Source organism: Mycobacterium cookii, assembly GCF_010727945.1.
Lineage (GTDB): Bacteria > Actinomycetota > Actinomycetes > Mycobacteriales > Mycobacteriaceae > Mycobacterium > Mycobacterium cookii.
The window spans coordinates 5206199-5261407 of record NZ_AP022569.1 but is presented as its reverse complement, the minus strand read 5'-3'; the positions used below and the strand labels follow the sequence as shown (position 1 = coordinate 5261407).

Annotated in this window: 56 protein-coding genes and 2 pseudogenes (1 of these 58 running past the window's edge); 29 read left to right on the top strand and 29 right to left on the bottom strand. The window is 66.7% G+C overall.

The features are described from left to right. Positions 1-117 precede the first annotated feature (117 nt). On the top strand, positions 118-522 hold the full coding sequence (locus G6N27_RS24750) for a PH domain-containing protein (RefSeq protein WP_179963329.1): 405 nt from the start codon (positions 118-120) through the stop codon (positions 520-522). Here the strand turns inward: G6N27_RS24750 and G6N27_RS24745 are convergent. After that, on the bottom strand, positions 519-1373 hold the full coding sequence (locus G6N27_RS24745) for a DoxX family protein (RefSeq protein ID WP_163781042.1): 855 nt from the start codon (positions 1371-1373) through the stop codon (positions 519-521). The two genes, G6N27_RS24750 and G6N27_RS24745, sit on opposite strands and share 4 nt — an antisense overlap. A 166-nt stretch (positions 1374-1539) precedes the next feature. On the opposite strand from G6N27_RS24745, the gene G6N27_RS24740 reads away from it, so the two are divergent. Then, positions 1540-2661: a PQQ-dependent sugar dehydrogenase gene (locus G6N27_RS24740; RefSeq protein WP_163781040.1), complete on the top strand. Its 1122-nt coding sequence runs from the start codon at positions 1540-1542 to the stop codon at positions 2659-2661. On the opposite strand, the gene G6N27_RS24735 is transcribed toward G6N27_RS24740, so the two are convergent. The 6 genes from G6N27_RS24735 to gatC all read right to left on the bottom strand — a co-directional run bounded on the left by G6N27_RS24735 (position 2662) and on the right by gatC (position 8715). Continuing rightward, positions 2662-3513, bottom strand: coding sequence for an alpha/beta fold hydrolase (locus G6N27_RS24735; protein ID WP_163781039.1), 852 nt, complete (start codon positions 3511-3513; stop codon positions 2662-2664). It lies immediately after the preceding gene. Positions 3514-3601: 88 nt separating this feature from the next. Next, entirely contained in the window at positions 3602-5125 is a 1524-nt protein-coding gene (gene gatB / locus G6N27_RS24730; protein ID WP_163781037.1) for an Asp-tRNA(Asn)/Glu-tRNA(Gln) amidotransferase subunit GatB, read from the bottom strand. A 10-nt stretch (positions 5126-5135) separates the two neighbouring features. Continuing rightward, complete coding sequence (locus tag G6N27_RS24725; protein WP_232064795.1) at positions 5136-5438, bottom strand: ANTAR domain-containing protein; 303 nt, start codon at positions 5436-5438, stop codon at positions 5136-5138. A gap of 428 nt (positions 5439-5866) precedes the next feature. Further along, positions 5867-6898: an ATP-dependent 6-phosphofructokinase gene (locus G6N27_RS24720; protein WP_163781033.1), complete on the bottom strand. Its 1032-nt coding sequence runs from the start codon at positions 6896-6898 to the stop codon at positions 5867-5869. Positions 6899-6937: 39 nt separating this feature from the next. Continuing rightward, on the bottom strand, positions 6938-8419 hold the full coding sequence (gene gatA, locus G6N27_RS24715; RefSeq protein WP_163781031.1) for an Asp-tRNA(Asn)/Glu-tRNA(Gln) amidotransferase subunit GatA: 1482 nt from the start codon (positions 8417-8419) through the stop codon (positions 6938-6940). Further along, positions 8416-8715 carry an Asp-tRNA(Asn)/Glu-tRNA(Gln) amidotransferase subunit GatC gene (gene gatC / locus G6N27_RS24710; RefSeq protein WP_163781029.1) on the bottom strand — a complete coding sequence of 100 codons (300 nt, stop codon included), beginning with the start codon at positions 8713-8715 and terminating at the stop codon, positions 8416-8418. Before gatC ends, gatA begins: the two co-directional genes overlap by 4 nt. A 153-nt stretch (positions 8716-8868) precedes the next feature. On the opposite strand from gatC, the gene G6N27_RS24705 reads away from it, so the two are divergent. Continuing rightward, positions 8869-9528, top strand: a complete 660-nt coding sequence (locus G6N27_RS24705) for an ACT domain-containing protein (RefSeq protein WP_163781027.1) — start codon at positions 8869-8871, stop codon at positions 9526-9528. A 27-nt stretch (positions 9529-9555) separates the two neighbouring features. Continuing rightward, a complete protein-coding gene (locus G6N27_RS24700) occupies positions 9556-10098 on the top strand; it encodes a hypothetical protein (protein WP_163781025.1) in 543 nt (180 codons plus the stop codon). Between the two features lie 28 nt (positions 10099-10126). Here the strand turns inward: G6N27_RS24700 and G6N27_RS24695 are convergent, their stop codons facing one another. The 4 genes from G6N27_RS24695 to G6N27_RS24680 all read right to left on the bottom strand — a co-directional run bounded on the left by G6N27_RS24695 (position 10127) and on the right by G6N27_RS24680 (position 15026). Continuing rightward, positions 10127-11050 (bottom strand): metal-dependent hydrolase, encoded by a 924-nt coding sequence (locus tag G6N27_RS24695; protein WP_163781023.1) that lies wholly within the window; start codon positions 11048-11050, stop codon positions 10127-10129. Positions 11051-11110: 60 nt separating this feature from the next. Next, positions 11111-13195, bottom strand: coding sequence for an NAD-dependent DNA ligase LigA (gene ligA / locus G6N27_RS24690; RefSeq protein ID WP_163781021.1), 2085 nt, complete (start codon positions 13193-13195; stop codon positions 11111-11113). 34 nt (positions 13196-13229) lie between these two features. Further along, on the bottom strand, positions 13230-13934 hold the full coding sequence (gene msrA / locus G6N27_RS24685) for a peptide-methionine (S)-S-oxide reductase MsrA (RefSeq protein ID WP_163781019.1): 705 nt from the start codon (positions 13932-13934) through the stop codon (positions 13230-13232). 78 nt (positions 13935-14012) lie between these two features. Next, positions 14013-15026 (bottom strand): uroporphyrinogen decarboxylase/cobalamine-independent methonine synthase family protein, encoded by a 1014-nt coding sequence (locus G6N27_RS24680; RefSeq protein WP_163781017.1) that lies wholly within the window; start codon positions 15024-15026, stop codon positions 14013-14015. Positions 15027-15099: 73 nt separating this feature from the next. Between G6N27_RS24680 and G6N27_RS24675 the strand changes: the two genes are divergently transcribed. Next, positions 15100-15726 carry a sensor domain-containing protein gene (locus G6N27_RS24675; protein ID WP_163781016.1) on the top strand — a complete coding sequence of 209 codons (627 nt, stop codon included), beginning with the start codon at positions 15100-15102 and terminating at the stop codon, positions 15724-15726. A gap of 60 nt (positions 15727-15786) precedes the next feature. On the opposite strand, the gene mnmA is transcribed toward G6N27_RS24675, so the two are convergent. Genes mnmA through G6N27_RS24655 form a run of 4 tightly spaced genes read right to left on the bottom strand, consistent with a single transcriptional unit; the run spans position 15787 to position 19848 of the window. Further along, entirely contained in the window at positions 15787-16860 is a 1074-nt protein-coding gene (gene mnmA / locus G6N27_RS24670) for a tRNA 2-thiouridine(34) synthase MnmA (RefSeq protein ID WP_163781014.1), read from the bottom strand. Further along, on the bottom strand, positions 16857-18038 hold the full coding sequence (locus G6N27_RS24665; RefSeq protein ID WP_163781012.1) for a cysteine desulfurase family protein: 1182 nt from the start codon (positions 18036-18038) through the stop codon (positions 16857-16859). Before G6N27_RS24665 ends, mnmA begins: the two co-directional genes overlap by 4 nt. Before the next feature lie 29 nt (positions 18039-18067). Next, a complete protein-coding gene (locus G6N27_RS24660; RefSeq protein ID WP_163781010.1) occupies positions 18068-19021 on the bottom strand; it encodes a lysophospholipid acyltransferase family protein in 954 nt (317 codons plus the stop codon). Next, a complete protein-coding gene (locus G6N27_RS24655) occupies positions 19021-19848 on the bottom strand; it encodes a GNAT family N-acetyltransferase (protein WP_163781008.1) in 828 nt (275 codons plus the stop codon). The genes G6N27_RS24660 and G6N27_RS24655 overlap by 1 nt, the downstream gene beginning before the upstream one ends. A gap of 149 nt (positions 19849-19997) precedes the next feature. On the opposite strand from G6N27_RS24655, the gene G6N27_RS24650 reads away from it, so the two are divergent. Together G6N27_RS24650 and G6N27_RS24645 are read left to right on the top strand one after the other, a co-directional pair. Next, entirely contained in the window at positions 19998-21794 is a 1797-nt protein-coding gene (locus G6N27_RS24650) for a flavin-containing monooxygenase (protein ID WP_163781007.1), read from the top strand. Further along, complete coding sequence (locus tag G6N27_RS24645) at positions 21791-22270, top strand: hypothetical protein (RefSeq protein ID WP_163781005.1); 480 nt, start codon at positions 21791-21793, stop codon at positions 22268-22270. The genes G6N27_RS24650 and G6N27_RS24645 overlap by 4 nt, the downstream gene beginning before the upstream one ends. Before the next feature lie 51 nt (positions 22271-22321). Here the strand turns inward: G6N27_RS24645 and G6N27_RS24640 are convergent, their stop codons facing one another. The 4 genes from G6N27_RS24640 to G6N27_RS24625 form a co-directional block, all read right to left on the bottom strand. Further along, positions 22322-23794 carry an AMP-binding protein gene (locus tag G6N27_RS24640; RefSeq protein WP_232064794.1) on the bottom strand — a complete coding sequence of 491 codons (1473 nt, stop codon included), beginning with the start codon at positions 23792-23794 and terminating at the stop codon, positions 22322-22324. A gap of 158 nt (positions 23795-23952) precedes the next feature. Next, the gene (locus G6N27_RS24635; RefSeq protein ID WP_163781001.1) at positions 23953-25209 is read right to left on the bottom strand and encodes a cytochrome P450; all 1257 of its coding nucleotides are present in this window, start codon (positions 25207-25209) and stop codon (positions 23953-23955) included. Positions 25210-25219: 10 nt separating this feature from the next. After that, positions 25220-26026 (bottom strand): TetR/AcrR family transcriptional regulator, encoded by an 807-nt coding sequence (locus tag G6N27_RS24630; protein WP_408632610.1) that lies wholly within the window; start codon positions 26024-26026, stop codon positions 25220-25222. A gap of 136 nt (positions 26027-26162) precedes the next feature. Beyond that, positions 26163-26558, bottom strand: a complete 396-nt coding sequence (locus G6N27_RS24625) for a PPOX class F420-dependent oxidoreductase (RefSeq protein WP_163780998.1) — start codon at positions 26556-26558, stop codon at positions 26163-26165. A gap of 45 nt (positions 26559-26603) precedes the next feature. On the opposite strand from G6N27_RS24625, the gene G6N27_RS24620 reads away from it, so the two are divergent. Both G6N27_RS24620 and G6N27_RS24615 read left to right on the top strand, forming a co-directional pair. Further along, complete coding sequence (locus tag G6N27_RS24620) at positions 26604-28085, top strand: cryptochrome/photolyase family protein (protein WP_163780996.1); 1482 nt, start codon at positions 26604-26606, stop codon at positions 28083-28085. Beyond that, complete coding sequence (locus G6N27_RS24615; RefSeq protein ID WP_163780994.1) at positions 28085-28462, top strand: SRPBCC family protein; 378 nt, start codon at positions 28085-28087, stop codon at positions 28460-28462. The genes G6N27_RS24620 and G6N27_RS24615 overlap by 1 nt, the downstream gene beginning before the upstream one ends. Before the next feature lie 7 nt (positions 28463-28469). Here the strand turns inward: G6N27_RS24615 and G6N27_RS24610 are convergent, their stop codons facing one another. Then, positions 28470-28973 carry a DUF427 domain-containing protein gene (locus G6N27_RS24610; RefSeq protein ID WP_163780992.1) on the bottom strand — a complete coding sequence of 168 codons (504 nt, stop codon included), beginning with the start codon at positions 28971-28973 and terminating at the stop codon, positions 28470-28472. A gap of 100 nt (positions 28974-29073) precedes the next feature. Here G6N27_RS24610 and glgX point away from each other — a divergent pair, with 100 nt between their 5' ends. Beyond that, complete coding sequence (gene glgX, locus G6N27_RS24605; protein ID WP_163780990.1) at positions 29074-31227, top strand: glycogen debranching protein GlgX; 2154 nt, start codon at positions 29074-29076, stop codon at positions 31225-31227. A 24-nt stretch (positions 31228-31251) separates the two neighbouring features. Here the strand turns inward: glgX and G6N27_RS24600 are convergent, their stop codons facing one another. From G6N27_RS24600 to G6N27_RS24585, 4 genes are all read right to left on the bottom strand, one after another. After that, the gene (locus G6N27_RS24600; RefSeq protein WP_163780988.1) at positions 31252-31533 is read right to left on the bottom strand and encodes a hypothetical protein; all 282 of its coding nucleotides are present in this window, start codon (positions 31531-31533) and stop codon (positions 31252-31254) included. A gap of 73 nt (positions 31534-31606) precedes the next feature. Next, on the bottom strand, positions 31607-31933 hold the full coding sequence (locus tag G6N27_RS24595; RefSeq protein ID WP_232064792.1) for a DUF3253 domain-containing protein: 327 nt from the start codon (positions 31931-31933) through the stop codon (positions 31607-31609). 123 nt (positions 31934-32056) lie between these two features. Beyond that, complete coding sequence (locus G6N27_RS24590) at positions 32057-33013, bottom strand: electron transfer flavoprotein subunit alpha/FixB family protein (RefSeq protein ID WP_163780979.1); 957 nt, start codon at positions 33011-33013, stop codon at positions 32057-32059. 50 nt (positions 33014-33063) lie between these two features. Then, entirely contained in the window at positions 33064-33864 is an 801-nt protein-coding gene (locus G6N27_RS24585; RefSeq protein ID WP_163780977.1) for an electron transfer flavoprotein subunit beta/FixA family protein, read from the bottom strand. A 251-nt stretch (positions 33865-34115) separates the two neighbouring features. On the opposite strand from G6N27_RS24585, the gene G6N27_RS24580 reads away from it, so the two are divergent. From G6N27_RS24580 to G6N27_RS24565, 4 genes are read left to right on the top strand one after another with little or no spacing between them, the layout of a single operon-like run. Then, positions 34116-34913 carry a class I SAM-dependent methyltransferase gene (locus G6N27_RS24580; protein ID WP_163780975.1) on the top strand — a complete coding sequence of 266 codons (798 nt, stop codon included), beginning with the start codon at positions 34116-34118 and terminating at the stop codon, positions 34911-34913. A 20-nt stretch (positions 34914-34933) separates the two neighbouring features. Beyond that, positions 34934-36445 carry a 1,4-alpha-glucan branching protein domain-containing protein gene (locus G6N27_RS24575; protein WP_163782316.1) on the top strand — a complete coding sequence of 504 codons (1512 nt, stop codon included), beginning with the start codon at positions 34934-34936 and terminating at the stop codon, positions 36443-36445. Then, the gene (locus tag G6N27_RS24570) at positions 36442-37686 is read left to right on the top strand and encodes a glycosyltransferase family 4 protein (protein WP_163780973.1); all 1245 of its coding nucleotides are present in this window, start codon (positions 36442-36444) and stop codon (positions 37684-37686) included. The genes G6N27_RS24575 and G6N27_RS24570 overlap by 4 nt, the downstream gene beginning before the upstream one ends. A gap of 39 nt (positions 37687-37725) precedes the next feature. After that, the gene (locus tag G6N27_RS24565; protein ID WP_163780971.1) at positions 37726-39078 is read left to right on the top strand and encodes a TIGR01777 family oxidoreductase; all 1353 of its coding nucleotides are present in this window, start codon (positions 37726-37728) and stop codon (positions 39076-39078) included. Here G6N27_RS24565 and G6N27_RS24560 read toward each other — a convergent pair. After that, on the bottom strand, positions 39075-39698 hold the full coding sequence (locus G6N27_RS24560) for a TIGR03085 family metal-binding protein (RefSeq protein ID WP_163780969.1): 624 nt from the start codon (positions 39696-39698) through the stop codon (positions 39075-39077). The two genes, G6N27_RS24565 and G6N27_RS24560, sit on opposite strands and share 4 nt — an antisense overlap. Positions 39699-39912: 214 nt before the next feature. On the opposite strand from G6N27_RS24560, the gene G6N27_RS24555 reads away from it, so the two are divergent. From G6N27_RS24555 to G6N27_RS24515, 10 genes and pseudogenes are all read left to right on the top strand, one after another. Beyond that, positions 39913-41025, top strand: coding sequence for a polyprenyl synthetase family protein (locus G6N27_RS24555; protein WP_372512956.1), 1113 nt, complete (start codon positions 39913-39915; stop codon positions 41023-41025). Between the two features lie 28 nt (positions 41026-41053). Continuing rightward, positions 41054-42583 carry a phytoene desaturase family protein gene (gene crtI / locus G6N27_RS24550; RefSeq protein WP_163780967.1) on the top strand — a complete coding sequence of 510 codons (1530 nt, stop codon included), beginning with the start codon at positions 41054-41056 and terminating at the stop codon, positions 42581-42583. Then, positions 42580-43521, top strand: a complete 942-nt coding sequence (locus G6N27_RS24545) for a phytoene/squalene synthase family protein (protein ID WP_163780964.1) — start codon at positions 42580-42582, stop codon at positions 43519-43521. The genes crtI and G6N27_RS24545 overlap by 4 nt, the downstream gene beginning before the upstream one ends. After that, positions 43521-43832, top strand: a pseudogene (locus G6N27_RS24540) (lycopene cyclase domain-containing protein); the annotation flags it as partial. The gene G6N27_RS24545 and the pseudogene G6N27_RS24540, both read left to right, overlap by 1 nt. After that, positions 43831-43916 (top strand): annotated as a pseudogene (locus G6N27_RS25765) (sirohydrochlorin chelatase); the annotation flags it as partial. The pseudogenes G6N27_RS24540 and G6N27_RS25765, both read left to right, overlap by 2 nt. 263 nt (positions 43917-44179) lie before the next feature. Then, positions 44180-44491 (top strand): lycopene cyclase domain-containing protein, encoded by a 312-nt coding sequence (locus G6N27_RS24535; protein ID WP_163780960.1) that lies wholly within the window; start codon positions 44180-44182, stop codon positions 44489-44491. Further along, positions 44478-45203, top strand: a complete 726-nt coding sequence (locus G6N27_RS24530; protein ID WP_163780958.1) for a class I SAM-dependent methyltransferase — start codon at positions 44478-44480, stop codon at positions 45201-45203. The genes G6N27_RS24535 and G6N27_RS24530 overlap by 14 nt, the downstream gene beginning before the upstream one ends. Beyond that, the gene (locus G6N27_RS24525; RefSeq protein WP_163780956.1) at positions 45200-46717 is read left to right on the top strand and encodes an FAD-dependent oxidoreductase; all 1518 of its coding nucleotides are present in this window, start codon (positions 45200-45202) and stop codon (positions 46715-46717) included. Before G6N27_RS24530 ends, G6N27_RS24525 begins: the two co-directional genes overlap by 4 nt. Continuing rightward, positions 46714-47712, top strand: coding sequence for a DUF5914 domain-containing protein (locus G6N27_RS24520; protein WP_163780954.1), 999 nt, complete (start codon positions 46714-46716; stop codon positions 47710-47712). The genes G6N27_RS24525 and G6N27_RS24520 overlap by 4 nt, the downstream gene beginning before the upstream one ends. Further along, positions 47712-48077 carry a DUF2784 domain-containing protein gene (locus G6N27_RS24515; RefSeq protein WP_163780953.1) on the top strand — a complete coding sequence of 122 codons (366 nt, stop codon included), beginning with the start codon at positions 47712-47714 and terminating at the stop codon, positions 48075-48077. The genes G6N27_RS24520 and G6N27_RS24515 overlap by 1 nt, the downstream gene beginning before the upstream one ends. Here the strand turns inward: G6N27_RS24515 and G6N27_RS24510 are convergent. Further along, entirely contained in the window at positions 48034-49503 is a 1470-nt protein-coding gene (locus G6N27_RS24510) for an SDR family oxidoreductase (RefSeq protein WP_163780951.1), read from the bottom strand. The two genes, G6N27_RS24515 and G6N27_RS24510, sit on opposite strands and share 44 nt — an antisense overlap. A 234-nt stretch (positions 49504-49737) precedes the next feature. Between G6N27_RS24510 and G6N27_RS24505 the strand changes: the two genes are divergently transcribed. The 3 genes from G6N27_RS24505 to G6N27_RS24495 all read left to right on the top strand — a co-directional run bounded on the left by G6N27_RS24505 (position 49738) and on the right by G6N27_RS24495 (position 51406). Then, positions 49738-49956: a hypervirulence associated TUDOR domain-containing protein gene (locus G6N27_RS24505; protein ID WP_163780948.1), complete on the top strand. Its 219-nt coding sequence runs from the start codon at positions 49738-49740 to the stop codon at positions 49954-49956. A 34-nt stretch (positions 49957-49990) separates the two neighbouring features. Further along, positions 49991-50683, top strand: coding sequence for a GAF and ANTAR domain-containing protein (locus tag G6N27_RS24500; RefSeq protein ID WP_163782312.1), 693 nt, complete (start codon positions 49991-49993; stop codon positions 50681-50683). A 180-nt stretch (positions 50684-50863) separates the two neighbouring features. Continuing rightward, positions 50864-51406, top strand: a complete 543-nt coding sequence (locus G6N27_RS24495; protein WP_372512947.1) for a MarR family winged helix-turn-helix transcriptional regulator — start codon at positions 50864-50866, stop codon at positions 51404-51406. Between the two features lie 33 nt (positions 51407-51439). Here G6N27_RS24495 and G6N27_RS24490 read toward each other — a convergent pair whose 3' ends face one another. Genes G6N27_RS24490 through G6N27_RS24480 form a run of 3 tightly spaced genes read right to left on the bottom strand, consistent with a single transcriptional unit; the run spans position 51440 to position 54290 of the window. Beyond that, a complete protein-coding gene (locus G6N27_RS24490) occupies positions 51440-52690 on the bottom strand; it encodes a nucleotide disphospho-sugar-binding domain-containing protein (protein ID WP_163780947.1) in 1251 nt (416 codons plus the stop codon). Between the two features lie 19 nt (positions 52691-52709). Then, positions 52710-53735 (bottom strand): type 2 isopentenyl-diphosphate Delta-isomerase, encoded by a 1026-nt coding sequence (fni, locus tag G6N27_RS24485; RefSeq protein WP_163782308.1) that lies wholly within the window; start codon positions 53733-53735, stop codon positions 52710-52712. A gap of 42 nt (positions 53736-53777) precedes the next feature. Then, the gene (locus tag G6N27_RS24480) at positions 53778-54290 is read right to left on the bottom strand and encodes a MarR family winged helix-turn-helix transcriptional regulator (protein ID WP_163780945.1); all 513 of its coding nucleotides are present in this window, start codon (positions 54288-54290) and stop codon (positions 53778-53780) included. Between the two features lie 93 nt (positions 54291-54383). Here G6N27_RS24480 and G6N27_RS24475 point away from each other — a divergent pair, with 93 nt between their 5' ends. Together G6N27_RS24475 and G6N27_RS24470 are read left to right on the top strand one after the other, a co-directional pair. Beyond that, positions 54384-54866, top strand: coding sequence for a TspO/MBR family protein (locus tag G6N27_RS24475; RefSeq protein ID WP_163780943.1), 483 nt, complete (start codon positions 54384-54386; stop codon positions 54864-54866). Positions 54867-54882: 16 nt separating this feature from the next. After that, positions 54883-55209: the beginning of a cryptochrome/photolyase family protein gene (locus tag G6N27_RS24470; protein ID WP_163780941.1), read on the top strand. Its footprint extends 1014 nt past the window's final position; only the first 327 of its 1341 coding nucleotides appear in the window; its start codon is at positions 54883-54885; its stop codon lies off the right edge, out of view.

Below are 55209 nucleotides of genomic sequence, written 5' to 3'. Positions count from 1 at the left end.
CATTCCAGGAGTGATCACGGTTCCCGAGGGTAGGCGCCGTACTGGTCAAACGTCAAATCCCGCCTGCGCCGGACGCTGGCGGGCAGCCACGTCGGACCTCGATGCCATGATGCATACATGGCTGGCGATTCACCGCAGGAAACAGCACCCACGCTGCCGGTGGTGATCAACATTTCACCGATGGCGCATTTCGCGGTGGGCTTCTTCGCCCTCGGCCTGCTGATCCCAGTGCTGACCTGGCCGGTGACCGCACCCTTGCTGATCATTCCGGTGTTGTTGTCGGCGTTGATCGTTCGGCTGCGCACGCAGGCCGACCGCGACGGCGTGACGGTACGCACGCTGGTCGGCAGCCGATCGGTCCGGTGGGAGGACATCGAGGGGCTGCGCTTCCGCCGCGGCGCCTGGGCGCGCGCGCAGCTCAAAAATGGCCGCGACCTGCGGTTACCCGCAGTGACCTTTGCCACGCTGCCGCAGTTGACCCAGGCCAGCGACGGCCGGGTGCCCAACCCGTACGCGGATTAGCGCACCGGGTTGGAGCCGTTGAGCAGCATCCATAGCCCGACACCGACGCCGATCCCGACCACCAGCGCGGCAAACGACCCGATGAACGGCCGTCGCGCCCAGCCGCGACCGGCGTCGAAGCCGTAGCGTCCGGGGCCGACCAGGATGACGGCGGTGGCCATGACGATCAGCGTGAGCTCGTATTCGTGGCCGTTCGGCAAGAAGTAAGGAAACGACTTGCCGTGCTGGGCCGACATGCCGGCGAGCACACCGTTGATCAGGTAAGCCAGCGCACCCGCGGCGGCGATCGGGGTGAACAAGCCCAGCACCAGGAGCACTCCCGCGGCGATCTCGCCGCCGGCCGCGCAGTAAGTGAGGATGTCGGCGTGCTGGTAGCCGATGTCAGAGAGCGAATTCTTGAAGCCCGTCAGGCCTTCGCCGCCCCACCAGCCGAACAGCTTCTGCAGCCCGTGCGCGATGAGCACCCCACCCAGGCCGACCCGCAAGATCAGCAAACCCAGATGCTGGGTGCCGCGACGGCTGGCGGTGCGAACCCGCTCGTCGTCGAGGTGATGCTCGTGTTCGTCGATGCCCCCGGGCGCGAACACCGAATGCGTGCCGGTGGACTGGGGCTGGTAGGGCAGCGGCTCGTGGCTGCCCATCACGCCGTATCCCGAGCTCGACGAGCGGACGCTGCCGGAATGGGCGGAGTCGTAGTGCGGGATCAGGGTGGTCTCGAAATCGCCGGCATAGCTGTCCGACGGTAGATCGTCTTCGGGGTCGACCAAGTTCGCTGAGGTTGGTCGCTCCGCCGTCGGCACCGCGGATTGGTCCGGTCGCTGCCAAGGTGCGTCATGCGATTGACTGCTCACTCGTGCCAGGGTAAAGGCAAATTTCTGCGAATCGGGGATTTGAGCGGCCCTTTTGCGGTCGTGATTCGCGCGCCGCCCGGCGTGGGCGACTGTTTGCGGGCCGAGACGAAAGGCGCGCGGCACCCGTCACGGGCATCGCAGCCGACATATCCGTAATCTGGCAGCTATGCAGTTGAGGTGGTCGAAGTCGCGCAACGCTGCCGTGCTCTGCTCGGCGATGGTCGTTGTGGCTGGTTGCGCGCAGTTCAACGACGCCGCTTCACAGCCGTTCACCACCGAGCCCGAACGCCACGCTCCGCCGAGCTCTTCGCCTCCCCCGCCGCCGCCGCTGCCTGACAAGCCGTTTCCGAAGGCATGCCCGGCGCCCGGAGTGATGCAGGGCTGCCTGGAGAGCACCAGCGGCCTCCTCATGCAGCCGGACAGCAAGTCGGCGCTCGTCGCCGAGCGGACCACCGGCGCTGTCAAAGAGGTGGCGGTCAGCGCCGAGCCGAAGGTCAAAACCGTCATTCCGGTCGACCCGGCCGGCGACGGAGGGCTGATGGACATCGTGCTCTCCCCGACCTACTCGCAGGACCGGCTGATGTACGCCTACATCAGCACCCCGTCCGACAACCGGGTCATCCGTGTCGCTGATGGTGATATCCCCAAAGACATCCTGACCGGAATTCCCAAGGGCGCCATCGGCAACAGGGGCGCGCTGCAGTTCACCAGCCCAACCACGCTGGTCGTCCTCACCGGCGACGCGGGCAACCCGGCGATGGCCAACGACCCGGCGTCGCTGGCCGGCAAGGTCATCCGCCTGGAGCAGCCGACCACGCTGCATCCGGCACCGCCGACCACGGCGTTGACCGGTATCGGCTCCGGCGGCGGCCTGTGCACCGACCCTGTCGACGGCTCACTGTATGTTCTCGACCGTTCGCCGACCGCCGACCGGTTGCAGCGCATCACCAAGGACTCGAAGGTCTCCACCGTGTGGACGTGGCCAGATCGGCCCGGGGTGGGGGGCTGCTCAGCCTTGGACGGCACCGTGCTGGTCAACCTCGTCAACACCAAGCAGACCGTGGCCGTGCACCTGGCCCAGGGCACCGGCGCGGTGACCGGACAGCCCGACGTGGTTCGTCAGGACACGCACGGACACGCGTGGGCGTTGCGGATGTCGCCGGACGGCAACGTGTGGGGCGCGACGGTCAACAAGACCGACGGTGATGCCATGAGACTCGACGACGTGGTGTTCCCGCTCTTCCCGCAGGGCGGCGGTTTCCCGCGGGCCAACGAGGACAAGACCTAGTCAGCCTGTTGCGGTAGGGCCACTTTCGCCGTCGTCGAGAAACTCCTCGATGAGCCTGCTGACCAGAGCAGGGTCCTCCAGACCGGACAGGTGAGCCACTCCGTCGAGCACCCGCACCGATGCGCCGGGGATGGCGTCGGCCATCGCGACTGCGTCCCGCGGCGGGAACGTCTTATCTTCGGCGCCGCCGACGACGAGCACCGGTGTCCGGATGCGGGACAACAACTCTCGTTGGTCGGGCCGTCGCGGAACCACACTTTTCACCGCCCACGACGCGGAGGCGATGTTGACGTCGTGCACCGTGGCCCGTACGTGGGCTACCACGTCGGGACGTTCCCGCATCGAGGTCGGCCCCAGGAACGCCTTGAGTACCGGCCGGATCAGTGACGGCCCGATACGGCCCTGCCAATGCGCCATCTGAAGCAGGATGGCGAACTCGATCCGTTGTCGCAGACTGGCTTTACCGGCTGTGCAGTTCATCAGAACCGCGCGGCCGACTCGATCCGGAAAGGTGGCGGCGAAGGTCCCGCCGATCATGCCGCCCCACGAGTTGCCGACGAAGTCGGCCCGTTGGATGCCGAGGCCGTCGAGGATGTCGGCGACGCAGCGCGCGCAGTCGTCGAAGCTGAACGGGTGCGTCAGGGGCTGGCTGCCACCCTGCCCCGGTGGGTCCACCAAGATCACCTGTCGCCGAACCATGAGATGGCCGGCCACCCCGTGCCACATGTCTCCGGTCATCAACAGGCTGGGCCAGAAGACGATTGGCGAACCAGCTCCCCCGATTTGCAAGCGAATTCGCCCCAGCGCAGTGTCCACTGCTTGCTCACGAAGCTGGTCTTCGATGCCGGTCATGGTTGATCACCGTAGTTCTCAACACAAGCGATCCGCAGCTAGCCTCTGCGCAGGTTTCCCACCTGTTCAGCGCATTGACGACGCTGTTCTAGCTGCAGGCCGCCAACACCAGCTCGCGCACCCGGGCCGCGTCGGCCTGCCCCTTGGTCGCCTTCATCACGGCGCCGACGATCGCGCCGGCGGCCTGCACCTTGCCGCCACGAATCTTTTCTGCCACATCGGGATTGGCGGCCAAGGCCTCGTCGACGGCGGCTTGGATCAGCGAGTCGTCACGCACCACGACCAGTCCGCGTGCGGTCATCACCTGTTCGGGCTCACCCTCACCGGCCAGCACACCCTCGACGACCTGGCGGGCCATCTTGGTGGTGAGCTTGCCGCTGTCCACGAGACCCACCACCGCAGCGACCTGGGCTGGCGTGATGGGTAATGCTTCAAGCTCCAGGCCGGCCTCGTTGGCTTTTTGCACCAGGAAGTTGCCCCACCACGCCCGGGCCTGTTCGCTCGGTGCGCCTTGGTCCACGGTCGCGATGACCAGGTCGACGGCACCGGCGTTGACCAGGTCGCGCATCACCTCGTCGGAGATGCCCCATTCTTGCTGAATCCGCTTGCGGCGCAACCACGGTAGTTCAGGGATCGTCGTGCGCAATCGGTCCACCAGTTCTCGGCTGGGTGCGACCGGTTCCAGGTCCGGCTCCGGAAAGTAGCGGTAGTCTTCCGCGGTCTCCTTGGTGCGGCCCGCGCTCGTGTATCCGTCTTCGTGAAAGTGCCTGGTTTCCTGGATGACTCGGCCACCGGACTCCAGAACGGCGCCCTGCCGGCGCATCTCGTAGCGGACGGCGACCTCGACGCTCTTGAGCGAGTTGACGTTCTTGGTCTCGGTGCGGATGCCGAATTCGCCGGCGCCCTTGGGTTTCAGTGACACGTTGGCGTCGCAACGCATGGAGCCTTGGTCCATTCGCACATCGGAGACGTCCAGCGCGCGCAGTAGATCGCGCAGCGCGGTGACGTAGGCGCGGGCGATCTCCGGCGCCCGCTCGCCGGTGTGCTCGATGGGCTTGGTGACGATCTCGATGAGCGGCACGCCGGCACGGTTGTAGTCGGCCAGCGAGGTGGTCGCACCCGCGATCCGGCCGGTGTCACTGCCTAGGTGAGTCAGCTTGCCGGTGTCTTCCTCCATGTGCGCGCGCTCGATCGCCACCCGCCATGTGCTGCCGTCATCCAGCGGGACGTCGAGGTAGCCGTCGATCGCGATCGGCTCGTCGTACTGCGAGATCTGGTAGTTCTTCGGCTGGTCGGGGTAGAAGTAGTTCTTCCGCGCAAACCGGCCCCACGGCGCGATCTCGCAGTTGAGCGCCAGCCCGATGCGGATCGCCGACTCGACGGCGGCCTCGTTGAGCACCGGCAGCGAGCCGGGCAGGCCGAGGCAGACCGGGCACACCTGGGTGTTGGGCTCGGCACCGAACTCGTTGGCGCAGCCGCAGAACATCTTGGTGGCGGTGGACAGCTCGACGTGCACTTCCAAGCCGAGTACCGGCTTGTAGCGCGCGATCACGTCGTCGTAGTCGAGCAGCTCCGCCCCGGACGCCATCATCGCGCTCGCAGCAGAAGTCATGCGATCGATCCTAATTGGCGGTCGACGGCATTGCCTCGTCGCCATCGGCACGAGCGGTGAGCAATACATCATCGAACGGCGACCGATTGCTGATCGCTTGGTCGCGGACGTCGCGGAACTCCTCCACGAGCTCCTGGGCAAGCCGTCGCAGCTTGATGTTGCTCTTCTGCGACCGCCACTTCAGCAGGTCGAAAGCGCTAACCGCATCCAGGCCGTAAATCAGCATCAGCATGCCCTTGGCCTGCTCGATCACAGCGCGATGCTCGGTGATCTCGGCGACCTTGGCCGTGATCTGGTCATCCTCGAACGACATTGCCCAGATTTCCGCCGAATCGGCTGGTGGGAGATCGCTGGGGCTGAGACGCAGCGGCGCTCGCGCGGGCCAACGATACGGAGGCTTCCAGTTGGTGGCGCGACTCGGCATTTGCGCGGAGCAGGTCCGCCGAAGTCCGGCGCAATGCGGCCGATCGACGTTGCTCGTGGCGCGATTGCTCGATCGTGCGCGCGGTATCCGGCTTGGCAAGCCCGCGCCGTGACGTCGGTCGCGGTTGCCGGCGTAGCCCGGCGAGTCGCTCCGCTACGCGCGCTCGGTGCGCTTTCTGCCGACAGGCCGGCGAACAGTACCGAGCATCAGATCGGGCGTGGAAACCAGAGCCGCACACGTCACAGCTCATCCGCATAGCCGTCACGTTACAGCTACCCGTTACGGGTGGGCAGCCCGAACGTGCGCTTGAAAGCCGATCAGCCGAAAAAGGCGGAAGCGTCGTCGTAACGGCTCTGCGGGACAAGCTTCAGCTGGCGCACCGCGTCGGCCAGCGGTACGCGGCCGATGTCCTGGCCGCGCAGCGACACCATCTGCCCGTATTCGCCGGCGTGTGCGGCGTCGGCCGCGTTGACGCCGAATCTCGTGGCCAGCACGCGATCGTAGGCGGTCGGCGTGCCGCCGCGCTGGACGTGACCGAGCACCGTCACTCGGACTTCCTTGCTGATGCGCTTCTCCACCTCGTACGCCAGCTGGTCGGCCACGCCGGTGAACCGCTCGTGACCGAACTCGTCAAGGCCGCCCTCGCGCAACGCCATCGAGCCGCTGGCCGGCTTGGCGCCCTCGGCGACCACGCAGATGAAATGCGAATCACCGCGCTGGAAGCGCTGTTTGACCAGCCGGCAGACTTCGTCGATGTCGAAGGGCTGCTCGGGGATCAGCGTCATATGGGCGCCGGATGCCAGCCCGGCGTTCAGCGCGATCCACCCGGCGTGCCGTCCCATCACCTCGACCAGCATCACCCGCTGGTGGGACTCGGCGGTGCTGTGCAGCCGGTCGATGGCGTCGGTGGCCACCATCAACGCCGTGTCGTGGCCGAAAGTCACGTCGGTGCAATCGATGTCGTTGTCGATGGTCTTCGGAACGCCGACCACCGGAACGTTCTCTTCGGACAGCCAGTGCGCCGCGGTCAGGGTGCCCTCGCCGCCGATCGGGATGAGCACGTCGATGCCGTTGTCGTCCAGCGTCTGCTTGATCTGGTCCAGGCCGGCCTTCAGCTTGTCCGGGTGCACCCGGGCGGTGCCCAGCATGGTTCCGCCCTTGGCGAGCAGGCGGTCATTGCGGTCGTCGTTCTTGAGCTGCATGCGCCGGTTCTCCAGCAACCCGCGCCAGCCGTCCTGGAACCCCACCACCGATGACCCGTAGCGCGCGTCGCAGGTCCGCACGACGGCCCGGATGACGGCGTTCAGGCCCGGACAGTCACCACCACCGGTGAGAATTCCGATCCGCATGCCATCATCTTGCCCCGTCACCGCCCGCGGGGCAGCCGATCAGATGGCCGAGGGCAGCGGCCCGCGGGCGGCCTCGTAGGCGGCGCCCACCCGGTAGATCCGGTCGTCGGCGAGCGCGGGCGCCATGATCTGCAGCCCGACCGGCAGGTTGTCGTCGTCGGACAGCCCGGACGGGACCGACATCCCGCAGTGCCCGGCCAGGTTCAGCGGCAGCGTGCACAGGTCGAACAGATACATCGCCAGCGGGTCGTCGACCTTCTCCCCCAACCGAAATGCCGTCGTCGGCGTCGTCGGCGAGATCAGCACGTCCACGGATTGATACGCCGCATCCAGGTCGCGCGCGATCAAGGTGCGCACCTTCTGCGCCTGGTTGTAGTAGGCGTCGTAGTATCCGGCCGACAGCGCATAGGTGCCAATCATGATGCGCCGCTTGACTTCCGGACCGAAACCCGCGGCGCGGGTCAGCGCCATCACTTCTTCGGCGCTGTGCGTGCCGTCATCGCCGACGCGCAACCCGTAGCGCATCGCATCGAAGCGCGCGAGGTTGCTGGACACCTCCGACGGCAGAATCAGGTAGTAGGCGGGCAGCGCGTGATCGAAATGGGGACAGTCGACTTCGGAGACTTCGGCACCGATCGCAGTCAACTGCTCGACAGCGTTGTTGAACGACGCCAGCACCCCGGGTTGATAGCCTTCGCCGCGCAGCTGCTTGACCACGCCGACGCGCACGCCTTTGAGATCGCCTGCGGCTCCGGCCTTTGCGGCGCCGACGACGTCGGGCACCTCGGCGTCGACGGACGTGGAGTCGCGTGGATCGTGTCCGGCGATCACCTGATGCAGCAGCGCGGTGTCGACGACAGTGCGGGCACACGGTCCGCCCTGGTCCAGCGACGACGCGCAGGCGACCAGGCCATAGCGGGACACCGTGCCGTAAGTGGGTTTGACTCCGACGGTCGCGGTCAGCGCGGCGGGCTGGCGGATCGAGCCACCCGTGTCGGTGCCGATGGCCAGCGGCGCCTGGAACGCCGCCAGCGCGGCGGCGCTGCCGCCGCCGGAGCCGCCCGGCACCCGGTCGGTGTTCCACGGGTTGCGGGTCGGGCCGTAGGCGGAGTTCTCCGTCGACGAGCCCATCGCGAACTCGTCCATGTTGGTTTTGCCGAGGATCGGGATCCCGGCCGCGCGCAGTCGCGCGGTCACCGTGGCGTCGTACGGGGAACGCCAGCCCTCCAGGATCTTCGAGCCGCACGTCGTGGGCATGTCGACGCTGGTGAAGACATCCTTGAGGGCGAGCGGCACTCCGGCCAGCGGCGACGACGGCTGCTCGCCGGCGGCCAGCGACTCATCGACGGCGCTCGCGGCAGCCAGGGCCGCATCGGCGGCGACGTGCAGGAACGCACCGTATTGCTGATCGGTCGCTGCGATCTGGTCCAGGTAGGCCCGGGTGACCTCGGTCGACGACAGTTCCTTGGCGGCGATCTTTGCCGCCAGTGTTGCGGCGTCCAACCGGATGATGTCGGTCATTCCGGTTCCCCGAGGATCTGCGGGACCGCGAAGCGGCCGTCGACCGCTTCGGGCGCCTCGGCGAGTGCTTCCTGCTGGGTGAGGCACGGTGCGATCTGGTCCGGGCGGGTGACGTTGACGTCCTTGAGCGGGTTGTCGGTCGCCTCGACGCCGGTGACGTCGACCGCCTGGATCTGGCTGACGTGGGTGAGGATGGCGTCGAGTTGACCGGCGTAGCTGTTCAGCTCGTCGTCGGTCAACGCCAGCCGGGCCAGCTTGGCCAGATGGGCTACCTCGTCGCGGGAGATCTGGGGCACGACCGAAAAGCCTAGCCGGGTGACGATGCGCGCCGCGGAGCGGCGGGAGGAGGAACCGGGCGTCAGAATGGTCTGTCGCGAGTGTGCGACTGGGTGCACACTCGGCTGAACCGCCGACATGCCGAGGGCGCGCTGCTGTGAAACAGTGTCCGCGTGTCCTCCTATCTGCTGCGAGTTCAGCTGGCTGACCGACCGGGCAGCCTCGGCTCGCTGGCCGTTGCCCTCGGCTCAGTGGGGGCCGACATCTTGTCGCTGGACGTCGTGGAGCGCGGGCCCGACTACGCGATCGACGACCTGGTCGTCGAGTTGCCGCCGCGGGCGATGCCGGACACGCTGATCACGGCGGCCGAAGCACTCAACGGGGTGCGGGTCGACAGCTTGCGGCCGCACACCGGGTTGCTGGACACCCACCGGGAGTTGGCGCTGATCGACCACGTCGCAGCGGCGGGCGACGTCGCAGCCAAGCTGAAGGTCCTGGTCGACGAGGCACCGCAGGTGCTGCGGGTGAGCTGGTGCCTGGTGTTACGCAATTCCGGTGACGGGATCCAGCCCGTCGCAGGCAGTCCCGGCGCGCCGGAAACCATCCTGAGCGACGTGCCTTGGATGCCGATCGGGCATGCGACCGCGCTGGATGCTGCGGGCGAGTGGGTGCCGCAGGTGTGGCGCGACCTCGACACGACACTGGTGGCGGCCCCGCTCGGCGGCTCGGACACCGCGATCATGCTCGGCAGGCCGGGTGGTCCCGCGTTCCGGCCCTCGGAGGTGGCCCGGCTGGGCTACCTGTCCGGCATCGTTGCGACCCTGCTGCACTGAGCGCGGCAAACGGGGTATTCATCAGGGGTGAACGTGCTCACCGACGCCCAGATCGCCGCCTTGTCAGCCGCCGAGCGGCGTCAACTCATCAAACGCCTGGAGCGGCCACTGTCCGAACTCGTTCCGCTCGACCAGGTTCACCGGATCCGCTGGAGCTGGCTCGGAATCATGACCGGCGGAACGCTGGTGCTGATCCCCTGGATCGTCTACCTCGCGTTCGCCTTGCCCGATGACTACCTGGTTCACGACTGGACGGCGACCTGGGTCGGTTTCGACCTGCTGCTGCTCGGCCTGATGGCGGCGACCGTCGTGTTCGGCATGCTGCGCCGGCAGGTGATGCTGCTGACCGCGTTCGCGACCGGCGTGCTGTTGATCTGCGATGCGTGGTTCGACCTGATGACGGCCGGCGCCAACGACTTTCGGATCGCGATCCTGACCGCCGCGCTGGGCGATCTTCCGCTGGCCGCCATCCTCATCACCGGCGCGCTGCGACTGATCCGGTTCACCGTGGTGCGGATGTGGCTGCTCGAGCCGAAGACGCCGCTGTGGCGGTTGCCGCTGCTGCCGTGAATGCGGGACCGGCTTTGAGCGCGCGTCCTTAAAGAGCGGGCGGTTCCTTGGTTTGAGCCATGAGGGCTTCGGCCCGTTCGCGGGCGGCGCGGGCTGCGGGCGACTTTTCCAGATAGTCCATCGCCAGCTGCGTCGAGCAGTCTGTGCTGGGGTGATAGCTGGGCCGGACGAAGCGGCTGGCCACCGACACCAAGACCAGCCGTGGGCCCGGCACCCGGTTTTGCCGTGATGCCCGTAACCAGTCGCGCCAGCGCGGCTTCGCGCTGACGGTGGCATCTTGCGCCATCAAGAATCGCACTCCCCTGATCAACCACAGCGAGAAAACCGGTGCAGTCATCAGCATGACCAACGCCCTCAGGATGTAGTTGCCGCACACGTGCTGATAGATGTCGAACACCAGGGACCGGTGCTCGATCTCCTCGGCGCCGTGCCAGCGCAGCAGGTCGAGCATGGTCTCGTCGGCCCCGGCGCTCTCGAGACCGCGGTTCTCGATCACCCATTGACCCAGCACAGCGTTGAACGGTTCCAGCGCCGCGGCAACTGCGAGGCGCCCGTACAGCCACCACCGCCGCAGGAAAGGTACCCATTCGGGACGTGCGGCGCCGATCTTCGACAGCCAGTTTTGCAGGCTGTCGGTGTAGGGCTTGGTATCGAGGCGCTGCTCCGCCAGGTGCTGAAGCACCATCTGGTGCGCCCAAGCGTGCCAGGCCTCCTGCTGGATGAACGGCTTGATGGCGGCTTTCAGCTCCGGGTCGTCGACGAGCGGTTCCGCCTCGGTGACGACCTGGATGAACCACCGCTCACCGGCCGGCAGCACCAGATGGAGCACGTTCATCGTGTGGGTGGAGAACGGGTCGTCGGGCACCCAGTGCAAGGGGGTCTTCGACCAGTCGAAGCGAGTTTTACGGCGATAGGTCGGATACCCATCGTGGTGGACCTCGAGATCAGTCATCCGCACTTTCCCGTCTAAAGTCGCCCGGATCTGTTGCCCACGGAAGTACCCCTCAGGACGTCACTCTTCACCTGAACTGCTGGATTGTCCCTCGGATAACAATTTTCGGAACCCGTCTTCATCGAGAATCGTCACGCCGAGTTCGACGGCCTTGTCGTATTTCGATCCCGGCGAATCGCCGGCAACGACGTAGTCGGTCTTCTTCGACACCGATCCGGCGGCCTTGCCGCCGCGAATCACGATGGCCTCTTTAGCCTCGTCGCGGGAGAAGCCGGGCAGCGAACCGGTGACCACGATCGTAAGGCCCTCCAGCGTGCGCGGCACGCTGGAGTCGCGCTCGTCGGCCATTCGCACGCCGGCCGACCGCCACTTGTCGACGATCTCGCGATGCCAGTCGACGGTGAACCACTCGGTCACCGCGGCGGCGATGGTCGGACCGACGCCCTCGACCGCTGCTAACTGCTCCGTCGACGCCGACGTGATTGCCTCCAGGCTGCCGAACTCGGTGGCCAACGCCCGCGCGGCCGTCGGGCCGACGTGCCGGATCGACAACGCCACCAGCACCCGCCACAGCGGCTGCTTTTTGGCCTTGTCCAGGTTCGCCAGCAGGCGTTTGCCATTCGCCGACAAGGTGCCGCCCTTGGTGGTGAACAGGTCGGTGCGCAGCAAGGCGTCCTCGGTCAGCGTGAACAGGTCGCCCTCGTCGTCGATCACCTCGGCTTTCAACAGGGCGACCGCCGCCTCATAGCCGAGGCCCTCGATGTCGAACGCGCCGCGGCCGGCGACGTGAAAAACCCTCTCCCGCAACTGCGCCGGGCAGGATCGGGAATTGGGACAGCGGATGTCGGCGTCGCCTTCCTTCGCCGGTGCCAGCGTCGTCCCGCACTCGGGACACGTTGTGGGCATGACGAATTCGTGTTCGGAGCCGTCGCGAAGGTCGACGACGGGACCGAGCACCTCGGGGATCACGTCGCCGGCTTTGCGAATCACCACGGTGTCGCCGATCAGCACGCCCTTGCGTTTGACTTCGGCGGCGTTGTGCAAGGTGGCCAGCCCGACCGTCGACCCCGAAACGGTGACCGGCGTCATGAACGCGAACGGCGTCACCCGCCCGGTTCGGCCGACGTTGACCCGGATGTCGAGCAGCTTGGTCTGCACTTCCTGCGGCGGGTACTTGTAGGCGATCGCCCACCGCGGCGCCCGCGACGTCGAACCGAGCCTGCGCTGCAGCGCGACATCGTCGACTTTCACGACGACGCCGTCGATTTCGTGGTCGACGTCGTGGCGGTGCTCGCCCCAATAGGCGATCCGCTCGACTGCGCCGGCGACGTTGTCCACCCGGCTGGTGTGATCGGAGACCGGCAGGCCCCAGGCGGCCAGCGCCAGATACCCGTCGTGCAGTGAGGCCGGTCGATAGCCCTCGATATGCCCCAGCCCGTGGCAGATCATCCGGAGCCTGCGGCGGGCGGTGACGGCGGGATCCTTCTGCCGCAGCGACCCCGCGGCACTGTTGCGCGGGTTCGCGAACGGCGGCTTGCCGTCCTCGACGAGCGCGGCGTTGAGCGCCTCGAAATCAGCGAGTCGGAAGAACACCTCGCCGCGCACCTCCAAGACGTCGGGTATCGGATGCTCGTCGTTGGGCGTCAACCGCTCGGGCACGTCGTCGATGGTGCGGGCATTGTTCGTGACGTCCTCACCGGTGCGACCGTCGCCGCGGGTGGCCGCGCGGACCAGTCGACCGTCGCGGTACACCAACGCCAGGGCGACGCCGTCGATCTTCAGCTCGCACAAGAAGGGCACCTCGGCGCCGACTTCAGCGTGGATCCGGCCGGCCCACACGTCGAATTCCTCGGTGCTGAACACGTTGTCGAGCGACAGCATCCGCTCGAGGTGCTCGGCGGAGGTGAAGTCAGTGGCAAAGCCGGCGCCGCCGACCAGCTGCGTCGGCGAATCGGGCGTGCGCAACTCGGGATGCTCATCCTCCAGCGCGGCAAGGCGGCGCAGCAGGGTGTCGAAGTCCTCGTCGGAGATGATCGGCGAGTCGCGCACGTAGTAGCGGAACTGGTGTTCCCGCACCTCGTCGGCCAGTTCCCGCCAAGTGCGCCGGACCTCGTGCGGGACAGGATCAGCCTCTGGCGAACTCACCTGGGCAGGCTATCGGAGGGCGCCGACAGCTTCTTTAATCGCGGTAGAGCTCCGGAAACGTGGACCTGAGGGCGTTCAGCTTCGGCAGGTCGTTCTCGACGATGTACGGGTTGTTCGGGTGCAAGCTCAGGAAGTCCTGGTGGTAGGCCTCCGCCGGGAAGAACTCGCCAGTCGACACCGTGGTGACGATCGGCGCGGGGAACGCGCCGGCCGCGTTCAATTGCGCGATATAGGCGTTCGCAATCTTCTGCTGGGTGTCGTTCTGAGTGAAGATCACCGAACGGTACGAAGGGCCCACGTCGGGTCCCTGGCGGTTGAGTTCGGTCGGATCTTGCACGACGGCGAAAAAGACCTGCAACAGCTGGCCGTAGGTCACCTGAGTCGGGTCGTAGGTGATGCGTACCGACTCGGCATGGCCAGTGGTTTCGGTGGTGACCGCGTCGTAGTTAGCCGTCGCGGCGTCGCCGCCGGCGTATCCCGATTGAGCGGATTGCACGCCTTTGACGTGCTGGTAGACGCCCTGCACACCCCAGAAGCAGCCACCGGCCAGCACTGCGGTCTCGGTCTTCGGGCGCCCCGCTGTCGGTTCGTCGAGGGTCGGCGCCGGAATGGCGCTGGCCATCGTGCCGCTCGCGGACGGCATCACCGGCGATCGCACGAGGAACACCGTTGCGGCCAGTGCCAAACTTGTCAGCCCGGCCGCCAGGATTGCCCGCCGGCGATTCGTCGCTGCGCTCATCTGAACCCCCACTTTCGGTCATCGCCCAGCGTACGGGAACACGGCGGGACGCAGTTCTGCGCTCAAACACGTTGCCGCTCAGATGGCGTCAGGGTCCTCGCCGAACACCTCGGCCGCTTTCCTGGCCAGTTCGATGGCGGTACGCGCCCACTGCGGGGTCGCAGCGGCCAACCCGCAGGCCGGCGTGACACCGATGCGATCCCGCAGCGCCGAGCGCACGAAGCCGAGCCGATCGGTGACTGCCACGACCGCGCCGGCGATCTCTTCGACCGCAGGCCGCCGCGTCGGCGTGCTCGACGAGACGACACCGAGCACGACCGTCCGGCCAGAGTCGACGAATTCCGCGAGGGCCTCCAAATCGGCGGCCTGAAGTGTCCCGGCGTCCACTGAAACAGCGTCGATATTGCTCTGCTGCAACACTTTCCACGGCAACGCTGTACCGCAGCAATGCACCGACACCTCCGCACCCGCCACCGCCGCGCAGATGTCGAGCATCGATGTGGCCACCGTCTCTTCGATGGCGGCCACCGGGCTCAGCGTGGTCACCCCGGCCAGATGGCCGGCCACCGCTGCGGGCAGCAGCGGTTCGTCGAACTGCACCACCACCGGTGTGGCGAGTCGACGTGACACCGAAGCCCGGTGCGCGGCGACTCCTTCGGCCAACGAGGCGGTGATGTCTTTGAATGCACCCGAATCGGTGATCGCCCGGTGCCCGTTGGACAGCTCCAACTCCGCGGCCAACGTGATCGGCCCCGGCGCCTGGACCTTGACCGGTCGCCCGCTGCCCCGCAAACCCGCAATCTCCCAAGCCTCTTCGAGCGCATCGACGTCCTCGTCGAGCAGGCTGACCGCCCGCCGCATCACCGCACCGGGCCGCGAGGCCACCCGGTATCCACGCGGCACCGTGTCGATGGCCACGTCGATCAGCAGCGCACCGGCACGGCCGACGATGTCGGCGCCCACTCCCCTGGCCGGTAGCTCGACCAGGTGCGCCAGCGCGGCGCCGAGCTCGCCGACGACGACTTCGGCCGCTTCTCGGGCCGCGCTGCCCGGCCACGACCCGGTGCCGCTCGCGGTTGCGAAAACACTCACCGGCCAACCGTATTCGATCGCGGTTCGCATGAGCCCTGCCAGGGCAGGTCAGCGCGATTACGCTCTGATCAGGATGATTGCCCGTCGAGTGATGTTGTGTGCTGCGGCGCTGCTGGCTGCAGCGTGCTCCCGCACGGTTGACGGCACCGCGCTGCCGGCGTCGGGCGGCGGCCCGAACACGTCCGGTGTCAGCGTCGATCGGGTGCTGCTGGATCAATCCCGGATGCAGGCGATCGCGGGCGCCGACGAGCATCTCACGATCATCCCGTCGATGGATGGCTCGGCGCCGGTCGATATCGACACGCTCGCCAAGGTCGCACCCCCGGAATGCCGGTTCGTCTACGCCGACACCGCGACCTTCGGTCCCGACATCGAGACGTTTCACAAGACGACGTTCCAGTACCCGCCCCGCGGCGGGCTGATCTCGGAGGGCGCCGCCGCATACCGGGATATCGGCACCGCGCATCACGCGTTCGACGCGCTGGTGGCCACCGTCCGCCGCTGCGCGGACAGCTCCGCCGGACCGGGATACGTCGGCTCCTGGAACGCCGACGAGCGCTCGCTGGAGACCCGGCCCGGCGACTGCGGGCGCAATTACCTGCTCAAGGCCGTGGTGCTGGTGGAGGTGACGTTCTGCGGCTTCCCGGAGTCGGTGCCCGCGATGGTGATCACCAACATCGCTGCCAACGTGCCGGGCTGAGCCTGATTGCCCAGCTCCTCAGCGGACCCGCCGGTCCGCATCGTCGCCGGGCTGAGCCTGTCAGGCCGCCGAGGCGATGGTCGCGCTGCCCAGCACCTCGTCGCCGGCCGGGTCCGGCCGGTACAGCACCAGCGTCTGCCCCGGCGCCACGCCCCGCAGCGGCGTGCGCAGCCGCACCGCAAGCTCGTCGCCCGTCAACTCCGCGACCGCGTCGACGACCTCGCCGTGCGCCCGCACCTGGACCGCGCATTCGACGGGCCCGGTGGGTGCGACGCCGGCGGTGAACACCGGTTGGTGGCCGGTTAGCCGCCAGACCTCCAGGTCAGCGGCCGAGCCGACCTGGACGGTGCCGCTCGCGGCGTCGATCGCGGTGACGTAGCGCGGCTGGCCGTCGGGGCCCGGACCGGCGATGCCCAGTCCCTTGCGCTGGCCGATGGTGAATCCGTGCACGCCGTCGTGGCTGGCCAGCACGGCGCCGCCCTGGTCGACGACCGAGCCGCGGCGCACGCCGATGCGAGCGCCCAGAAAGGCCCGGGTGTCGCCGGACGGGATGAAGCAGATGTCGTGGCTGTCCGGCTTGTCCGCGACCGCCAGCCCGCGCCGTGCGGCCTCGGCGCGGATCTGCGACTTCGGGGTGTCGCCGATCGGAAACGCGGCGTGGCGCAGTTGGCCGGCAGTCAGCACGGCCAGCACGTAGGACTGGTCCTTGTCCTTGTCGACGGCGCGACGCAGCCGTCCGTCGGACAGCCGGGCGTAGTGGCCGGTGACGACCGCGTCGAAGCCCAGCGCCAGAGCGCGTGCCGCCAGCGCGGAGAACTTGATCCGCTCGTTGCACCGCACACACGGGTTCGGGGTTTCGCCGCGAGCGTAGGACGACACGAAATCGTCGATCACGTCTTCGTTGAACTTGTCCGCGAAATCCCAGACGTAGAACGGGATTCTGAGCACGTCAGCGACACGGCGAGCGTCGCCGGCATCTTCTTTGGAGCAGCACCCTCGCGAGCCGGTGCGCAGCGTGCCGGGAGTCTGCGACAGCGCCAGGTGCACGCCGACCACATCGTGGCCGGCATCGACCATCCGGGCGGCGGCGACCGACGAGTCGACACCACCGCTCATCGCGGCGAGAACCTTCATCGGGACACCCCGGCGGCGGCGAGTGCGGCCTGTCGCGCGCGAGCAACGGCACCGGGCAGCACCTGCAACGCCGCGTCGACGTCCGCTTCGACACTGGTGTGCCCCAATGACAGTCGCAGCGATCCACGGGCGCTGGCGGCGTCGGCGCCCATGGCGAGCAACACATGCGACGGCTGCGCCACCCCGGCCGTGCACGCCGATCCCGTCGAGCATTCGATTCCGTTGGCGTCCAACAACATCAATAATGCGTCGCCTTCGCAGCCGTCGAAGGTGAAGTGTGCGTTGCCCGGCAGCCGTCGGGCGCCGGTAGCGCCGTTGAGATAGGTGTCCTCGACGCTGGACAGCACGCCGTCGATCAGCCGGTCGCGCAGCCGGCGCAGCCGCGCGGCGTTGGCCTCCAGGCCGTCCACCGCGTACTGCACTGCGGTGGCCATGCCGACTGCACCCGCGACATCGGGTGTGCCGGAACGGATGTCACGCTCCTGTCCACCGCCGTGCGACAACGGCATGCACCCGACGTCTCGGCGAAGCAGCAGGGCTCCGGCACCGGGAGGTCCGCCGAACTTGTGGGCAGCCACGCTCATCGCGGACAGCTGGCTGGCAGCGAAAGCGACCGGCAACTGCCCCACTGCCTGCACGGCATCGCTGTGCATCGGCACCTCGAATTCGGCGGCGACGGCGGCAAGTTCGTCGATCGGCATGATGGTGCCGACCTCGTTGTTGGCCCACATCACCGAGACCAGTGCGACGTCGTCGTAGCGCTGCAACGCATCGCGCAGCGCGGCCAAGGAGACCGAACCGTCGGCGGCGGTGGGCAACCAGGTCACCTCGGCGCCCTCGTGTTCGGCCAGCCAGGTCACCGCGTCGAGCACAGCGTGGTGTTCCACCTCGGTGGTGATGATGCGGCGGTGCCGTGGTTCGGCGTCGCGGCGCGCCCAGTAGATGCCCTTGACGGCGAGGTTGTCGCTCTCGGTGCCGCCGGCGGTGAAGATCACCTCGGACGGGCGCGCGCCGAGCTTCGCGGCGATCAGCTCGCGGGATTCCTCCATGCGGCGCCGGGCGGCGCGACCGGTGGTGTGCAGCGACGAGGCGTTGCCGACGGTGCTCAGCACAGCCGTCACCGCCTCGACGGCAGCGGGGTGCATCGGGGAGGTCGCGGCGTGATCCAGGTAGACCATGACCTGCCCAGGATAGCGACCTACAAAGGTCAGGACGCCAGCACGGACGACCGCTGCCCGTGATCGGTGTTCGGCGCCGCGGGGACGCGGATCGCCGCCTGGCAGCGACGGGCCAGCTCCCGGCGGTCGGCGCCCGGCAGCTGCAGCGATTCGACGTAGATGCGGGCCACTGTGCGGCGCGCCACCATCAGCCGGCCGATCGACCGCAGCAACGTGTCGTCGCCGATGAAGGCCGGGACGGTCGACGTTCGGCCGTCTCGGTGGTGGTAGCGCAGCCGCAGCGGCTGGACCGGTCGGCCGGTGTCGACGGCGGCCTGGAACATGGCCGGATAGAACGGCCCGGAGCCCTGATGCGATGGCCCAGCTCCTCCTCGGGCCGCTGCACGGCCCGCATCGTCGCCGGACGGATGCGATGGCCCGGGGAGGCCGCACCAGGTGGTGCCCTCCGGAAACGCCACCACGGTGTGACCCGCGTACAGGCGGGCGGCGACGGTGGCGACTACCTCGGGCAGTTGCCGCAGGCTGGTCCGCTCGATCGGGATCACCCGCACGATGCGCGCCATCATCCGCACCGCGACGTTGCCCGCCACGTCGGCGCGGGCGACGAACGACACCGGCGATGCACGCCACCGGGCTGACGGCAGCGTCGCGCCGATCGTCAGCACATCCAGCCAGGACATGTGATCGCTGACCACCAGCACGCCGGGAAGATTCCGAATCGGACCGCCGGACAACGTGATCCGGACCCCCAGGCACCACAGCAACAGCCGGCAGTACAGCTGCCTGGCTTTGGACCAGCCCGGCAGCACCACCGCGAGCAGCGGCAGCGCCGGCGCGAACAGCAGCAGCAGGCCGATACGGCGCGCCACCCGCAGCGCCACGATCACCCGTTGCGACGTGGCGGATGCACCGGCATCCAGGCAGTGGGCGTCGCAGGTCGCCCGCGGCAGCCAGGCGTGGGCGCGCATCCCCGGACTGTTCATCACGCGACCTTGCTTGCTGCCTCGGTGGCCGCCGAGATCGACCGGAGTCGTCGCAGGTAGCGGGTGTCGGCCAGGCGCTTGTCCAGCAGCGCGGGGAAATCACCGACACCGAACGCGGCATCGTGGGCCGGTTCGCCGCATATCCGGGCGCCCAGTCGCAGATAACCGCGCATCAGCGGCGGTATCGCCGGCCGCGCGGGCGGCGGGATCTCGTCGAGTGGGCGCCCGTCGATGATCACCGGCCGGTGCGGGTGCACCCGGTAATCGTCGGGAGCCGGATGGCGACGCAGCACGAAGTCCCGGACCCCGCGGATCTGGGTGCCCGGTGGTTCGCCGGCGTTCGCCACCGGCACCGACACGCAGCCGGTGACGTAGTCGAAGTCGCAGCGATCCAGATAGGCCAGGATGCCGGCCCACATCAGCAGGACCACAGCGCCGTTGCGATGGTCGTTGTGCACCACCGCGCGCCCCATCTCCACCAGCGACGGCCGCAGTGCATCCAGTGCTGTGATGTCGAATTCCGTTGCGGTGTAAAGGCCGCCGGCTGCGGCGGCACCGTACGGTGAGAGCATCCGGTAGCAGCCGACCAGCTCGCCGGAGTTGTCCTCGCGCACCAGCAAGTGGTCGCAGTGCTCGTCGAAGAGGTCGACGTCGAGCCCGCCGTCCTGGCCGGTCAGCCCGAATCCGGGCTCGCTGCTGAACACGTCGTAACGAAGCCGCTGGGCGGCCTCGATCTGCACGGGGTCGGTGGACAGCAACAACGAGTAGCGCGGATCGGCCGGTTTCTCCGGCCGGTGCGAGGGTATGAGTACCGTATCCATGCTCATGCGCGCCACTGTTGCGTTGTTGATCAGCTAACTGGCATCGGAGCCGTAACGTGTCCGTGCACGCTAGATGACGATGTCGCAGCGGCAATTCGAACAGTTAGCTGCATTTCGGCGTTGCCCGGGTGAAAAAATTGGTTCACTATTCAGCCGTGACGTCTAGCAGCAGCGCAGGACCGTTCGACCCCGACGCGCTGCGCACCAAATACGCCGAGGAACGCCGGCGTCGGCTGCGCTCCGACGGCATCTCCCAATACGTGGAAATCTCCGGAGCCTTCAGCCGGTTCGGTGACGACCCGTGGGCGGATCCGGGTTTCGAGCGCGAGCCGATCGCCGACTCGGTCGACGTCGCGGTCGTCGGCGCGGGCTTCGGCGGGCTGCTGATCGGGGCACGCTGCAAACAACTCGGCGTCGACAACGTGCGGATGATCGACAAAGCCGCCGACGTCGGCGGGACCTGGTACTGGAACCGCTATCCCGGAATCGCCTGCGACGTCGAGTCCTACGTCTACATGCCACTACTTGAAGAACTCGGCTACATCCCGACCGAGAAGTATGCCAAGGGCGCCGAGATCTTCGCTCATTGCCGCCGCATCGCAGAACACTATGACCTGTACCGAAATGCGTGCCTGCAGACCGAGGTGCGGGAAATCCGTTGGCAGCAGGACAGTTCGCGCTGGCTGATCACCACAGACCGGGGTGACGAGATTCGCGCCCGCTTCGTCGCGATGGCCAACGGCTATCTGCAGAAGCCCAAACTACCTGGCATCAAAGGTATTACAGATTTCAAAGGCCACGCCTTCCATACCAGCCGATGGGATTACACCTACACCGGTACCGATCTGAGCGGGCTGTCGGACAAGCGGGTCGGGATCATCGGGACGGGCGCGACGGCTATCCAGTGCGTGCCACGTCTGGCCGAGGCGGTGCGGGAACTGTTCGTCTTTCAGCGCACCCCGTCGACGGTCGACGTGCGAGCCAACCGGCCGACCGAGCCGGAGTGGGCGGCGTCGCTGGAACCCGGCTGGCAGCAGCGACGGATCGAGAATTTCCAAATCCTCACTGCCGGAGGAACATCCGATGAAGACCTGGTCGACGATGCCTGGACCAGCCTCACCAAGAAGATGCCGATCGTCAACGAGGGCGGGCCGAACGCCGCCGAGATGGCCGACTTCGCCAAGATGGAGGAGATCCGGGCGCGCGTGCAAGCCGTCGTCACCGACGCCGCCACCGCGGAGGCGCTCAAGCCGTGGTACGGGTACTACTGCAAACGGCCGTGCTTCCACGACGAATATCTGCAGGCCTTCAACCGCGACAACGTCAGCCTGGTCGATACCCATGGCCGGGGAGTCGAGCAGATCACCGCGAACGGCGTCACGGTGGACGGCGTCGAATACCCTTTGGACTGTTTGATTTTCGCTACCGGGTTCGAAGTCGGCACCAGTTACTCGCAGCGCACCGGCTTCGAGATCATCGGTCGCGACGGGTTGACCCTCACCGACAAATGGGCCGACGGCGTGCGCTCGTTGCACGGCGTGCACGTCAGTGGCTTCCCGAACTGCTTCATCGAAAGCATCGCCCAATCCGGTTTTACGGTGAACTTCCCGTATCTGATCGACACCCAGTCGCGGCATATCGCCTGGGTGATCGCCAACGCGTTGAAGAACGGTATCGCGGAGCTGGAAGCCACCTCGGACGCCGAAGCCGCCTGGGTGGACACCGTCGTCCAACGCTCGAGCGTGATCGCCGGCCGGCGGGAATCCTGCACCCCGGGTTACTACAACCGCGAAGGCCGCGCCGACGCACGACTCAACCAGGACAGTTTCTTCTTCGGCAGCCCAACCGAATACGCCGACATCCTGGACGCCTGGCGGTCCGCGGGCAGCTTCGAGGGGTTCGCCGTCCGGCAGGTGACGCACACTGATCAATATTCGGGAGATCGCTCATGATTGATGGCACATTCGACGCGTCCCGCTTCCGATGGAAGGAAGTCACCGGACGTCCCGGCTCGCGGTACAAAATTCACCACGACTACACGATACTGGGCTACGACCGCGACGCCTGCTCGCTCGACATGGTGGTGCGCTGGCAAGGTGATGGCGGGCACTGTCCAATTCACCGGCATGCGGCGACTACCAGCGTCATCGTCCTCGCCGGTGAGCAACATCTATGGGACGTCGAACAAGACGGTTCGACCGGCAACCATCGATTCCGCCGGGCCGGTGATTACGCGCTGACCGGTAACGACCTCAAGCCGCATCTGGAGCGCGGCGGAAAGGACGGCGGTTTGGTCTATTTCGGTGCGAGGCCCGACTCCCCCACTGGGTTGCTCTATGAAATTTTCGACGCCGACATGAACCTCGTTGCCGAAATCACCATCGACTCGCTGGTCGCCGATTTCGAGGCGGGCCAGGTTTTGGCCTGATCGCACGGATGCCGACCGCCGGAACGCCGCAATTGTCGCAAGTGCGTGCCCTCATCGGTCGGCCTGCTCATGACCCCTGTCGAGCAGGTTTTTGGTGACCTTGCCGGCCGGGTTGCGGGGCAGCGCGTCGACGAAGCGGACGTCGCGCGGAACTTTGAAGCGTGCCAATCGACGGCGGACATACGCCCTGACGTCACTTTCGCTGAGCGTTGCGCCCGGCCGCGGGACGATGAAACTGCGTAGACGTTGCCCGTATTCGCCGTCGGGCACGCCGATCACCGCTGCCTCCATGATGTCCGGATGGCCGGCAAGTGCCTCCTCGACCTCGGCAGGGAACACGTTTTCGCCTCCCGAGACGATCATGTCGTCGGCTCGGCCGTCGATGAACAGTCGGCCCGATCCGTCAAAGTGGCCGATGTCGCCGGTGGCGAGCAGGCCGTCAATCGATTTCTTGCCGCCTCCGCCGGTGTAGCCGTCGAACTGAATTCCATTACCGACAAATACCCGCCCACGTGTGCCCGCCGGCACCCCCTGCCCGTACTCGTCAAACAATCTCACGATGGCGCCGGGCATCACCTGCCCGACGCAGTTCGGCTCGGCGTCAAGGTCTTCAGGGGTGGCAATGGTGGCGTAGGCGACTTCCGTTGAGCCGTACATGTTGTAGACGACTGGGCCGAAGACATCCATTGCCTCGCGGCACAGGCTGCCCCCCAACTGTGATCCGGCAACGAAGATCACGCGCAGCGCGGAGAGGTCATACTCCTTCCATGTCTGCGGGCCGAGGTCGATGATGCGCCGCAGCATGATCGGTACCGCGATGATCGCGGTCGCGCGGCGCCCGGAAAGGCTGCCTATTGTCTGCTCGGCATCAAACCTACGGTGTACCAACAGCGTTGAGCCGAAGAGCATGGCAAGCATGAGGTGACCAAATCCGAGCGCGTGAAAGAGTGGCACAGCACATTCGGTGACTTCCCGCGCACGGAACGGGACTCTGCTGAGCAATGCACCGGCCGGCATGAGCGAGCGCGGTTGAGCGCGAAGCGCCCCTTTGGGACTCCCAGTCGTACCGCTGGTCAAGATAACCAGTTTGGACTCAACACCAGGCCTGGGTGGCGGAGAGCAATCACCCTTGGCGATAAGCATTTCGAGGCAGCCCGGCACCGGCTTGTCGCTCCAAGCCGTTGTTGTTCGAGGGCGAGCCGCGATACTAGAGACCTGCTCAGCGTATTCCGCGTCATGCACAAGCAGGTCTATGCCTTCGCGGCGGACGACGTCGGCGAGCTGAGCGCCACCAAAATCACTATTGAGCAGCACAATTCGCGCGCCACTCTTGGCCGCGCCAAACAGCGCATCCCAGAATCCCCGATGATTGCGGGCGAGAATGCCGACACCGTCTCCGGCCCGAAGGCCCTGGCGGCGCCAGGCGTTGGCCACTGCGTTCGAGCGTGCTTCGAGGTCGGCAAAAGTCAGCGCGCCGCGGTCGTCGATCAGCGCGACTCGGTCACGGTAACGGAACGCCGCCATGCTGACCGCCGCTCCGACTGGGCCGTAGGCACGCATCGCACGTGCGATCGCGCGAAGACGGCTTAACGGAATCGGTGTCAAACCGCCGGCACGTGCCACCTGCCGCATTGCCCAGAATTCGTCACGGAGCCGCTTAGCAAAGCGTGTGAGGATGTGGATCATTCAATCCCATTCGGGCTGTTCGTAGTTCCGTAGTCGACTTGCCAATGCTTGATGCCATTCAGCCACCCCGACCGTAGTCGCTCGGGCTCTGACATCGATGTGAGATTCGGCATGTGATCGGCGATGGCGTTGAAGATCAGGTTGATGGTCATCCGGGCCAGGTTCGCCCCGATGCAGTAGTGCGCACCCGTGCCGCCGAACCCGACATGCGGGTTGGGGTCCCGCAGAATGTTGAAATTGTGCGGGTCCTGGAAGACCGCTTCATCGAAATTGGCTGAGCGGTAAAACATCACCACTCGCTGGCCCTTCTTGAATTGCACGCCGGACAGCGAGGTGTCTTCCAGCGCGGTGCGCTGAAAGGCGGTGATCGGAGTGGCCCATCGCACGATTTCGTCGGCAGCGGTCTGCGGACGCAACCGCTTGTAGATTTCCCACTGTTCGGGAAACTCATCGAACGCCATCATTCCCTGGGTGATGGAGTGACGCGTCGTGTCGTTTCCGGCTACGGCGAGAGTCAAAACGAAAAAGCCGAATTCGTCGTCGGAGAGCCTCTCGCCATCGATGTCGGAGTTGAGCAACGTAGTGACGATGTCATCGCCGGGACTCTTCGCCCTGATGTCGGCCAGCTGCATGGCGTAAGTGAGCACCTGCACCGACGAAGCTTGACCGTCAATGTCCGCGTATTCGGGGTCTTCGCTGCCGGTCATTTCGTTGCACCAAGCGAAGAGCTTGTCGCGGTCCTGCAGCGGCACGTCGAGCAGCCCGGCGATTGCCTGCAATGGCAACTGGCAAGACACATGCTCGACGAAGTCTCCGAAGCCATGGGCTGCTGCGTTTTTCGCGATGCTTTGCGCGCGCTCATTGAGCTCGGTGCGCAATCGCTCGACGGCCCGCGGTGTGAACCCGCGCGAGATAATCTTGCGCAGGCGCGTGTGGTGCGGCGCATCCATGTTGAGTAGGGACGCACGCGCCGCGTCGATGTTGTCCCGATTTACATCATCGGGGAATCGCGGGATCGCGGTGTTCTGATAGGTCGAGAAGACATCGTTGCGCAGCGACACCTCCTTGACATCCTTGTGCCTGGTCACCACCCAGAATCCGCCGTCGTTGAAGCCGCCCTTCCCGATCGCTTGGTCGTTCCACCAAATGGGCGCGGTCCGCCGCAGCTCGGCGAGTTCGTCGACCGGTAGCCGCTCGGCATAAATGTCGGGGTCGGTGAAATCGAATCCGGCTGACAGATTCGGGCAAGACATGAAAGACTCCTCAGTTTCGTTGTCTGCGAATAGGTTTGAGTTGCGGGCTGAACAATGCGCCGCGGATTAGTTGTTTGGCTGACCGCAATGCGGCGTGATAGGCATCTGGGGGTAGGTTCGTGGCCTGCTCAGTCAGGCCTCGGGTGAGCGCGTAGATCGCATCGACGGTTCCGGCGGGATCGCTGTCAGCGGCTAGCTCGCCACGCTCCGACGCGTCGTCGACAATGCCGACGATGATGTCGCGCAACGCTTGAAAGCCCACCCGGTCGGGATCACCTCGCCGCAGATAGGCGGCGCTTTCAGCGCGGAGCGCCCGCTCAAAGGTTGCCAGATAGGGGTATTCGTGCATCAGCCGATCCGACTCGTCGAGTACGGACTCGAGACGCTCTATGACGTCGGCACCGCGCTGACCGGCTGCGCGCAGCCGAGGCAGCGCAATGGCTTCGATCTCCTCGACGGTGGCTTTCAGCAATTCGGACTTGTTCTTAAAGTAGTGATAAAGGCTGCCGCTGGTCATTTGGGCCTCGCGGGCGATCTCGCGAATTGAGGCTTGCGAGTAGCCCTTTTCGGCAACACAGCGCATGGCCGCGGTGATGATCCGCCGCCGCGTCTCTGGTCCGTTGGACCCGACCGGTCGACCGAGCTGAACTGTCACCGCCGCCACCGTGGGGGCTTTGGTCACGATTGAAAACAGTCGGTGTCGGACATCGATATTCCTCTCATGAAGTTCTGGCAACTCTCGCGGTGCCGAACCGAACAGAATTAATCGATCAGTTGATTGAATCCTAGCGTGCGATTGTCGCCAGTCAAGACCCACCCTTACAGCGCGGACGCGCCAAGTGCTGCGGGTGCGGAACAGCAAGCGCTCCGGTTCGGATCGGGACACTGCCGCCACACGACGGCGACGCTCCCAACAAGCCGAATGCAGCCAGGAATCACCTGAGCCCTAACGGTCAATCAGCCAGCGCGACCCGCAGGATCACCCGTGGCTTGCGGCTACGCGCGAGCAGGCGCTCGAGGAACGTCACGATGGTGAACTCAAACCCGTATTTGCGACGGATCAGGCCGGCCAACCGCTCGACGGTCGCGGCATCGGTGATGACCTCGGCTTCGCCATGCACCTGAACAGCGCCCTGGCGAACTTTGCCGGAACGGCTGCTCGGCGCCATGATCACCTGCGGATTGTTCCTGGCCCGCTTGGCTTTCCAGCTGTCGGCCGGCGTCCAGAAGAACAGGTGATCGTCGTCTTTGCCGATCCACATCGGCGCCGCAACGGCGCTGCCGTCCTTCTTGAACGTCGTCAACGATACGAATTTCTCGGCGGCCAGCGCCGACACCGCGTCTGTCATCACGCTCCTTGGTTCAGATCCTGCCTGTGAGGGTATGGCAGCCAGATGGGTACCCACACCCGGCGCTGGTGTTTCGCCGACCAGCTCGGGCCGCACTTCCTCGACGAACCCGACCAGCCGGTGCTGCTGGTCGAATCGCAGGCGGCGTTCACCCGCCGCCGCTTTCACCGCCGCAAAGCGCACCTGGTGTTGTCGGCGTTGCGCCACCGCGCGGCCGAACTCGGTGACCAGGCCACGTTCCTGCAAACCCGCACCTACCGCGAGGCCCTGGACCAGGTCGGCGACCCGATCAGCGTGTGCCAGCCGACATCGTGGGCCGCCGACCGGTTCGTGCGCTCGATTTCACACGTCGACGTGTTGCCCGCCCGCGGGTTCTGCACCGACCGGGAAGCCTTCGGAAAATGGGCCCAGGGGCATCAGACGTTGAAGCTGGAGAACTTCTACCGCGACGCGCGCCGCCGGTTCGACCTGCTGATGGACGGCAACCGTCCCGCCGAGGGGCGGTGGAACTTCGACGCCGACAACCGCGAGCCTGCGCCGGCGAAAGCCGACGACCTGGGCGTCAAGCCCCCGTGGCGGCCCGACGAGGACGAGATCGACGAGCAGGTTCGCGAAGATCTGGACCGCTGGGAACGCGACGGCGAGGTTGCCTTCGTCGGCCGCGACGGCCCGCGGGAATTTGCCGTGACCGCCTCCGAAGCGCAGGCTGCTCTCCAGGTGTTCATCCGAGATCGATTGCCGCACTTTGGCCCTCACGAAGACGCGATGCTCAGCGGCGATCGTTTCATGGCGCACAGTCTGCTGTCGGCACCGATGAACCTCGGTCTGCTCGATCCGTTGGACTGCGCGTACGCCGCCGAGCACGCCTACCGCAGTGGCAAGGCGCCGATCGGTAGCGTCGAAGGCTACATCCGGCAGCTGATCGGCTGGCGGGATTACATCTGGCACGTCTACTGGCATTTCGGCAGGGGTTACCGCCGCCGCAACGCGCTGGACGCCCACGCCCGCATCCCGAAATGGTTCGCCGAATTGGACGCCGACGCGCTCGACGCGTACTGCCTGAAGGACGTACTGGCACAGGTGCGCGATCACGGTTGGGTGCACCACATTCCGCGGCTGATGGTGTTGTCCAACTATGCGCTGCAGCGCGGCTGGAATCCCGCGGCCGTCACCGACTGGTTCCACCGCTGCTTCGTCGACGGCTACGAATGGGTGATGGTCGCCAACGTGGTCGGCATGTCGCAGCACGCCGACGGCGGCTTGATGGCAACCAAGCCCTACACCTCCGGCGGCGCCTACATCAACCGGATGAGCGACTACTGCGGCCAGTGCCGGTACCGCCCCACCGAACGGGTGGGCGACCATGCGTGCCCGTTCACCGGCGGCTATTGGTGGTTCCTGGACCGCAACGCCAAACCCCTTGCGAACAATCGACGGATGAACCAGCCGCTGGCCGGGATGCGAAGGCTCAAGGACCTTGACGACGTCGTCGAACAACAACGCCGCCTCGGCGGTCACGCGCCCTGATGCTCGCCGTCGACAGATTGATCGCTGCGCCGCCCGCGGCGGCATGGGATGTCCTGGTAGACCTCGACGCATGGCCGGTGTGGGGCCCAACGGTTCGCGGCGCCAGGCTTGACCCGCCGCACACCGAGTTGGCTTTGCGCGCAACGGGAACCGTGCAAACATCGCTGGGATTCAGCGTGCCGTTCGTCGTCACCGACTTCGAGGCGGGCCGGCACTGGGCGTGGCAGGTGGCCGGTATCCCGGCAACCCAGCACCGGGTCGAGCCGGTCGGCGACGGCGCACGGGTGAGCATCGCCGTGCCATGGTGGGCTGGAGCCTATTTGACCGTGTGCGCGATCGCGTTGCGTCGCATCGACGTAATGGCACGTGAAAGGTAACCGGCCTCTACCAGCCCATCGAACCCGGAATTCCCTTGAACGGCCCGACAATCCAACTGTTGATCCAGCCGCCGTAGAAACCGCCTGGCTGCGGCGTCACCTCTTCGCCGTTGACCGTACAGCGGTCCACCGCGGCGGCCATGACAGCCAGCGCCCCGGCGATGGCCTCGAAGCCGTTGCTGGGCCGCAAGTAGGTCCACGCCGCCTGCGGCGCCACCCGCCGTTCGCTGACCAAGTCGTAATACGTTGCCTGGCCTTTCCATTCGCACCAGGAGCTGCCGTCGGCGCGGCGCAGCACCCCGTCGGCGAACGCCGAGGAGGGTAGGTAGTAGGTCGGCGGGTGGCTGGTCTCCAGCACCCGCCAGCCGCGCGACGTCGAGGCGATCGTGCGGCCACCCAACTCGACCGTGATCGAGCCGGTGAACTCCTCCAGCCGCGGCGGGCGCGGATAGTCCCATACCGACTCCTGTCCAGGACCGGCGACGTCAGGCTTCGGCCAGCGATTCACCATGTCATTGTGCCCCGGTTCACACAATGTGTGACTCGCCGCCTGGCGGGTAATCTCCAGCGTCGGGTCGCGGCTTCGCGGCCCTCCGAGGAATGAGGGCGCTGTGACGGAAACCGCGGAATCGACCCGATCGGTGCGCATCGAGCAGTGGCCCGGGAAGGCCTACCCGCTCGGCGCCACCTACGACGGGTCGGGCACCAACTTCGCGCTGTTCAGCGAGGTCGCCGAGCAGGTGGAGCTCTGCCTGTTCGACGCCGACGGCACCGAATCCAGGGTGACCCTCAACGAGGTGGACGGCTTCGTCTGGCACGGCTTCCTGCCCGCCGTCGAGCCGGGTCAGCGCTACGGCTACCGGGTGCACGGGCCCTACGACCCGGCCGCCGGGCAACGCTGCAACCCGAACAAGTTGCTGATCGACCCGTATGCGAAAGCGATCGACGGCAATTTCGTGTGGCACCAGGCGCTGTTCAGCTACAACTTCGGCGAGCCCGACAGCCGCAACGACGACGACTCCGCGCCGCACATGCCGAAGTCGGTGGTGATCAACCCGTACTACGACTGGGGCAACGACCGCCCGCCCGGCCACGAGTACGCCGACACCGTCGTCTACGAGGCACACGTCAAGGGACTGACCCAGCTGCACCCCGACATTCCCGAACGGATGCGCGGCACCTACGCCGGCATCGCCCATCCGGTGATCATCGAGCACCTGAAGGGCCTGGGCGTCACCGCCATCGAGCTGATGCCGGTGCACCACTTCGCCAACGACTCCACGCTGATCGACAAGGGACTGTCAAACTACTGGGGCTACAACACAATCGGCTTCCTGGCTCCCGACTCCAAGTACGCCTCCAGCACGACGCCGGGTGGCCAGGTGCAGGAATTCAAGACCATGGTCCGCGCCCTGCACGAAGAAGGCATCGAGGTCATCCTCGACGTGGTGTACAACCACACCGCCGAGGGTAATCACCTGGGTCCCACGCTGTCGATGCGCGGCGTGGACAACGCGGGGTATTACCGGTTGGTCGACGACGATCAGCGGTACTACATGGACTACACCGGAACCGGCAACAGCCTCAACGTCGGCCATCCGCACACGCTGCAGCTCATCATGGATTCGTTGCGGTACTGGGTAACCGAGATGCACGTCGACGGCTTCCGCTTCGACCTGGCTTCCACACTGGCCCGCGAGTTCTACGAGGTCGACCGGCTGAGCGCGTTTTTCGAACTGGTGCAACAGGATCCGGTGGTCAGCCAGGTCAAGCTGATCGCCGAGCCGTGGGATGTCGGCCCGGGTGGTTACCAAGTCGGCAACTTCCCGCCGCAGTGGACGGAGTGGAACGGCAAGTTCCGCGACACGGTTCGCGATTACTGGCGGGGCGAGGCGGCGACGCTCGGCGAGTTCGCCTCCCGGCTGACCGGCTCGGCCGATCTCTACGAGTCGACGGCGCGGCGCCCGGTCGCATCGATCAACTTCGTCACCGCGCACGACGGCTTCACGCTGCGGGACCTGGTGTCCTACAACGAGAAACACAACGACGCCAACGGCGAAGACAATAACGACGGCGAGAGCCACAACCGATCCTGGAATTGCGGAGTCGAGGGGCCGACCGACGATCCCGAGATCAATGCGCTGCGCGCCCACCAGCAGCGCAATTTTCTTGCGACAACGCTGCTGTCGCAAGGGGTTCCGATGATCTCACACGGCGACGAGCTCGGCCGCACGCAGGGCGGCAACAACAACGGATTCTGCCAGGACAACGAGATCACCTGGGTGCACTGGGACAAGGCGGATGAGGAGTTGTTGGAGTTCACCCGGTCGGTGTCGGCGCTGCGCGCGGCGCATCCGGTGTTTCGGCGTCGTCGATTCTTCAAAGGGGTGCCAGTCCGCCGGCGAGGCGTCGAAGGACTACCCGACATCTCATGGTTCCGGCCCGACGGCTCCGAAATGGACGACGAAGACTGGGGTTCGGGTTTCGGCAAATCCGTCGCTGTCTACCTGAACGGCCTGGGCATCCCCGACCTCGACACCCGCGGGCAGCGGGTGACCGACGACTCGTTCTTCCTGTGCTTCAACGCCCATCACGAGCCCATCGAGTTCACCCTGCCGCCAGAGGCTTTCGGGACAGCGTGGACGTCTGTCATCGACACGTCCGCCGTACCGGAGGATTCAGAGCAACAGGGATCAATTCCGGCCGGTAATGCGGTCATGGTGGCCGCGCGCGCGATGGTGGTGTTGCAAGCCGACGGCGAGTGAGCCGTCGGCGCAACCGATTCCGGGTCAGCCGTGCGGTGCCTCGGAGATCTTGCTGTCCGGTTTGCCGAGCGTCTGGCAGTACGTCGCGGCCGACAGCCGGGTCGCGGTAACCTGCAAAGTCGCCGGGTCGGCACCGCTCTTGTCCTTGAGCATCTTGCTGACTTCTTCATTCTGCTTCTTCTCGTCCTGCGAGACGAAGTCCTTGCACTTGGTGTCCCCACCGGTGTTGATGATCTGGGACGCTGAGCATCCGCTGAACATCAACGCGGCGATCGCAATCGCGACAGGCGCCGTTGCCTTCATCATCGAGCCCTTTCCTTGAGCGACGTAGCACCCACTAGTACACCGCTGCGTGCGATTTCAAACCTATACGCGGCGATCAGGGTTTCACCCGGATACGGATCGGCCCCCGCAACTCGCCATCCGGGTCGACGATGTCACCGCGCTGGGTGATCTCCACCTTGCCGTCACGGGCCAATTTCAATGCGATACCGCGGCTCTCGGTATTCAGCTCTCGCCAACCCTCGCCGCCGACGGCCCGGGCCGCATCGGACGGGCAGATGCTGGAATCCGGCCCGCGACGCTGAGCGAGGGCGAGGATGGCAGCCCGCAACCGGGTTGCGGTGGCCCCGCCGCCCAGGGCGGTGCGGGCCGCCGGATCGCCGCTGTCGGCCATACCCGCCAGCTCGCGGTGCGGATCGCTCACAGCACCAGGCTAGAGAAAGCGAAAGCCCCCGACACGCCTGGCGTGCGGGGGCTTTCGCGCATCGTCGTCAGCCCTTGCAGAATTGGCCGACTCCTCCTCGCCCGCCTCGCGGGCGCATCGTCGTCAGCCCTTACGGGTCTTGACCGCCTCGGTCAGCTGCGGCGCGACCTTGAACAGGTCGCCGACCACGCCGTAGTCGGCGATCTCGAAGATCGGCGCCTCTTCGTCCTTGTTGACGGCGACGATGGTCTTCGATGTCTGCATGCCGGCGCGGTGCTGGATCGCCCCGGAGATGCCCAGCGCGATGTACAGCTGAGGGGAGACCGTCTTGCCGGTCTGGCCCACCTGAAACTGGCCCGGGTAGTAGCCCGAGTCGACCGCGGCGCGTGACGCACCGACCGCGGCGCCCAGCGAGTCGGCGAGCTCCTCGACCACGCTGAACTTGTCGGCGCTACCGACACCGCGACCACCGGACACCACGATGGTGGCCTCGGTGAGCTCCGGACGGTCGCCCTGCACCGCGGGCTCGCGGGCGGTGATCTTGGTGGCGTTCTCGGCAGGCTCGGGGACCTCGACCTTGACCTGCTCACCCGCGCCGTCAGACGGCTCGGCCTCGATGGCGCCTGGACGCACGGTGATCACCGGGGTGTCGCCGTTGGCCTGCCCCTCGACGGTGAACGCGCCACCGAAGATCGACCACACCGCCTTGTTGTCGGGCTGCACTTCGACCACATCGACCAGCAGACCCGACCCGATGCGAGCGGCGAGCCGACCCGCGATCTCTTTCCCGTCGGCATTCGCGGCCAGCACAACGGCTGCCGGAGTGGCGGATTCGGCCAGCGATGCGAGCACGTCGACGGCGGGCGTGATGAGGTAGTTCTCCGCGTTGTCGGACTCGGCGACGTAGATCTTGGCGGCACCGGCCGACTTCAGCCCGTCGATCAACGGCTCGGCGGTGCCGGGCTTGCCCACCACGACCGCGGCGGGCTCACCCAGAACGCGTGCGGCGGTGATCAATTCGGAGGTGACTTTCTTGATAGCGCCGTCAGCGTGCTCGACGAACACAAGTACTTCAGCCATGAGTTATTCGCTGTCTTTCAGTTAACGGATTTCGGTTTCGGTGAGCAGTCTCAGATGATCTTTTGACCGACCAGGTACTTGGCGATCTCGTTTCCGCCCTCGCCCTCGTCGGTGACTTTCTCACCGGCGGTCTTGGGGGGCTTCGGGGTGGAGTTGAGCACCTTGGAGCCGGCGTTCGCCAGCCCGACCTCGTCGGCCTCGACACCGATCTCGGCCAGCGTGAGCTTGGTGACTTCCTTCTTCTTGGCGGCCATGATGCCCTTGAAGGACGGGAAGCGCGGCTCGTTGATCTTCTCGTTGACGCTGACCACCGCGGGCAGATTCGCCTCGACGATGAACACGCCGTCGTCGGTCTCGCGCTCGCCGGTGAGCTTGCCGTTGTCCAGCGTCAGCTTGCGCAGGTGGGTCAGCTGCGGCAGGCCCAGGTACTCGGCGATGACGGCCGGCACCGCGCCGCCGGTTCCGTCGGTGGCCTCGTTACCGGCGATCACCAGCTCGGTGCCCTCGATGGTGCCCAGCGCGCGCGCCAGCGCCCAACCGGTCTGGATAACGTCGGAGCCGTGCAGCCCGTCATCGAGCAGATGGACGGCCTTGTCGGCGCCCATCGACAGCGCCTTGCGGATCGCTTCGGTGGCCCGCTCCGGGCCGGCGGTCAGCACGGTCACCGATCCCTCGGTGCCGTCGGCGGCCTCTTTCTCCCGGATCAGCAACGCCTCTTCGACGGCGCGCTCGTTGATCTCGTCCAGTACGGCGTCGGCGGCCTCGCGGTCCAGCGTCCAATCGCCGTCGGTGAGTTTGCGCTCTGACCAGGTGTCCGGGACCTGCTTGATCAGGACCACGATGTTCGTCATGAGAGTGGCTCGTCCTCCTCGAATGAGTCCTGCAGCCGCCAGCCGCAGAACCTCTGTCACGTCTTTTGCGCCCCGCACCCGCATGTTACTGGCTGGTAACTTTGTGCGGTTCGCATTCACACCATAGCGGGTCGTCCTGCAGGTTCTGTCCCCTGTGCCTTCACAAGCGGGTTGAGCCCTCGACCCGTAGCCGGGGATACCCGCGGTGAACCATTCGCGAACCCCGACTCACGGGTTAGCCTCCCTATGCAATGAGCGCATTCATCCCCGACGTTCCCCACGCCCCGGTCGACGCCGCCCTGCCGTTGACCGGTGAGCGCACCATTCCGGGCCTCGACGTGGAGAATTACTGGTTTCGGCGCCACGAAGTCGTCTACCGGCAGCTGGCACAGCGCTGCGCCGGACGCGAGGTGCTCGAGGCGGGATGTGGCGAAGGTTACGGCGCCGACCTGATCTCTCGCGTCGCCAACCGGGTGACCGCGCTGGACTATGACGAAGCCACCGTCGCGCATGTCCGGGCGCGCTACCCGCAGGTTGAGGTCATGCACGCCAACCTGACCGAGCTCCCCCTGGCCGACAGCTCGGTCGACGTGGTGGTCAACTTCCAGGTCATCGAGCACCTGTGGGATCAGCCACGCTTCGTCGGCGAATGCGCCCGGGTGCTGCGGCCCTCGGGGGTGCTGATGGTGTCCACCCCCAACCGGATCACGTTCACGCCGGGCAGCGACACCCCGATCAACCCCTTTCACACCCGCGAGCTGAACGCCGACGAGCTCACGGAGTTGTTGGTCGACGCCGGTTTCGCGGTGGACGGGGTGTACGGGGTTTTCCACGGGCCGCGGCTCGCGCAGATGGACGCCCGGCACGGTGGCTCGATCATCGACGCCCAGATCGCCCGTGCCGTCGCCGACGCACCCTGGCCTGCGGAGCTGCTGGCCGACGTCGCCGCGGTCAGCGCCGCGGACTTCGACATCGTCGAGGCCGCGACGGACGACGCACGCCAGATCGACGACAGCCTGGACCTGGTGGCGATCGCGGTGCGCCCGTGACGGATAACGCCGTGCCCGGGATGTTCACCCTGGTCCTGCACACCCACCTGCCGTGGCTGGCCCATCACGGTCGCTGGCCGGTGGGCGAGGAATGGCTCTATCAGTCGTGGGCGGCGTCATACCTTCCGCTGCTGCGGGTGCTGCGCACCCTTGCCGACGAGAGCCGGCACCGATTGGTCACGCTGGGCGTGACACCGGTGGTCACCGCCCAGCTCGACGACCCCTACTGCCTGGACGGCATGCACCACTGGTTGGCCAATTGGCAGCTGCGCGCCGCCGAGGCCGCCAGCTTTCCGACGTCAGACCCGTTACGCGCGTTCGGCGTTCGTGAGTTCCTCGAAACCGACAAGGCGCTGGAGGACTTCACCACGCAGTGGCGGCACGGTGCGAGCCCGCTGCTGCGCAGCCTGATCGACGTGGGCACGGTCGAGTTGCTGGGGGGCCCGCTCGCGCATCCCTTCCAACCGCTGCTGACGCCGCGACTGCGCGAATTCGCGCTGCGCGAAGGACTGGCCGATGCTCGACAGCGGTTGGCGCACACACCGACCGGGATCTGGGCGCCCGAATGTGCTTACGCGCCAGGCATGGAACGTGACTATGCTGCCGCCGGAGTCAGCCACTTCATGGTCGACGGCCCGTCGCTGCACGGCGACACCGCGCTGGGTCGACCGGTCGGCGATTCCAGCGTCGTCGCGTTCGGGCGTGACCTCCAGGTCAGTTACCGGGTGTGGTCACCGAAATCGGGCTATCCCGGGCACGCCGCCTACCGTGACTTCCACACCTACGACCATCGCACCGGCCTCAAACCGGCCCGCGTGACCGGGCGCAACGTGCCGTCGGAGAAGAAGGCGCCCTACGATCCCGAGCGCGCCGACCGCGCAATCGACACGCACGTAGCGGATTTCGTCGACGTGGTGCGCGGCCGGCTACAGGCCGAGTCCGAGCGGATCGGGCGGCCGGCGCATGTGGTCGCGGCGTTCGACACCGAGTTGTTCGGCCACTGGTGGTACGAGGGTCCGGTCTGGCTCGAGCGGGTGCTGCGGGCGCTGCCGGAAGCCGGCGTGCGGATCGGCACGCTCAGCGACGCCATCGACGATGGTCTCGTCGGCGAGTCGGTCGAATTGCCGCCCAGCTCTTGGGGTTCGGGCAAGGACTGGCAGGTGTGGGCCGGTGAGAAAGTCGCCGACCTGGTGCAGCTCAACTCCGAGGTCGTCGAGACAGCGCTGGCGTGCGTCGACAAGGCGCTGGCCCAGACGGCCACGCTGGACGGACCTACCCCCCGCGACCACGTCGCCGATCAGATCTTGCGCGAGACCCTGCTCACGGTGTCCAGCGACTGGCCGTTCATGGTGAGCAAGGACTCCGCGGCCGACTACGCTCGCTACCGAGCGCATTTGCACGCCCACGCCACCCGCGAGATCGCCGGGGCGTTGGCGTCGGGCCGACGCGAGGTGGCCCAGCGACTGGCCGAAGGCTGGAATCGGGCCGACGGTCTGTTCGGTGCGCTGGACGCACGGAGGCTGCCGCGGTGAAAGTCCTGATGGTGTCGTGGGAATACCCACCGGTGGTGATCGGTGGGCTCGGCCGGCACGTCCATCACCTGTCGACGGCGCTGGCCGCAGCCGGCCACGACGTGGTCGTGTTGTCCCGCCGCCCGACCGGCACCGATCCCAGCACGCATCCGTCGTCGGACGAGATCAGCGAGGACGTGCGAGTGGTCGCCGCCGCGCAGGACCCGCACGAATTCACCTTCGGCGCCGACATGATGGCCTGGACGCTGGCGATGGGCCACGCGATGGTGCGCGCCGGACTGGCACTCAAGGACCGGCACAGCGACCAGCCGTGGCGGCCCGACGTGGTGCACGCGCACGACTGGCTGGTGGCCCACCCCGCGATCGCGCTGGCCGAATTCTACGACGTGCCAATGGTTTCCACGATCCACGCGACCGAAGCCGGCCGGCATTCCGGGTGGGTCTCCGGATCGCTGAGCAGGCAGGTCCACGCGGTCGAGTCGTGGCTGGCGCGGGAGTCCGATTCGCTGATCGCGTGTTCGGCGTCGATGGGCGAGGAGATCGACGATCTGTTCGGGCCAGACCTGGCCGACACCACTGTGATCCGCAACGGCATCGAGGCCGCGCGCTGGCCGTTCGCCCGCCGCAAGCCACGCACAGGGCCACCGGAACTGCTGTTCGTCGGCCGGCTGGAGTACGAGAAGGGCGTGCACGAGGCGATCGCCGCCCTGCCGCGGATCCGGCGGGCGCACCCGGGCACCACGTTGACAATCGCCGGCGAAGGCACCCAGTACGACTGGCTCGTCGAGCAGGCTCGTAAACACAAGGTGCTCAAGGCAACTCAGTTCGTCGGCCGACTCGGCCACGACGACTTGCTGGCGGCGCTGCACCGCGCCGACGCCGCGGTGCTGCCCAGCCACTACGAGCCGTTCGGGCTCGCGGCGCTGGAAGCCGCCGCGGCGGGGACCCCGTTGGTGACGTCGAATATCGGCGGCCTGGGCGAGGCCGTCATCAACGGTGAGACCGGGATGTCGTGTCCGCCGCGTGATGTGACCCGGCTGGCCAAGGCGGTCACCGCGGTGCTCGACGACCCGGTGGCCGCCCAGCGCCGCGCCAGAGCCGCGCGGGAACGGCTGACCTCGGATTTCGACTGGCACACGGTCGCCGACGAGACGGCGCAGGTGTACCTGGCGGCCAAGCGCCGCGAACGCCAGCCCCTGCCACGGCTGCCGATCGTCGAGCGCCCGCTGCCGGACCGGTAGCTGCGGGCACGACTTTCTCGCGCAGGTACCGTCGGCCTCATGGGCCTTGTGTACTCGAGCGTGATCGACGCACCTATCTACGAGGTGTTCGACTGGCATACCCGACCCGGCGCGTTCACCCGGCTCTCGCCGCCGTGGCAGCCGGGACGCATCGTGGCCGAAGCGGATTCACTGGAAAACGGACGCGCCGAACTCGGCCTGCCCGGCGGCCTGCGCTGGGTGGCCGACCATCAGCCGGATGGCTACGACCCGCCACGCCGTTTCGTCGATTCGATCGGCACCGAGGGTCTGGCGTCGTTGCCGCTCGGACTGGCTTTGCGGTGGCGCCACACTCACGACTTCGAAGAAGTGGACGGTGACCGGACGCGGGTCGTCGACCGCGTCGACACGCCCGTCCCGGCGAGGGCGTTGCGGTCGATGTTCCGCTACCGGCACCGCCAACTCGCCGACGACATCGCCGCACACCGGCAGGCGGCCGCTCACGGACTGGCCCCGCTGACGGTCGCGATCACCGGATCCTCCGGGCTCGTCGGCGCACAGCTGGCCGCGTTCTTGTCCACCGGCGGCCATCACGTCATCCGTCTGGTCCGCCATCCGGCTACCAACTCCGGTGAGCGGCAGTGGAATCCAGACGATCCCGATCCCGCCTTGTTGGCCGGTGTGGACGCTGTCATTCACCTGGCGGGCGAATCGATCGCGGGCCGGTTCACCGCCAAGCACCGGGCCGCGATCCTGGACAGCCGGATCGGCCCCACGCGCCGGCTGGCGGAGCTGGTCGCCACGTCCGTCGACGGGCCCAAAGTGCTGATCAACGCATCGGCGATCGGCTACTACGGCTACGACCGCGGTGACGAGACGCTGACCGAGGACAGCCAACGCGGCGACGGGTTTCTGGCCGACGTGGTCGCCGAGTGGGAGCGGGCGACGGCGCCGGCCGAAGAATCCGGTGCGCGCGTGGTCAAGGTGCGGACCGGGATCGTGCAGTCACCCGCCGGCGGGACGCTGCGCCTGCTACGGCCGCTGTTCGCCGCCGGACTCGGCGGTCGGCTCGGCGACGGCCGGCAGTGGTTCTCCTGGATCGGAATCGACGACCTGATCGACGTCTATCACCGCGCGCTCTGGGACGCCGACCTGTCCGGGCCGGTCAACGCGGTAGCCCCGGACCCGGTCCGCAACGCCGACTACACCCGCATCCTGGCTCACGTGCTGCACCGGCCGGCGCTGTTGCCGGTACCGCCGCTGGGGCCCAAGGTTCTGCTCGGCGAGCAGGGTGCCCGCGAACTCGCGCTGGCCAACCAACGGGTGCTGCCCGCGCGGCTGCAGCAGTCCGACCATCGCTTCCGCACACCGGACCTGGAGCAGACGCTGCGGCACCTGCTGGGCCGCGGCTAGAGACCGCGGGGCGCCGACCGGACAGCGGCAACGGCCTGCGGGTCGCCGTCGAACTCGAGGCGGACCGCGTCGCGACCGGCGACGAACAGCAACAGTTCCTGCGGATCGCCGGTGATCGTGACGGTGTCGCCGCGGCCAACCCGAGCGATCTGTTCGCCGTCCGGGGTCAGCAGAACCACTTGGGCGGGCATCTTGTTCAGCATCAGCCGGCTCATGAGACCGAGCTGTCGCCGCAGCAGACCCGAGGTGGACGGGTCTAGCACCCGCGGCTGCCATCCGTCGACCGCACGACGGACGTCCTCGTGGTGAATGAACATCTCACCAAGGTTGGCCACCGGGTCCAGCAATTTGAACGGTGAATAGATCGGCGGGCCGGACGACACCAGCCGGAGCAGGTCCTCCCAGCTCTTCGACCGGGCGACCTTGTCCTGAACTTTTTCGGTGTAGCCGGCCAGCAGCGACACCATGATGCCCGGGGTCGCATCCATCCGGCGCTCCCGTATGACCAGGTGAGCGGCTAAATCCTTGGTGGTCCAGCCTTCGCAGAGGGTGGGCGCATCCGGGCCCACGGCGATCATGGTCTGCACGAGTGCGGCTCGCTCGCGCTGGGCTGCGGTCATGGGACCCACACTAGGCGAGGCGGCTGCTATGGCGAGCGAGCTAGAAGTTCATTAAGTTAAACTTTAACCTTGTGAACTTAACCTGGCGAGGCCGGGCTGAGCGTGTTTGTCTTGGTGATCAGGGAGGTACCCGCGCGTGAGCCTGAGCCGTACAGGTTGGTCTCCGGCCGATCCGACGAGAGGGAGCCCAGTGAGCGAGCTTCGTGCGTTGTCGCTGGCCCCGTCCGTGCAGCCGGATGAGCCGGATCAGGGTAGCTGGTCGGCTCCCGGGCACTTCGATGTGTGGCGAATCGGGTTGCGCCGCAAGGTGCTGACTCACGTCACCGAATTCGTCGCCGACCGGTGCTCCGCCGAACTCGACGCCTCGGGCATGGAGGTCGCCGGCGACATCCTGGTCAACTTCGTCACCGGCGGCAAATGCCTGCGCTCGACGTTCATGTACCTGGGCTGGCTCGCTGGGGCGTCGGACAGCGACGAAGCGCTGTTCGCGTCCGCCAGCCTGGAACTTCTGCACGCCTTTGCGCTGCTGCAGGACGATGTGATGGATGCGTCGTCGTCGCGTCGCGGCCACCCCGCCGCGCATATCCAGTTCAGCCGTTGGCACCGCCAGCGCAAGCTGTCGGGCTCGGCCGACCGGTTCGGCGAATCGGCGGCCATCCTGCTGGGCGATCTCTGCCTGATCTGGGCCGAGCAGATGCTGCGCGAAAGCGGCGTCGAGTACGGGCGTCTGCAACGGGCATGGCCGCGCTACGACGCGATGCGTGCCGAGCTGGCCATGGGCCAGTTCGCCGATCTCGCAAACGATGTCCGCGACCTGCCGTCGATGGCCGAGGTGTTGGAGGTCGCGCGACGCAAGTCGGGCAACTACACCGTGCGGCGGCCGTTGGAGATCGGTGCGGCGATGAGTGGCTGCGGCGATCGCACGGTGTCCGGGCTGGGACGCTACGGCGAAGCGGTGGGTGAGGCATTCCAGCTGCGTGACGACGTGCTGGGGGTGTTCGGCGCCGAGACGGTCACCGGCAAACCCGACGGGCAGGATCTCATCGAGCGCAAAGCCACCAGCGTGGTGATCGCCGCACACCATCTGGCCGACCCGCCAGTCCGCACGCAACTCGAGAGGTTGATGAACAGCGGTGACCTCGACGGCGGCGCGATCGACAGTTGGCGAGACCTCATCGTCGCGACGGGTGCGGTGCGGTGGATCGAGGACACCATCAACGACCGGGTCGCGTCGGCGCTCCGGGAACTCGACGCGCTGGCGATCGACGAACCGGTGCGAACCGCACTGACGAACATGGCCGCGGTGTGCACGGAGCGTGTCGAATGATGCTGTCGCGCCGAGGAGTTGTGCGCTGATGCGGACAGTTCAGGGACCGAGCAGTCGGGTCGTCATCGTCGGCGCCGGCTTGGCCGGCCTGTCCGCGGCGCTGCACCTTGCCGGACGAGGCCGCCAGGTCACCGTGGTCGAGCGGGAAAGTTGGCCGGGCGGACGGGCGGGCCGGGTCGACGTCGGCGGCTATCGGATCGACACCGGGCCGACGGTGCTGACGATGCCCGACATCATCGACGACACCTTCGCGGCTGTCGGCGAAACCACCTCCGCACGGCTGGATTTGATGACCGTCGATCCGGCCTACCGGGCGCAGTTCGCCGACGGCAGCAGCCTCACCGTGCACAGCGACGCGGACCAGATGGCACATGCGATCGAAGAGTTCGCCGGCGCCAAGCAGGCGGACGGCTACCGGAACCTGCGCGACTGGCTGACCAGGTTGTATCGCACCGAGTTCGACGGCTTCATCGCCAGGAACTTCGATTCCCCACTGTCGCTGGTGAATCCGCAGCTGGCCCGCTTAGCCGCGATCGGCGGATTCCGCAAGTGGAACACCATGGTCAACCGCCACATCACCGACCCGCGGCTGCAGCGGGTCTTCACCTTCCAGTCGCTGTACGCCGGCGTGGCCCCCCGGCAGGCCCTGGCGGTCTACGCGGTGATCGCCTACATGGACACCATTGCCGGAGTGTTCTTCCCCCGCGGCGGCATGCGCGCCCTGCCCGACGCGCTGGCCGCCGCCGCGGCCGATGCCGGCGTGCACTTCGTCTACGACTCGACGGTCACCGGTCTGGAACGCGCCGGCGACCGGGTGGTGGCTGTGCACACCGATCAAGATCAGCGCATCGCTTGTGACGCAGTCATTTTGACCACCGAACTGCCCACCACCTACACCCTGCTGGGCCGCGAGCCACGGCGTGTCGGGCGCCTGCGCCCCGCGCCTTCGGCCGTCGTCGCGCACATCGGCCGGCGCCGATCCCCGTCGGCGAACCCTGCGCTGGCACACCACAACATCGTGTTCGGCGGCGAGTGGGACCAGACCTTCACCGACATCATCCGCGATGGCCGGCTGATGCGTGACCCGTCGCTGCTCATTACCAACCCCACCGCCAGCGACCCGAGCCTGGCCCCGCCCGACCACGACCTGTTCTACGTGCTCGCCCCGGCGCCCAACCTCGAGCGCGGGAATGTCGACTGGTCGCGGATCGGCGACAGCTACACCGAACAGCTGATGGATGTGGTTGCCGCACGGCTGATTCCGGGCCTGCGTGACGGCGCCGAAGTGCTGCACGTGGTCAACCCCCAGGACTGGGCCCGCCAGGGAATGGTCGCAGGCACGCCATTCGCGTTGGCCCACACGTTCGCGCAGACCGGGCCGTTCCGTCCGGGCAACATGCCGCGTGGCGTGGACAACGTGGTGCTGGCGGGATCGTCGACGGTACCCGGTGTCGGCGTGCCCACCGCGATGATCTCCGGGCGGCTGGCCGCGGACCGCATCACCGGCGCGGTCGACCGATCGGCACCCACCGTCGTGGCGGAAGCCGGCCGGTCATGATCCGCACCGAACTCAGCGCGGCAGGCATCGACGACCCGGAACTGCGCGGCGCGTACCGACGCTGCCGCACCCTGAACGCCGCGCACGGCCGGACCTTCTTCCTGGCAACGAGATTGCTCGCACCGGACCAACGTCCGCCGGTGCACGCACTGTACGGGTTCGCCCGTTACGCGGACGACATCCTGGATGACTTCGATCCCAACCTGGACGCCGCGAGCCGGGCGGCGCGGCTGCAGCGGCTGTCCGATGAGTTCTTCGCCCACAACGAGCATCCGGACAACCCGGTGCTCGCCGCCGTCGAGCACACCGCGCGGCGATATGGCATTCACGACGAACTGTTCGACGACTTCCTGGCTTCCATGCGGATGGATCTGACGATCACCGATTATCCCGACCGCGACGCGCTCAATCTGTACATGAAGGGCTCTGCGGAAGCCATTGGGCTGCAATTGCTTCCGATTCTTGGGACGATCGGCGAGCCCGACGAGGCCGCCCCCTACGCGGCGGCGCTGGGCAGAGCCTTCCAGCTCACCAACTTCTTGCGCGACGTCGACGAAGACCTGGCCCGCCAACGCGTTTATCTTCCCGCCGATGAACTGGCCGCCCACCACGTCGACCGGGATCTGCTGATGTGGTGCCACACCAACCGGCGAACCGATCGCCGGGTGCGCGACGCGCTCGCCGAGCAGCACGAGGTAGCCCGCCAGGTTTACCGGTACGCCGCAAGCGGAGTCGATCTCTTGGCACCGCGGTCGCGGCCGTGTGTGGCGACGGCGCTGACGCTGTATTCCGACATTCTCGACTGCATCGAAGACAGCGACTTCGCGGTGTTCACGCAGCGCGCGACCGTGGGCAACGGGCGACGGCTGCGAGTGGCCGGCGCCGGCCTGCTCCGGTCGTGGCGGGCCCGGCTGACCCACCCGGCCGGTGCGGCGTAATGGATCGCTGGCAATACCTGATCGTGCTGGCCGCGTGCCTGGCGATCACGTTGCCGCTGGAGATCTTTCGCCCCGGCGTCTACCGTCAGGCATGGCGGGCTGTGCGCGCAATTTTGCCTGTCGCCGCGGTATTCGTGATCTGGGACGAGGTGGCGATCGCCGCACACATCTGGAGATACAACCCCGACTACATCACCGGGGTGACCATCCCGTTCCAGATGCCGATCGAGGAGGTCCTGTTTTTTCTGGTGATTCCGTTGTGCGGCTTGCTGACCTACAACGCGGTCAGCGCTATCCTCGAACGGCTCAACACCGCCGGCGACGAGGCAGAGCGCAGCGATGCTGAGGAGCGGCGCAGATGACCGCCGGCGACGAGGCAGAGCGCAGCGATGCAGAGGAGCGGCGCAGATGACCGCCGGCGACGAGGCAGAGCGCAGCGATGCTGAGGAGCGGCGCAGATGACCGCCGGCGACGAGGCAGAGCGCAGCGATGCAGAGGAGCGGCGCAGATGACCGCCGGCGACGAGGCAGAGCGCAGCGATGCAGAGGAGCGGCGCAGATGACCGCCGGCGACGAGGCAGAGCGCAGCGATGCAGAGGAGCGGCGCAGATGACCGCCGGCGACGAGGCAGAGCGCAGCGATGCAGAGGAGCGGCGCATATGACCGGCCTCGGCTACACCGCACCGGCCGTCGTGTCGGTGCTGATTGTCTGCGCGCTCGAGCTGACGGCCTTGCGCACCGGTCTGTTTCGGCGACCGGCCTACTGGCTGTCGATGCTGATCGTCGTCGGGTTCCAGATCCTGACCGACGGCTGGCTGACCAAGCTCAGCGCCCCGATCGTGATTTACGACAACCGTCAGACCTCCGGCATCCGGTTTCCGTTCGACATCCCGATCGAAGACTTTCTGTTCGGCTTCGCGTTGGTCACCGCGGTGCTGCTGCTCTGGGAGCGACAGCGTGAGCGTCGGTAACACCGGTCTGCCCCGCGCTGACGTGCCGGCCGCGTTCGACGTCGGCGCGCGGGCCTACGACCGGCTCGTCGGTGCGAGCCCGGGATACCATGAGCACCTTCGGCTTTCGGCAAAACGACTGCGTCTGCCCGACCGCGGACGGGGCCTGCGCCTGCTGGATGCGGGCTGCGGCACCGGCGCGTCGACGGCCGCGCTGCTGAGCGTCGCCCCGTATGCCGAGATAGTCGCCGTCGACGCCTCCGCAGGGATGCTCGACGAAGCGCGGGCCAAGTCCTGGCCCCCTTCGGTGCGGTTCGTGCACTCCCCCGTCGAGGGGCTCGCCGAGAACGGTGTCGTCGGTCCGTTCGACGGAATCCTGGCGGCGTACCTGATCCGCAATCTCTCCGATCCGGACACTCAGTTGCGAGCGCTGCGCGATCTGCTGGCTCCGGGCGCGACGCTGGCGGTGCACGACTATTCGGTGCGCGACTCCCGGTTGGCCACCTTGGTGTGGCACGCGGTGTGCTGGGCCATCATCATTCCCTCCGGCCGGCGCCAGACCGGCGACGCGACGCTGTACCGGCATCTGTGGCGCAGCGTGGTGACGTTCGACGGCGCACAGCAATTCCGCCAGCGGCTGCGTGACGCCGGTTTCGCCGGGGTGCACAGCGAGACCATGCCGGGCTGGGAAACCAACATCGCGCACACCTTCCTCGGGGATGCGCCGCGATGACCGACCGCAAACGCCACACGATTCCGGCGGCGCCCGGCCTGCCGAGCGCCGCGGCGCTGTCGTCGCAGCCGCGGGCCGTCGTCGTCGGGGGCGGCATCGCCGGGCTGGCCGCCGCGACCGGCCTGGCCGAACGCGGTGTCGGCGTCGACCTCGTCGAACGCGAGAATTACCTGGGCGGGCGGGTCGGCGGCTGGACTGAGGAATACCGCGGCGTCGAGGTCGGCATGAACCGCGGCTTCCACGCCTTCTTCCGGCAGTACTACAACCTGCGGGCGTTGCTGGGCCGCATCGACCCCACGCTGTCGATGCTGACACCGCTGGACGACTACCCGCTCATCGACGGCGCGGGCCGACGCGACAGCTTCCGCGGGCTACCGCACACCCCGCCGTGGAACGCGTTGGTATTCGCGTTGCGCAGCCCCACTTTCCGGTTCAGCGACCTGGCCCGGATCGATGCCCGCGCTGCCGCGCCGCTGGGCGCGGTGTCGTTGCCGGACATCTATCACCGGCTGGACCACATCGACGCCGAGACGTTCCTGAAGAGCATCAATTTTCCGGAGGCCGCACGTCATCTGGCGTTCGAAGTCTTCTCCCGCAGCTTCTTCGCCAGCCCCGCCGACCTGTCGGCGGCGGAGTTGGCCACCATGTTCCACATCTATTTCCTCGGCTCCAACGAGGGCTTGATCTTCGACGTCGCCAACGACAACTTCAATACCGCGCTGTGGCAGCCGTTGCAACAGTACCTGACCGAGCGCGGGGTCCGGTTTCATCTGGGCAGCGCCGTCAACAGCATCGCCCATGCCGGCAAGTTCCGCGTGCACACTGACGCCGACGAAAGCCTGGACACCGATGCCGTCGTCCTGGCCACCGACGTGGGCGGCCTGCAACGGATCGTGGCGTCCTCGCCGGGGTTGGGCGACGACATGTGGCGCGCGCGCATCAAGAAACTGCGCACCGCCCCGCCGTTCATGGTGCATCGGCTGTGGTTGGACCGTCCGGTCGCCGCCAATCGCGCCGCGTTCCTCGGCACCGCGGGCCACGAACCGCTCGACAACATCAGCATCCTGGACCGCTACGAACGACAGGCCGCCAACTGGGTGGCGCAACACGGCGGTTCGGTTGTCGAATTACATTCTTACGCAGTGCAATCCGCCCAGCCACAGACCGCGATGCTGAGCCGGCTGCATGAGCTGTACCCGGAAACCGTCGAGGCGCGGGTGGTCTACGAGCAGATGCTGTATCACCGCGACTGTCCCCTGTTTGCACCGGGCACGCACGCGCAGCGCCCCGGCGTGACCACACCGCTGCCCGGCCTGCTGCTGGCCGGCGACGGGGTACGTATCGACCTGCCGGTCGCGCTGATGGAGCGTGCGGCGACCACCGGATGGACCGCCGCCAACCAGATATTGGCGCAGTGGGGTCTCGCCGGACATACGCTGGATACGGTACCGACCCAGGGCCGGTTAGCGCTGCTGCGCTTCCTTGCCGGTCGAGAAAGGCGTCCGCGACGATGAGCATCGGCGACAGTGTGCGGCGACGCTGGCCGAAAGACTGGCCGCTGCAAGCGATTCCACCGGTAGCGTGGGCAGAGCAGCGCCCGACATACCGCGAGGCGTCACCGGCGATCATCGACGCCGCGCTGGACCGGTCGCAACGCAGGCCGACCGGCAACTGGTACGCGTTCGCCGCGAGCCGCGACATCCGGTCGAACCGACCGTCGGGTACCCGGGTCGCCGGCGTCGAACTGGTCGCCTGGCGCGATCGGGACGCTCGGCTACGCGTCGGACCGCGCAGTTGCCCGCACCTCGGTGCCGACCTCGCCACCGCGGCCGTGCAGGACGGCGCCCTGATCTGTCGCTGGCACGGACTCTGCCTCGAGGCCGACACCGACGAATTCGGTTGGCGCACAGTGCCCAGCCATGACGACGGTGTGCTCGCCTGGGTACGGCTCGACGGCGTCGGCGGCGAAACTCCACTGGATCAACCGGTGATCCCGGCCAGACCGACCGGTGACACGCTGGACGCCGTCACCCGCCTGGTCGGCACCTGCGAACCCGCCGACATCATCGCCAACCGCCTCGACCCGTGGCACGGCGCGTGGTTTCACCCGTACTCGTTCACCCGCCTCGAAGTGCTGACCACTCCCACCGACGAGGCCGACCGCTTCCTGGTCGCGGTGACCTTCCGGATCGGTCGCGTCGGCGTACCCACGGTCGCGGAGTTCACCAGCCCGGAAGCACGCACCATCGTGATGCGCATCCTGGACGGCGAGGGAAGCGGCAGTGTCGTCGAAACTCACGCCACCCCAATTGGTTTGGGACCGGACAACCGACCGCGCACCGCGGTGATCGAAGCCGTCGTCGCCCACTCCGACCGGACCGGTTTCAAGCGGGCACGCCACGCCGCGCCGCTGATCACCGGGCTGATGCGGGTCGCCGCGTCGCGGCTGTGGAAAGACGACCTCGCCTACGCCGAACGCCGCTACCAATTGCGCGCCGGTAACACCTGATGCGTTCGGCCACTGTCGGTCTCACCGTCGGTGCGCACCTGGCCTACCTGGCTTACCTGCCCAGCGGCGGATTTCTGGCACTGCGCTGGCCGCGCAGCATCGCCCTGCACATTCCGGTGGTCCTCTGGGGCATCGGCGTGGTGGTGTTCGAATTGCCTTGTCCGCTCACCGAACTGGAACAGCGGCTGCGGATGCGTGCCGGCATGGATCTGCTGCCCGAGTCGGGTTTCATCGACCGCTACGTCGACGGGAAGTTCTATCCAGAACAGCGGACCGGCGCAGCGCAGGCATTGGCGTTCTGCGCGGCCGGCGTCTCTTGGATCATGCTCGCGCGGAAGCGTCAGCGCCGCGGGCATGCGCGGTGATGTCGCGGGCAATGCCGCCGAATACCGCAGCCCGAAACGGCGCGGACGCTGCCCAAAACGCCTCACCGGGAAGGCCGTACGGCTGGAAGACTGCACGCTGCCGGTAAGACGATCCGCCGTCGCCGTCCTCGTGCACCGACAGCTCCAGCCACAGCCGACCCGGCAGTGAGACGTCGGCGCGAAGCCGCAACAGATGCGGGCGATCCATGTGCTCCACCCGCCACCAGTCCAGCGAGTCACCGTCGTGGAGGGGATGGGCCGCAGCCGAACCGAGGCCGACCTTGGCCGCGCCCGTGAGCCGGCCGATCCAGCCACGCAGCGCCCAGGAAGGGGGTGCGGCCGACCAGCCGTGTTTGGCGCCGATCGATTCGAAGACGCCCCACAGTGTTTCGGCATCGGCGTTGACTCGGCGTTCGATCACGTGATCGTGCAACGAGCCGCCGGCCCAGGCCGGATCGGTGGGCAGCGGCTGTGACGGCCCGTCGTCGTTGCCCGGCCGCGACCATCGAGTGTGCAACTCCCCGTCGCTCACCCGGGCCAGGGCAAGCTGTACGGCGTCTTCGTAACGCATCAGGCCGCCGTCGGGGTCGGGAATGTGCTCGGCAATGTCGTGTTCGGTGCACACCACATCGTTTTCCAGTGAGTCCATCAACGACGACGCCAACGACCGTGGCAGCGGGGTGATCAGGTTCACCCAGTGCGACGAGAGCCGCGGGGTCAGCACCGGGACCGGGATCGCGATCCGTTTGCGCAGGCCCGCAATCGCCGCGTATCGACGGCTCATCTCGGTGTAGGTGAAGGTGTCGGGTCCGCCGATATCGAACGGCCGACTCACATCGGCGGGCAATTCCGCCGATTTCGTCAGGTAGTACAGCACATCGCGCACCGCGATCGGTTGCACCCGGGTGCGCAGCCATTTCGGTGTCACCATGAGCGGGAGCCGCTCAGTGAGATACCGCAGCATCTCGAAACTGGCCGAGCCCGCGCCGATGATGACCGCCGCCCGCAATTCGACCGTGGGAACACCCGACTCGCGCAGCAACCGACCGACTTCCTCACGCGACGCCAGATGCTCGGACAGTTGCTGGTCGGGAATGATGCCGCCGACATAGACGATCCTGGACAGCCCGGCCTGGGCGGCGGCGTCCGCGACGATCGAGGCGGCGCGGGCATCGACGTCGACGAAGTTCGCGCCCAGCATCGAGTGCACCAGGTAGTAGAGGACCTGCTGGCCGTCGAGCGCCCGGCGCACCTGATCGCTCTTGGTGACGTCGCCCTCGACCACCTCGACCTCGGCGCGCCACGGCACGTCGTCGAGCTTTGCGGGTGTACGAGCCATGACCCGTACGTCGTGACCCGCTGACAGTAATTCCGGGACCAGCCGGGCACCGAGATAACCGGTGGCACCGAAGACAACGCAGCGCATTGCGTACTCCTCCGCTCAGATAGCGATAGTGCCGGTATACCCCGCGCGGCCCTGGTTAAGGCGTCTTTTCATAGCGGCCTCGGCGATCCAGAAGAGTACGTCACATCTTCTTCACAAGCTTAATAGTTAAGTTTATAGTACAAAATCAGAAGTCCTGGCGAATGCGGCCGTCCGCGGATTCGTCGGTGTTCGGCCACCGATCAGGGCTGAGAGGCGACATCCGGAGGTCATGCGATGGCTGAGAACGACTTCGGCAGGGGCGACAAAGTCCAGTGGAAGAGTCACGGCAAGACCGTCGACGGGACGATCGAGGACAAGATCACCCACGACACCACCACCGCAGGGCGCAAGGTGCGGGCTTCCAAGGATGAGCCGCAGTATCGGGTCAAGAGTGCGAAGACCGGCGCTGATGCGGTGCACAAGCCCGACGCGTTGCGACGCGAAAAAGATTGATCTGAAACGACTTCCGGTGAATTCGCAAACCGCGATGTTCTTGAAGGCGACGCATCTCGTCGCCGAACTCCACCAGCGGGCATCGTTCGACACACCGGCGTTGCTGCGTGATCTGATCGAAGGCGCAGCCAAATCGGTGCCGGGCGCTCAGTACGCCGGCATCACCGTGACCCAGAAGCGGCGGCGCAGTCAGACCGCGGCCGCTACTCATCGCTATCCCGTTATGCTCGACGAAATTCAGAGTCGCTGTCAGCAGGGTCCGTGTCTGACCGCCGCCGCTCTGCAAAACAGCGTCCTCATCGACAACCTCGACACCGACGAGCGTTGGCCGCTCTACCGCGAGGAGGCGCTCAAACAGACACCGATCCGATCTATCCTTTCGTACGGGATGTTCAAGGACGGCGGAACGACGGCCGCACTCAACTTTTACGCCGAACCGGTCAACGCCTTCGATGACGGATCGGTCGATCTAGGGCTCATTTTCGCCACGCACACCGCGCTGGTGTGGAACATGATGCGCCGTGACCAGCAGTTCCGCAGCGCCATCATTTCCCGGGATATCATCGGCCAAGCCAAGGGCAGGCTGATGGAGCGCTTCGACATCGATGCCGATGAAGCCTTCGAGATGCTCAGGCAGATGTCGCAGGGATCCAACACACAGATCATTCATATCGCTCAGCGGATCGTAAGCGATGAACGCCCGACGGCGGCGAAAGACCCGAGCTGAGACTTCAACATCACTGTGCGGCAACGCAACTCAGATCTGCACCGGGTCAACGCGAGGCAACATCGCCAACGCCGGCGTCACTGCGCAAAGATGAAATTTCGGCCACGTACTGATGTATCGTCGCTGATCCAGTAGCTTTCCGATACGCTACTTAAGATTTTCTAAGAAGGATGCGGCCAGGTGACTAAGCGGGGCACGGAAAGTTCACCTCCCAGCAGGCCAGAGCTCGAGAAGCTGATGTCGGCCGATATGCGGGCGGTGACGGCACAATCCGATCGGATTGGACGGCATTTCGCGCGCCAGAACGACGTCAGTGGCAATGATTTTCATGCGCTGCTGCACGTCATGGTTGCCGAAACCGCCGGGAAGCCGTTGACGATGGCGCAGCTGCGGCAGCGGATGGACGTCTCGCCGGCCGCGATCACCTACCTCGTCGACCGGATGATCGAGGCCGGCCACGTCCGACGCGAAGCAGATCCCGGCGACCGCCGTAAAGCCCTCCTCCGATACGAGGCAAGTGGCATGGAATTGGCGCACGGGTTCTTCAGTCCGCTCGCCGTCCACCTACGCGGCGCGCTCGCGGACCTGCCCGACCCAGACTTGGTTGCCGCCCATCGGGTATTCACCGCGATGATCGCCGCGATGTCGACGTTCGAAAGCGAACTCGTTGCCCAACCACCGAAAGCCCGGACCGAACACGCCGCTGCCGCGGAAACACACTAAGCCTCAACACGTTTCGTGTAAGCCTCCGAACGGCTACTCCCCTGCGCTGCTGACAACCGGCGCAACCAGGTGCGCTTCGATCAAGTCCGCTCCCCGCCCCACGCCGCCGGTCGCGGCAAAGCCCGCGGCCACCCGGCGGGCACCGTCGGTCATCGTCATCGCCGAGCGCACGGCATCACGCAACGCAGTCACGTCGAGTTTGTCGGCCGGCAACCGGACGCCGCAGCGCGCCACCTCCACCCGTCGCGCGACCTCGGCCTGGTCTCGCGCAAACGGGACAACGCAGACCGGCACACCGCGGTCCAGCGCTTTGACCGTTGTGCCCATGCCGCCGTGGGTGATGGCGCAGCAGGCACGATCGAGCACCACGCTGTGCGGGACGAACTGGCGGACGGTGGCATTGGGTGGGACGGCCAGCCCGTGCGGCACTCCGGCCGGGAAGGTCGCCACGACGTGGACCGGGTCGTCGGCCAACGCCCGCAGCGCGGTGCAGGCCAGCACGGTATCGGCCTGTTTGATCGATGACGTGTTGACCAACACGATCGGCCGATCGATCGACGCGACCCAGTCCGGCAGCGAGGCGGGACCGGGTTCGAACACGCACGCGCCGACCAGATGCACCGCATCGCCCCATCCGGGATGCGGATATTCGAACGGCTCACCACCGACGGCAAGCAACAACGGCGCCCGCCGCATCAGCTCGTCGACCGAGCTGGCCGTCGGCGCGCCGACCGTCACCCGAACAGCGTTCACCCGAGGCAACATTCGCCGGTCGAACAGATGCGTCACGAACGGCCGGAAAGCGGCATCCCGAACGCGGCCGACGACGCCGGCCCGCGGCCGCAGGCCCGGGCCGAACGGCGGCACGCCCGGAGACCGCAGATAGGGCGTGAACGGCGAGAACACCAGCCAGGGTGTATCGCCGGCGTCGGCCAACGACATTGCGCCCCAACAGTTCGCGTCGACGATCACGGCGTCCGGTTGCACCTGCTCGATAGCGCCGCGCAGATCGTCGACCTCCAGTTCCGCCCGTCGGCACAAGACATCGATCGACATCCTCAACACATCCAACGCATTTCGCGCCAGCCAGTCCGGAGCAACGATGGCTTCGATCCGCGAGTCGACCGGCTCGGCGTTGATGCCCGCGGCGCGTGCTTTACCGACTCCGGACAACATCGTCCGCAGATGTACCTGATGTCCGCGCCCGACCAGCTCGCTCAGCAGCGCAGCGAGCGGAAACAGGTGCCCGAGCGACGGAGAGCCATACGCCAGGATGACTGCCATATCCGACGACCAGCCGCGGTTACGGGATCGGCGTGACGCCGACATGGCGCAGCGCCAACAGATCCGCGGCGCCTGCGCCGTGCAGACAGATGCGTAGCTCGTCGATGAAGCGCTGCAGCCAATCCGCCACGGCCTCCGTGGATTCGATCGCCGCGGCCAGCAGCGGTCGCGCGATCGCGACCACGTCGGCGCCGAGCGCGAGGGCTTTCGCGGCATCCATGCCGGTGCGGACGCCGCCGGAAGCGACCAGCGGGATGGTGGGCAGCGCCTCGCGCACCTCGACGATCGCCCGCGCGGTCGGAATGCCCCAATCGGCGAGATCGGGGTAGCGCACCTCGCCGTAGCGGACGAGTTGTTCGACGCGCGACCACGACGTCCCGCCGGCGCCGGCGACGTCGATCGCGGCCACCGGCACGTCGCCGGACGACCCGATCAACTCGGTGACCGCCGATTTGCCGATCCCGTGCCCGACTTCCTTGAGCAACACCGGGTATTCCAGCGCAGCGGCGACCTCGCGGAGCCGGTCCACCGAACCGGAGAAGTCTCCGTCGCCGTTGTGCTGAACGGCTTCCTGCAGCGGATTGGTATGTACCGCAAGGGCATCGGCGCCGACCCGTTTCAACGCATTCGAAATGTCGTCGATCGCAGCCACCGTCAGCTGTGCCAGTCCGATATTGCCGATCAACAACACATCCGGCGCGAGGTCACGGACGGTGAAGCTGCTCGCCGCCTCCTCCCCGAGCGCGCTGTCCAGCATGATGCGCTGCGAGCCCAGCATCATCCCCAGTCCCAGTCGCTGGGCAGCCGCGGCGAGGTTCCTGTTGATGGTCCCGGACAATTCGGCACCGCCGGTCATCGCGCCGATCAGGATCGGGGCCCGCAGGCCGACACCGAGAAAGCGAGCGGACAGGTCGACGTGGGCGAGGCTGGTCTGCGTCAGCGCGTTGTACGGCAACCGATATCGCTCGAGACCGGTCGTGACACCGGAATACGCGACCCGCTCGTCCAGACATACGTCGATGTGGCGTCGCTTGCGGGTTGTCATCCCGTTCGAATCAGTTGACACGGCACCTCACCCCCTCTCACGTCAGTTCGGGCGCTGCACTGGCGATTTCGACGACACAAGATGGTCCTGGTATCGGCGCATCGCCTCGATCAGCGCGCTGAAGACCCGGCTTGCCGACGCCAGGTCCGTGTCCGGCAAGTCTGCCATCGCATCGTGGGTGTACGCGCCCAGCGGAGCGAAGAACGATTTTGCGGTCGCCGACCCGGCGTCGGAGTAGCGCAAAATGACTTTCCGCCGGTCCGCAGGGTCGGATTCCCGGATGATGTGGCCGGACGCCATCATCCGGTCCACCAGATACGTGATGGCCGCTCCGGACAACCCCATGCGCTGACGCAGTTCGCCTGATGTGATCGGAGTGCCCGCCGTTTCGGCGACCATGACATGAAGCAGAGCACGAAAGTCGGTGGGCCGTACGTCATGCGCGGCAGCGAAAACTCGGCCGATCTGTTCGGATTCGGCCGTCAACACCCGCAGATCCGCCGAAATCTGCGACTCGAGAGCGGCTCGGCCGCCGGCGGCCTCGTCAGAGCCCATGACAATGTGCAGTTTATCCGCTTTCCATCGTTACTTCAGTTGATTAATACTTAAATGACTGAAAGAATTCTGTCGTCGTCGAAGGGAACTCTCGTGAACAAACAGACTCTCGCCGCCACCAGTCTCGCCGTCGGGGCGACCGCAGGACTCGGGAGTGTGGCCAGCCAGCCCCGAATCACCCAGTGGTATTCACGTTTGCGTAAACCCGCATACGTGCCGCCCAACGGCGTGTTCCCCATCGCATGGACCTCGCTGTACACCGACATCGCCATCACCTCCGCGACGGCGATCGACCGGCTGCGCTCCACCGGGCGCCGAGACGAAGCGCGCAGGTACATCGTCGCGCTGGCCGCCAACCTGATCCTCAACGCCGGCTGGAGCTGGGTGTTCTTCAAGTACAACAAGCTCGGCGCTTCAGCGGTGGGTGCGGTGGTGCTGGCAGCCAGTAGCGCCGACCTGACCCGGCGGACGGCGGCAGCCGATCCGCGTGCCGGCGCCGCACTGTTGCCGTATCCACTCTGGTGCGCATTTGCCACCGCAATGTCGGTCCATATCTGGGTACTCAACCGCCGATGAGATTGATGTTTGACTGATGCCCGCGCTGTTGTGGTTCCGTCGCGATCTCCGACTGCGCGACCTTCCGCCGCTGCTGCGGGCCGCCGCCGACAGTGACGACGTGCTCGCATGTTTCGTGCTCGACCCGCGCTTGGAGGCGTCGTCGGGAGACCGTCGGATGCAGTTCCTGTGCGACTCGCTGCGACACCTGCGCGACGACCTGGACGGGCGGCTGCTCGTGACACGGGGGCGGCCCGAGGAACGCATTCCGGCCATAGCCAAGGAGATCGAGGCGCCGTCGGTGCATATCTCTGAGGACTTCGCGCCCTACGGCCGGCGCCGCGACGACCGGGTGCGGTCGGCA

What these genes read in the sequence shown, in the direction of transcription:
- G6N27_RS24750 (WP_179963329.1), top strand. Translation starts at nt 118, where the DNA reads ATGGCTGGCGATTCACCGCAGGAAACAGCACCCACGCTGCCGGTGGTG.
- G6N27_RS24740 (WP_163781040.1), top strand. Translation starts at nt 1,540, where the DNA reads ATGCAGTTGAGGTGGTCGAAGTCGCGCAACGCTGCCGTGCTCTGCTCG.
- G6N27_RS24735 (WP_163781039.1), bottom strand. Translation starts at nt 3,513, where the DNA reads ATGACCGGCATCGAAGACCAGCTTCGTGAGCAAGCAGTGGACACTGCG.
- gatB (WP_163781037.1), bottom strand. Translation starts at nt 5,125, where the DNA reads ATGACTTCTGCTGCGAGCGCGATGATGGCGTCCGGGGCGGAGCTGCTC.
- G6N27_RS24725 (WP_232064795.1), bottom strand. Translation starts at nt 5,438, where the DNA reads ATGTCGTTCGAGGATGACCAGATCACGGCCAAGGTCGCCGAGATCACC.
- G6N27_RS24720 (WP_163781033.1), bottom strand. Translation starts at nt 6,898, where the DNA reads ATGCGGATCGGAATTCTCACCGGTGGTGGTGACTGTCCGGGCCTGAAC.
- gatA (WP_163781031.1), bottom strand. Translation starts at nt 8,419, where the DNA reads ATGACCGACATCATCCGGTTGGACGCCGCAACACTGGCGGCAAAGATC.
- G6N27_RS24695 (WP_163781023.1), bottom strand. Translation starts at nt 11,050, where the DNA reads ATGACTGATCTCGAGGTCCACCACGATGGGTATCCGACCTATCGCCGT.
- msrA (WP_163781019.1), bottom strand. Translation starts at nt 13,934, where the DNA reads ATGAGCGCAGCGACGAATCGCCGGCGGGCAATCCTGGCGGCCGGGCTG.
- G6N27_RS24675 (WP_163781016.1), top strand. Translation starts at nt 15,100, where the DNA reads ATGATTGCCCGTCGAGTGATGTTGTGTGCTGCGGCGCTGCTGGCTGCA.
- mnmA (WP_163781014.1), bottom strand. Translation starts at nt 16,860, where the DNA reads ATGAAGGTTCTCGCCGCGATGAGCGGTGGTGTCGACTCGTCGGTCGCC.
- G6N27_RS24665 (WP_163781012.1), bottom strand. Translation starts at nt 18,038, where the DNA reads ATGGTCTACCTGGATCACGCCGCGACCTCCCCGATGCACCCCGCTGCC.
- G6N27_RS24660 (WP_163781010.1), bottom strand. Translation starts at nt 19,021, where the DNA reads ATGAACAGTCCGGGGATGCGCGCCCACGCCTGGCTGCCGCGGGCGACC.
- G6N27_RS24655 (WP_163781008.1), bottom strand. Translation starts at nt 19,848, where the DNA reads ATGAGCATGGATACGGTACTCATACCCTCGCACCGGCCGGAGAAACCG.
- G6N27_RS24645 (WP_163781005.1), top strand. Translation starts at nt 21,791, where the DNA reads ATGATTGATGGCACATTCGACGCGTCCCGCTTCCGATGGAAGGAAGTC.
- G6N27_RS24640 (WP_232064794.1), bottom strand. Translation starts at nt 23,794, where the DNA reads ATGGCGGCGTTCCGTTACCGTGACCGAGTCGCGCTGATCGACGACCGC.
- G6N27_RS24635 (WP_163781001.1), bottom strand. Translation starts at nt 25,209, where the DNA reads ATGTCTTGCCCGAATCTGTCAGCCGGATTCGATTTCACCGACCCCGAC.
- G6N27_RS24625 (WP_163780998.1), bottom strand. Translation starts at nt 26,558, where the DNA reads ATGACAGACGCGGTGTCGGCGCTGGCCGCCGAGAAATTCGTATCGTTG.
- G6N27_RS24620 (WP_163780996.1), top strand. Translation starts at nt 26,604, where the DNA reads ATGGGTACCCACACCCGGCGCTGGTGTTTCGCCGACCAGCTCGGGCCG.
- G6N27_RS24615 (WP_163780994.1), top strand. Translation starts at nt 28,085, where the DNA reads ATGCTCGCCGTCGACAGATTGATCGCTGCGCCGCCCGCGGCGGCATGG.
- G6N27_RS24610 (WP_163780992.1), bottom strand. Translation starts at nt 28,973, where the DNA reads ATGGTGAATCGCTGGCCGAAGCCTGACGTCGCCGGTCCTGGACAGGAG.
- G6N27_RS24600 (WP_163780988.1), bottom strand. Translation starts at nt 31,533, where the DNA reads ATGATGAAGGCAACGGCGCCTGTCGCGATTGCGATCGCCGCGTTGATG.
- G6N27_RS24590 (WP_163780979.1), bottom strand. Translation starts at nt 33,013, where the DNA reads ATGGCTGAAGTACTTGTGTTCGTCGAGCACGCTGACGGCGCTATCAAG.
- G6N27_RS24585 (WP_163780977.1), bottom strand. Translation starts at nt 33,864, where the DNA reads ATGACGAACATCGTGGTCCTGATCAAGCAGGTCCCGGACACCTGGTCA.
- G6N27_RS24580 (WP_163780975.1), top strand. Translation starts at nt 34,116, where the DNA reads ATGAGCGCATTCATCCCCGACGTTCCCCACGCCCCGGTCGACGCCGCC.
- G6N27_RS24575 (WP_163782316.1), top strand. Translation starts at nt 34,934, where the DNA reads ATGTTCACCCTGGTCCTGCACACCCACCTGCCGTGGCTGGCCCATCAC.
- G6N27_RS24565 (WP_163780971.1), top strand. Translation starts at nt 37,726, where the DNA reads ATGGGCCTTGTGTACTCGAGCGTGATCGACGCACCTATCTACGAGGTG.
- G6N27_RS24560 (WP_163780969.1), bottom strand. Translation starts at nt 39,698, where the DNA reads ATGACCGCAGCCCAGCGCGAGCGAGCCGCACTCGTGCAGACCATGATC.
- crtI (WP_163780967.1), top strand. Translation starts at nt 41,054, where the DNA reads ATGCGGACAGTTCAGGGACCGAGCAGTCGGGTCGTCATCGTCGGCGCC.
- G6N27_RS24545 (WP_163780964.1), top strand. Translation starts at nt 42,580, where the DNA reads ATGATCCGCACCGAACTCAGCGCGGCAGGCATCGACGACCCGGAACTG.
- G6N27_RS24535 (WP_163780960.1), top strand. Translation starts at nt 44,180, where the DNA reads ATGACCGGCCTCGGCTACACCGCACCGGCCGTCGTGTCGGTGCTGATT.
- G6N27_RS24525 (WP_163780956.1), top strand. Translation starts at nt 45,200, where the DNA reads ATGACCGACCGCAAACGCCACACGATTCCGGCGGCGCCCGGCCTGCCG.
- G6N27_RS24520 (WP_163780954.1), top strand. Translation starts at nt 46,714, where the DNA reads ATGAGCATCGGCGACAGTGTGCGGCGACGCTGGCCGAAAGACTGGCCG.
- G6N27_RS24515 (WP_163780953.1), top strand. Translation starts at nt 47,712, where the DNA reads ATGCGTTCGGCCACTGTCGGTCTCACCGTCGGTGCGCACCTGGCCTAC.
- G6N27_RS24510 (WP_163780951.1), bottom strand. Translation starts at nt 49,503, where the DNA reads ATGCGCTGCGTTGTCTTCGGTGCCACCGGTTATCTCGGTGCCCGGCTG.
- G6N27_RS24505 (WP_163780948.1), top strand. Translation starts at nt 49,738, where the DNA reads ATGGCTGAGAACGACTTCGGCAGGGGCGACAAAGTCCAGTGGAAGAGT.
- G6N27_RS24500 (WP_163782312.1), top strand. Translation starts at nt 49,991, where the DNA reads ATGTTCTTGAAGGCGACGCATCTCGTCGCCGAACTCCACCAGCGGGCA.
- G6N27_RS24490 (WP_163780947.1), bottom strand. Translation starts at nt 52,690, where the DNA reads ATGGCAGTCATCCTGGCGTATGGCTCTCCGTCGCTCGGGCACCTGTTT.
- fni (WP_163782308.1), bottom strand. Translation starts at nt 53,735, where the DNA reads ATGACAACCCGCAAGCGACGCCACATCGACGTATGTCTGGACGAGCGG.
- G6N27_RS24480 (WP_163780945.1), bottom strand. Translation starts at nt 54,290, where the DNA reads ATGGGCTCTGACGAGGCCGCCGGCGGCCGAGCCGCTCTCGAGTCGCAG.